The sequence below is a fragment of the Chengkuizengella sediminis genome (genome assembly GCF_010078385.1).
GTDB classification, from domain to species: Bacteria; Bacillota; Bacilli; order Paenibacillales; family KCTC-33759; genus Chengkuizengella; species Chengkuizengella sediminis.
The window spans coordinates 1-57,671 of record NZ_SIJC01000001.1 but is presented as its reverse complement, the minus strand read 5'-3'; the positions used below and the strand labels follow the sequence as shown (position 1 = coordinate 57,671).

At 34.1% G+C, this 57,671-nt stretch carries 51 protein-coding genes, 2 pseudogenes and 1 other annotated feature (1 of these 54 running past the window's edge); of the genes and pseudogenes, 18 read left to right on the top strand and 35 right to left on the bottom strand.

Annotated elements, in window-relative coordinates; genetic code table 11:
* On the top strand, positions 1–36 hold the final stretch of the coding sequence (locus EPK97_RS00260) for a hypothetical protein (RefSeq protein ID WP_162034601.1). The gene continues 192 nt to the left of window position 1, outside the view; only the last 36 of its 228 coding nucleotides appear in the window; the start codon falls outside the window, past its left edge; the stop codon is at positions 34–36.
* Between the two features lie 181 nt (positions 37–217).
* On the opposite strand, the gene EPK97_RS00255 is transcribed toward EPK97_RS00260, so the two are convergent.
* The 9 genes from EPK97_RS00255 to EPK97_RS00215 form a co-directional block, all read right to left on the bottom strand.
* Complete coding sequence (locus tag EPK97_RS00255) at positions 218–1,369, bottom strand: homogentisate 1,2-dioxygenase (RefSeq protein ID WP_162034600.1); 1,152 nt, start codon at positions 1,367–1,369, stop codon at positions 218–220.
* A gap of 14 nt (positions 1,370–1,383) precedes the next feature.
* On the bottom strand, positions 1,384–2,292 hold the full coding sequence (locus EPK97_RS00250) for a fumarylacetoacetate hydrolase family protein (RefSeq protein ID WP_420826759.1): 909 nt from the start codon (positions 2,290–2,292) through the stop codon (positions 1,384–1,386).
* Positions 2,289–2,915, bottom strand: coding sequence for a flavin reductase family protein (locus EPK97_RS00245; protein ID WP_162034599.1), 627 nt, complete (start codon positions 2,913–2,915; stop codon positions 2,289–2,291). The genes EPK97_RS00250 and EPK97_RS00245 overlap by 4 nt, the downstream gene beginning before the upstream one ends.
* A gap of 129 nt (positions 2,916–3,044) precedes the next feature.
* Positions 3,045–4,157 (bottom strand): 4-hydroxyphenylpyruvate dioxygenase, encoded by a 1,113-nt coding sequence (gene hppD, locus EPK97_RS00240; protein WP_162034598.1) that lies wholly within the window; start codon positions 4,155–4,157, stop codon positions 3,045–3,047.
* A 145-nt stretch (positions 4,158–4,302) separates the two neighbouring features.
* Positions 4,303–5,406 carry a GerAB/ArcD/ProY family transporter gene (locus EPK97_RS00235; protein ID WP_162034597.1) on the bottom strand — a complete coding sequence of 368 codons (1,104 nt, stop codon included), beginning with the start codon at positions 5,404–5,406 and terminating at the stop codon, positions 4,303–4,305.
* Between the two features lie 62 nt (positions 5,407–5,468).
* Positions 5,469–5,699, bottom strand: a complete 231-nt coding sequence (locus tag EPK97_RS00230; RefSeq protein ID WP_162034596.1) for a hypothetical protein — start codon at positions 5,697–5,699, stop codon at positions 5,469–5,471.
* Between the two features lie 53 nt (positions 5,700–5,752).
* On the bottom strand, positions 5,753–6,967 hold the full coding sequence (locus EPK97_RS00225; RefSeq protein WP_162034595.1) for a Ger(x)C family spore germination protein: 1,215 nt from the start codon (positions 6,965–6,967) through the stop codon (positions 5,753–5,755).
* 82 nt (positions 6,968–7,049) lie between these two features.
* A complete protein-coding gene (locus EPK97_RS00220; RefSeq protein WP_162034594.1) occupies positions 7,050–8,648 on the bottom strand; it encodes a spore germination protein in 1,599 nt (532 codons plus the stop codon).
* An 82-nt stretch (positions 8,649–8,730) separates the two neighbouring features.
* Positions 8,731–9,555 carry a PP2C family serine/threonine-protein phosphatase gene (locus EPK97_RS00215; protein ID WP_162034593.1) on the bottom strand — a complete coding sequence of 275 codons (825 nt, stop codon included), beginning with the start codon at positions 9,553–9,555 and terminating at the stop codon, positions 8,731–8,733.
* 321 nt (positions 9,556–9,876) lie between these two features.
* Here EPK97_RS00215 and EPK97_RS00210 point away from each other — a divergent pair, with 321 nt between their 5' ends.
* The 4 genes from EPK97_RS00210 (at position 9,877) to EPK97_RS00195 (ending at position 14,866) form a co-directional block, all read left to right on the top strand.
* Positions 9,877–11,355 carry a spore germination protein gene (locus tag EPK97_RS00210; RefSeq protein WP_170295417.1) on the top strand — a complete coding sequence of 493 codons (1,479 nt, stop codon included), beginning with the start codon at positions 9,877–9,879 and terminating at the stop codon, positions 11,353–11,355.
* Between the two features lie 13 nt (positions 11,356–11,368).
* Positions 11,369–12,475 carry a GerAB/ArcD/ProY family transporter gene (locus tag EPK97_RS00205; RefSeq protein WP_162034592.1) on the top strand — a complete coding sequence of 369 codons (1,107 nt, stop codon included), beginning with the start codon at positions 11,369–11,371 and terminating at the stop codon, positions 12,473–12,475.
* On the top strand, positions 12,472–13,560 hold the full coding sequence (locus EPK97_RS00200) for a Ger(x)C family spore germination protein (RefSeq protein ID WP_162034591.1): 1,089 nt from the start codon (positions 12,472–12,474) through the stop codon (positions 13,558–13,560). Before EPK97_RS00205 ends, EPK97_RS00200 begins: the two co-directional genes overlap by 4 nt.
* A 202-nt stretch (positions 13,561–13,762) precedes the next feature.
* Positions 13,763–14,866 (top strand): sensor histidine kinase, encoded by a 1,104-nt coding sequence (locus tag EPK97_RS00195; protein WP_162034590.1) that lies wholly within the window; start codon positions 13,763–13,765, stop codon positions 14,864–14,866.
* A 63-nt stretch (positions 14,867–14,929) separates the two neighbouring features.
* Here the strand turns inward: EPK97_RS00195 and EPK97_RS00190 are convergent, their stop codons facing one another.
* From EPK97_RS00190 to EPK97_RS00180, 3 genes are all read right to left on the bottom strand, one after another.
* Positions 14,930–15,397 carry a GNAT family N-acetyltransferase gene (locus tag EPK97_RS00190; protein WP_162034589.1) on the bottom strand — a complete coding sequence of 156 codons (468 nt, stop codon included), beginning with the start codon at positions 15,395–15,397 and terminating at the stop codon, positions 14,930–14,932.
* Between the two features lie 151 nt (positions 15,398–15,548).
* Entirely contained in the window at positions 15,549–17,282 is a 1,734-nt protein-coding gene (gene abc-f, locus EPK97_RS00185) for a ribosomal protection-like ABC-F family protein (RefSeq protein ID WP_162034588.1), read from the bottom strand.
* 59 nt (positions 17,283–17,341) lie between these two features.
* Positions 17,342–18,175 carry a P-loop NTPase family protein gene (locus tag EPK97_RS00180; RefSeq protein WP_162034587.1) on the bottom strand — a complete coding sequence of 278 codons (834 nt, stop codon included), beginning with the start codon at positions 18,173–18,175 and terminating at the stop codon, positions 17,342–17,344.
* A gap of 616 nt (positions 18,176–18,791) precedes the next feature.
* Here EPK97_RS00180 and EPK97_RS00175 point away from each other — a divergent pair.
* Positions 18,792–19,340, top strand: coding sequence for a hypothetical protein (locus EPK97_RS00175; protein WP_162034586.1), 549 nt, complete (start codon positions 18,792–18,794; stop codon positions 19,338–19,340).
* A gap of 76 nt (positions 19,341–19,416) precedes the next feature.
* On the opposite strand, the gene EPK97_RS00170 is transcribed toward EPK97_RS00175, so the two are convergent.
* The 3 genes from EPK97_RS00170 to ileS form a co-directional block, all read right to left on the bottom strand.
* A complete protein-coding gene (locus EPK97_RS00170) occupies positions 19,417–19,680 on the bottom strand; it encodes a CD3324 family protein (RefSeq protein WP_162034585.1) in 264 nt (87 codons plus the stop codon).
* Positions 19,681–19,984: 304 nt separating this feature from the next.
* Positions 19,985–21,370 (bottom strand): class II fumarate hydratase, encoded by a 1,386-nt coding sequence (gene fumC / locus EPK97_RS00165; protein ID WP_162034584.1) that lies wholly within the window; start codon positions 21,368–21,370, stop codon positions 19,985–19,987.
* 185 nt (positions 21,371–21,555) lie between these two features.
* A complete protein-coding gene (gene ileS, locus EPK97_RS00160; RefSeq protein ID WP_162034583.1) occupies positions 21,556–24,651 on the bottom strand; it encodes an isoleucine--tRNA ligase in 3,096 nt (1,031 codons plus the stop codon).
* Positions 24,652–24,704: 53 nt separating this feature from the next.
* Positions 24,705–24,949, bottom strand: a binding site (T-box leader).
* A 158-nt stretch (positions 24,950–25,107) separates the two neighbouring features.
* Here ileS and EPK97_RS00155 point away from each other — a divergent pair.
* Positions 25,108–25,809, top strand: coding sequence for a nitroreductase family protein (locus tag EPK97_RS00155; RefSeq protein WP_162034582.1), 702 nt, complete (start codon positions 25,108–25,110; stop codon positions 25,807–25,809).
* Positions 25,810–25,899: 90 nt separating this feature from the next.
* Complete coding sequence (locus EPK97_RS00150) at positions 25,900–26,196, top strand: putative quinol monooxygenase (protein ID WP_162034581.1); 297 nt, start codon at positions 25,900–25,902, stop codon at positions 26,194–26,196.
* A gap of 149 nt (positions 26,197–26,345) precedes the next feature.
* On the opposite strand, the gene EPK97_RS00145 is transcribed toward EPK97_RS00150, so the two are convergent.
* From EPK97_RS00145 to EPK97_RS00135, 3 genes are read right to left on the bottom strand one after another with little or no spacing between them, the layout of a single operon-like run.
* Complete coding sequence (locus tag EPK97_RS00145; RefSeq protein ID WP_162034580.1) at positions 26,346–26,783, bottom strand: aminoglycoside adenylyltransferase domain-containing protein; 438 nt, start codon at positions 26,781–26,783, stop codon at positions 26,346–26,348.
* Positions 26,752–27,183: a hypothetical protein gene (locus EPK97_RS00140; protein WP_162034579.1), complete on the bottom strand. Its 432-nt coding sequence runs from the start codon at positions 27,181–27,183 to the stop codon at positions 26,752–26,754. The genes EPK97_RS00145 and EPK97_RS00140 overlap by 32 nt, the downstream gene beginning before the upstream one ends.
* A 48-nt stretch (positions 27,184–27,231) precedes the next feature.
* Positions 27,232–27,759 (bottom strand): fructose-bisphosphate aldolase, encoded by a 528-nt coding sequence (locus EPK97_RS00135; RefSeq protein ID WP_162034578.1) that lies wholly within the window; start codon positions 27,757–27,759, stop codon positions 27,232–27,234.
* A gap of 290 nt (positions 27,760–28,049) precedes the next feature.
* On the opposite strand from EPK97_RS00135, the gene EPK97_RS00130 reads away from it, so the two are divergent.
* Positions 28,050–28,505, top strand: coding sequence for a DUF1499 domain-containing protein (locus EPK97_RS00130; RefSeq protein ID WP_240903649.1), 456 nt, complete (start codon positions 28,050–28,052; stop codon positions 28,503–28,505).
* A gap of 170 nt (positions 28,506–28,675) precedes the next feature.
* On the opposite strand, the gene EPK97_RS00125 is transcribed toward EPK97_RS00130, so the two are convergent.
* Genes EPK97_RS00125 through EPK97_RS00115 form a run of 3 tightly spaced genes read right to left on the bottom strand, consistent with a single transcriptional unit; the run spans position 28,676 to position 31,097 of the window.
* On the bottom strand, positions 28,676–29,293 hold the full coding sequence (locus EPK97_RS00125; RefSeq protein ID WP_162034577.1) for a hypothetical protein: 618 nt from the start codon (positions 29,291–29,293) through the stop codon (positions 28,676–28,678).
* A gap of 35 nt (positions 29,294–29,328) precedes the next feature.
* On the bottom strand, positions 29,329–30,699 hold the full coding sequence (locus EPK97_RS00120; protein ID WP_162034576.1) for an aldehyde dehydrogenase: 1,371 nt from the start codon (positions 30,697–30,699) through the stop codon (positions 29,329–29,331).
* Between the two features lie 20 nt (positions 30,700–30,719).
* A complete protein-coding gene (locus EPK97_RS00115) occupies positions 30,720–31,097 on the bottom strand; it encodes a MerR family transcriptional regulator (RefSeq protein ID WP_162034575.1) in 378 nt (125 codons plus the stop codon).
* A gap of 149 nt (positions 31,098–31,246) precedes the next feature.
* Between EPK97_RS00115 and EPK97_RS00110 the strand changes: the two genes are divergently transcribed.
* Positions 31,247–32,008 carry an SDR family NAD(P)-dependent oxidoreductase gene (locus EPK97_RS00110; RefSeq protein WP_162034574.1) on the top strand — a complete coding sequence of 254 codons (762 nt, stop codon included), beginning with the start codon at positions 31,247–31,249 and terminating at the stop codon, positions 32,006–32,008.
* Between the two features lie 176 nt (positions 32,009–32,184).
* Here the strand turns inward: EPK97_RS00110 and EPK97_RS00105 are convergent, their stop codons facing one another.
* The 4 genes from EPK97_RS00105 to EPK97_RS00090 all read right to left on the bottom strand — a co-directional run bounded on the left by EPK97_RS00105 (position 32,185) and on the right by EPK97_RS00090 (position 34,866).
* Positions 32,185–32,523, bottom strand: coding sequence for a hypothetical protein (locus EPK97_RS00105; protein WP_162034573.1), 339 nt, complete (start codon positions 32,521–32,523; stop codon positions 32,185–32,187).
* A 91-nt stretch (positions 32,524–32,614) separates the two neighbouring features.
* Complete coding sequence (locus EPK97_RS00100; protein WP_162034572.1) at positions 32,615–33,196, bottom strand: histidine phosphatase family protein; 582 nt, start codon at positions 33,194–33,196, stop codon at positions 32,615–32,617.
* A 9-nt stretch (positions 33,197–33,205) separates the two neighbouring features.
* Entirely contained in the window at positions 33,206–33,790 is a 585-nt protein-coding gene (locus EPK97_RS00095) for a C39 family peptidase (RefSeq protein WP_162034571.1), read from the bottom strand.
* Positions 33,791–33,828: 38 nt separating this feature from the next.
* On the bottom strand, positions 33,829–34,866 hold the full coding sequence (locus tag EPK97_RS00090) for a hypothetical protein (protein WP_162034570.1): 1,038 nt from the start codon (positions 34,864–34,866) through the stop codon (positions 33,829–33,831).
* Between the two features lie 243 nt (positions 34,867–35,109).
* Here EPK97_RS00090 and EPK97_RS00085 point away from each other — a divergent pair, with 243 nt between their 5' ends.
* Both EPK97_RS00085 and EPK97_RS00080 read left to right on the top strand, forming a co-directional pair.
* Positions 35,110–35,253: a hypothetical protein gene (locus EPK97_RS00085; RefSeq protein WP_162034569.1), complete on the top strand. Its 144-nt coding sequence runs from the start codon at positions 35,110–35,112 to the stop codon at positions 35,251–35,253.
* Positions 35,254–35,390: 137 nt separating this feature from the next.
* Positions 35,391–35,645, top strand: coding sequence for a YkgJ family cysteine cluster protein (locus EPK97_RS00080; RefSeq protein WP_162034568.1), 255 nt, complete (start codon positions 35,391–35,393; stop codon positions 35,643–35,645).
* Between the two features lie 222 nt (positions 35,646–35,867).
* On the opposite strand, the gene EPK97_RS00075 is transcribed toward EPK97_RS00080, so the two are convergent.
* Both EPK97_RS00075 and EPK97_RS00070 read right to left on the bottom strand, forming a co-directional pair.
* The gene (locus EPK97_RS00075) at positions 35,868–36,155 is read right to left on the bottom strand and encodes a hypothetical protein (RefSeq protein ID WP_162034567.1); all 288 of its coding nucleotides are present in this window, start codon (positions 36,153–36,155) and stop codon (positions 35,868–35,870) included.
* A 69-nt stretch (positions 36,156–36,224) separates the two neighbouring features.
* Positions 36,225–38,435 (bottom strand): DNA topoisomerase III, encoded by a 2,211-nt coding sequence (locus EPK97_RS00070; RefSeq protein WP_162034566.1) that lies wholly within the window; start codon positions 38,433–38,435, stop codon positions 36,225–36,227.
* Positions 38,436–38,712: 277 nt separating this feature from the next.
* Here EPK97_RS00070 and EPK97_RS00065 point away from each other — a divergent pair, with 277 nt between their 5' ends.
* Positions 38,713–39,264 (top strand): GNAT family N-acetyltransferase, encoded by a 552-nt coding sequence (locus EPK97_RS00065; protein WP_162034565.1) that lies wholly within the window; start codon positions 38,713–38,715, stop codon positions 39,262–39,264.
* A 95-nt stretch (positions 39,265–39,359) separates the two neighbouring features.
* Here EPK97_RS00065 and EPK97_RS00060 read toward each other — a convergent pair whose 3' ends face one another.
* The 5 genes from EPK97_RS00060 to EPK97_RS22080 form a co-directional block, all read right to left on the bottom strand.
* Positions 39,360–39,929, bottom strand: coding sequence for a recombinase family protein (locus EPK97_RS00060; protein ID WP_240903648.1), 570 nt, complete (start codon positions 39,927–39,929; stop codon positions 39,360–39,362).
* Between the two features lie 233 nt (positions 39,930–40,162).
* A complete protein-coding gene (locus EPK97_RS00055; RefSeq protein WP_162034564.1) occupies positions 40,163–42,721 on the bottom strand; it encodes a hypothetical protein in 2,559 nt (852 codons plus the stop codon).
* Positions 42,722–43,316: 595 nt separating this feature from the next.
* Positions 43,317–46,160: a hypothetical protein gene (locus tag EPK97_RS00050; RefSeq protein WP_162034563.1), complete on the bottom strand. Its 2,844-nt coding sequence runs from the start codon at positions 46,158–46,160 to the stop codon at positions 43,317–43,319.
* Between the two features lie 238 nt (positions 46,161–46,398).
* On the bottom strand, positions 46,399–47,769 hold the full coding sequence (locus tag EPK97_RS00045; RefSeq protein ID WP_162034562.1) for a YncE family protein: 1,371 nt from the start codon (positions 47,767–47,769) through the stop codon (positions 46,399–46,401).
* 471 nt (positions 47,770–48,240) lie between these two features.
* On the bottom strand, positions 48,241–48,366 hold the full coding sequence (locus EPK97_RS22080) for a hypothetical protein (protein ID WP_276609456.1): 126 nt from the start codon (positions 48,364–48,366) through the stop codon (positions 48,241–48,243).
* Positions 48,367–48,605: 239 nt separating this feature from the next.
* Here EPK97_RS22080 and EPK97_RS00040 point away from each other — a divergent pair, with 239 nt between their 5' ends.
* From EPK97_RS00040 to EPK97_RS00030, 3 genes and pseudogenes are all read left to right on the top strand, one after another.
* On the top strand, positions 48,606–49,118 hold the full coding sequence (locus EPK97_RS00040) for a hypothetical protein (RefSeq protein WP_162034561.1): 513 nt from the start codon (positions 48,606–48,608) through the stop codon (positions 49,116–49,118).
* 663 nt (positions 49,119–49,781) lie between these two features.
* The gene (locus tag EPK97_RS00035) at positions 49,782–50,441 is read left to right on the top strand and encodes a Tn3 family transposase (protein WP_240903647.1); all 660 of its coding nucleotides are present in this window, start codon (positions 49,782–49,784) and stop codon (positions 50,439–50,441) included.
* Between the two features lie 410 nt (positions 50,442–50,851).
* Positions 50,852–51,744 (top strand): annotated as a pseudogene (locus tag EPK97_RS00030) (Tn3 family transposase); the annotation flags it as partial.
* Between the two features lie 170 nt (positions 51,745–51,914).
* On the opposite strand, the gene EPK97_RS00025 reads toward EPK97_RS00030, so the two are convergent.
* Both EPK97_RS00025 and EPK97_RS00020 read right to left on the bottom strand, forming a co-directional pair.
* On the bottom strand, positions 51,915–53,999 hold the full coding sequence (locus tag EPK97_RS00025) for a hypothetical protein (RefSeq protein WP_162034560.1): 2,085 nt from the start codon (positions 53,997–53,999) through the stop codon (positions 51,915–51,917).
* A 1,082-nt stretch (positions 54,000–55,081) separates the two neighbouring features.
* Positions 55,082–55,720, bottom strand: a pseudogene (locus tag EPK97_RS00020) (IS6 family transposase).
* A 130-nt stretch (positions 55,721–55,850) separates the two neighbouring features.
* Here EPK97_RS00020 and EPK97_RS00015 point away from each other — a divergent pair.
* Both EPK97_RS00015 and EPK97_RS00010 read left to right on the top strand, forming a co-directional pair.
* Entirely contained in the window at positions 55,851–56,432 is a 582-nt protein-coding gene (locus EPK97_RS00015; RefSeq protein ID WP_162034559.1) for a recombinase family protein, read from the top strand.
* A gap of 51 nt (positions 56,433–56,483) precedes the next feature.
* Entirely contained in the window at positions 56,484–57,071 is a 588-nt protein-coding gene (locus EPK97_RS00010; protein WP_162034558.1) for a TetR/AcrR family transcriptional regulator, read from the top strand.
* A 365-nt stretch (positions 57,072–57,436) separates the two neighbouring features.
* Here the strand turns inward: EPK97_RS00010 and EPK97_RS00005 are convergent.
* A partial coding sequence (locus EPK97_RS00005) for a hypothetical protein (RefSeq protein WP_162034557.1) occupies positions 57,437–57,671 on the bottom strand: 235 nt, incomplete at its 5' end.

The window sequence follows — 57,671 nt, the reverse complement described above, 5'->3', positions numbered from 1 at the left end:
GGAGATTCAAATAGAGAAGAATATATGAATAGATAGATCAAAGTAGTACCCTATTGATTAGACACGTAAAGTAAATAAGTCTATCAATAGGGGGTTTTTTAGTGAAGTCTGTATGTTCATTAAGGATTCTTATATGTATGAATTCAAGCAAAATTAAAAGCATAAGCAAAATGCGCTTATGCTTTTAATTTTGATATAATATTTAAAATAAATTCTTTTACATCCAACTTGACATGTATTCATGATCTTCAATCCGTATTGCTTCAGATACAACCTTTAATGGTTTAAATGTATCAATCATGACAGCAAGTTCTGCTGTTTCTTTTTTGCCAATGCTACCCTCTATTTTTCCAGGATGGGGTCCATGTGGGATACCACTAGGATGAAGAGTTATCGAACCTTCAGTTACTCCTTTACGACTCATAAAATTACCATCAACATAATATAGAACCTCATCGCTGTTTACATTGCTATGATAGTAAGGTGCTGGAATAGCATCAGGATGATAATCATAAAGTCTAGGTACAAAGGAGCAAATAACAAAATTATGACCTTCAAAAGTTTGGTGTACTGGCGGTGGTTGGTGAATACGTCCCGTAATGGGTTCAAAGTCATGAATACTAAATTTCCAAGGATATAAATATCCATCCCAACCAATTACATCAAGTGGATGATGAATAAACGTATGATCAGTCATCATTCCTCTTGATTTCGTTAAAACATTATACTCTCCCGCCTGATCATATGTTTCTAATATTTCAGGTCCGTGGATATCTCGCTCACAAAATGGACTATGTTCAAGCAATTGCCCATATTCATTCCGATATCTTCTAGGGGTGGTTATTTGACTGTTTGCTTCAACGATGAGAAGTGTTTGTTGTTTGCTAGTGTCTGGTAGAATACGATAAATCGTCCCTATGGGTATAACGATATAATCCCCTTCATTGTATAAAATACTGCCAAATATCGTTTCAATTTTTCCTGATCCATGATGTACAAATAATAACTCGTCACCATCACCATTTCGATAATAGTATTCCATTTCTTCTGTAGGTTTGACCACTCCAATAACTAAATCATCGTTTCCTAACATATATTCCCGACCTAATACAGCATCTTTATTCTTTCCACACTTTTCTGTTAACAAATGTCTGTGTTTTAATGGAGTGTCTTCCTCATACTTTATTTTATTTATTGGATAAATTTTAGATTCCTTTACTATAGTAGGCATATTGTAGTGATATAAAATGGATTGTGTTCCTGAAAAACCTTTCGTACCCATTACTTGCTCTCGAAAAAGTGAGTTATCTTCTTTTTTGAATTGTGTATGACGTTTCTTTGGAATCGAGCCCATTTGACGGTAGTACAATGTACCCCTCTCCCTTACTCAACTATTTTATTTCGCAATACTCCAAGCCCTGTAATTTCAAGTTCAACCACATCACCCGGTTCCAACCACCGGTGTATATCAGTTCCTAACTCTAATATACATCCACTTCCTACTGTACCTGAGCCAATGATATCACCAGGATACAATGTTACATTTTGAGAAGCACGTTCGATCATTTCTGCAAAGGAGTAATATATACTCTGGAAATTTCCTTTAGATAATGGCGTACCATTTACCGACGCAGTCATTTCTAATTGATAACGATCTCCAACCTTATATTGCTCTAGTTCATCTGCAGTAGCTATAAATGGACCGATTGAGGTGGCAAAGTCTTTACCTTTTGCAGGACCTAGACCTACCTTCATTTCCTTCGCCTGGATGTCACGTGCACTCCAATCGTTCATGATTGTATAACCAAAAATATACTCTTCTGCTTGTTCGACTGTAATGTTTCTCCCTTTTTTACCTATTACACAAGCAAGTTCAAGCTCAAAATCTAAACAGGAGCAGTTCTTCGGTTTTTCTATCGATTCTTCAGGTCCTGTTATTGCTCTGTGGTTTGTAAAGTAAAATACTGGCATCTCATACCATTCAGGAATAACAGTCAAACCACGTTTACCTCGCGCCGTTTTTACATGTTCTTCAAATGCATAAAAGTCACGTACACTTGGGGGATTTGGTAACGGGGCACAAAGTCTAACATTATCTAATGCATAAATAGATTCCTCATGAGCTTGTATATCCTCTAATAGAGTATAATATGTGTCATATTTATCAATAAAAGTAAGTAAATCATTTGGAAGTTTCCAATTACTAGCAATATTCATGTCAATGACTTTGTCCTCATTTAACCACCCAGCTCGCATATCTCCTGTTTCTGTACGAAAGGTGACATATCTCACTTTGAATCACCACTTTTTTTTCTATTTAAAATAAAAGTGTCACTTATCGCTCTTGTATATGATTGACCAGCTAACCTTCCAATAGGATTTAATTTACTAGTATTTATTTTCCCATCTTCATATAAGTGATCTGCGACATTTATAAGTTCAACCTTGCCAACGACTAAGCTACCTGAACCAGGATGAGATCCATAATGGTGTAATTCATATAATGTGCATTCGAGATGAACTTGGCTTTCCTTCACTCTAGGTACATCAACTTTGTGTCCAGCTTCTTTTTTTAACCCAGAAACAATAAATTCATCTACCTCATTTGGATATTCTGTTGCACATTCATTCACTTGATTAATGATATCTTCACTTACAATATTTATGATGAACTGCTCAGTTGCTTCAATATTTTTTAGCGTATCCTTTTTAGCTCCATCACTACCTCGAACCATAGGAGCAAAACAAATGAGCATCGGATCAGCGCTTATACATGTAAAAAAACTAAATGGTGCGAGGTTTGCACGACCCTCATGATCAACGGTAGAAACAAATGCAATTGGGCGGGGTAAGACTGAACCAATTAATAACTTATAAGCATCTTGCCAGGGAACGGTACTGGGTTCAACAATCAAAAAGAATCACCTCCATATTATTGTCTAAAAATTGAACGGTCAAAAATAATCGTTCGTTTTATGGTTACCGGGGTCCCCGAAAAGTAGTCGGTATATGCACCTTTGAATATCGTTCACTTTTTGGGGTACCTACAAATTACCTCTTCTCGCTTGCTCACGTTCAATCGATTCAAACAATGCTTTAAAATTACCTTCACCAAAACCTTTAGCACCTTTTCGTTGAATGATCTCAATAAACAATGTAGGACGATCTACAATTGGTTTTGTAAAAATTTGTAGTAAATATCCTTCATCATCACGATCAACTAATATTTTTAATTTCTTAAGCTTTTCTACTTCTTCATCAATTTTCCCAACGCGCTCAGATAACATATCATAATACGAATCAGGAGTGTCTAAAAATTCTACACCATTTTTTCTTAATAATGAAACCGTTTTTATAATATCTTCCGTTAATAGAGCAATATGTTGAACACCTGCCCCATTATTAAATTCTAAATATTCTTGTATTTGTGACTTTCGCTTCCCTTCGGCAGGTTCATTAATTGGGAATTTTATTCTACCGCCATTCGTCATCACTTTTGACATGAGTGCAGAATATTCTGTACTAATATCGTCATCATCAAAATGAAGGAGCTGTTTAAATCCCATGACATTCTCATAATAACTAACCCATTCATCCATTTCTTCTACGTTTCCTACTACATGATCAACAGCTACTAAACCTGTACTTTCAAATGGAATGTTCATGCTAATTGGTTCATAACCTGGCAAAAACGTTCCATTATAGTTGGTGCGCTCGATTAAACTATGAATTGTGTCACCGTAAGTACCGATAATCGCCTTTTTTATTGATCCATTATCATCTTTCATTGTTGTTGGAGGTAAAATTTCAATGGCACCACGTTTAACTGCTTCAATATAAGCGCTTTCAACATTTTCAACGACTAAAGCTACGTCTTTAGCTCCATCACCATGTTTTTTAACAAACGAAGTAACATGACTTGTTTCATTTAATGATCCAGTTAGAATATAGCGAATATTATTTTGTTGTATAACATATGATACCGTTTCTCGATTACCTGTTTCTAATCCAGAATAAGCAATTGGCTGAAAACCAAATGTTTTACAAAAATAGTGACATGCCTGTTTTGCGTTCCCTACATAAAATTCAATATAATCTACGTTACTTACAGGGAAAAACTGTTCAAGATCTTGACTTTCCAGTACTTGTTTCTCCATTGAAAATCCCCCATTATTAAAAGTATTTAATTATTCACAATTTAATAATAGTAAATTATGGTGTTCTTCTCAAGAATGTACTGCAAAGACAAAACGCTTTAGTTTAATGAAGGGATATAGGGGTGATTATCATTTGGGTAACTTGTTATGTTTTCTTACCGCTTGTAGCTAATTTTAGTTTATGCACGATATAAATAATAAGCGGAAGGATAAAACCAACGATAATAGCAATAGGGATCCATGTTGTTGCGTCAAAAGTGATTAAGTAGGTCATATTGGGTACAAGTAAAATAGCAAGACAAATGAGAATAATACCGATTGGTAAAGTGAGGGGTTTGTAATTTTTTAATGCAAATAATTGCATGATGGAAGCTGCTATGAAATATAAACAGAGAGATAATTTTATGAATATAGTAAGAAACCATACTCCGGCAACGATGACTTCAATCCGGCTAATAAATTCTCCAATCGTAATTTTTTTAGCTAGGGCATACGTTGGATATATATGACGTGTCGTACTATCAACTCCTAAAATCAAGACACAAAAAAGAGTAACTACAACTAACATACCTCCTCCAAGAATCGTTCCCACAATCATGCTTCTTTTTACAAGTGAAGGTTTGTTTACATATGGGAGGATCTGTAGAAAGATAATCATTTCTAAGTATGGGAATGTGATAAAGGTGAGGGATGACTTCATAATATGTTTCATTTGATGGTCAAAAACTGGAAGTATATTCTTCCATTCAATTTGAGTAGAGACAGAAACTAATAATAATAATAATAATAAAATAACCCAGGGATTAAATATCTCAGCTGCTCTACTAAGCACTTCTAAACCTAGCCTAACACCAATAATTGTTACTATCATGAAAACAATCATAATTGCGAGGATAGGTGTACCAGGAATGATTTGAATCGTCATGAAATCTGCTATATCTCTAACTAGAAAAGCTGCAATAATTAAAAAATACAAACATAAAACAATAGTTACAAGCTTACCTAACCATTTTCCTAATACTGCTTCACTATACTGTAAGATACCTTGATTTTTGAACTGGAGTGCAAGATGAGCATAAAACCAAGCCACAAGCACACCTACTACAATAGCAATCAATCCAGATATCCAAACATCTTGTTCTGAATCTGCTGCTAGAGAAGCTGGAACAAACAAAATTTTACTTCCTATAATGAATTGAACAATTAAAATTGTTAATTGTCTATTCGAAATCTTACCTTGCTCCAGCATTATTTTCACCTTTCCTAACTTTCTTTACATCTTTTGTAACTGAGAGTAATGAATGGATGAAATTACTCCAATAATCCTAGAATGAAATTAGTGACTGGTTTCAACACCTTTGTCACTCCATCTAAGGGGTTCGGAATTGGTACTCCAATGGCTAGCATGATACTTAAAACAGTTCCTATCAATAACAGAAAGGAAAAAACCCATAAATCCTTTATTTCTTTTTTGTTTGCCATAGGTGAAATTTCAAAGTATGCAATAAGTGCTGCAACAATAATGATTCCTACTACTTTCAACTTTTAGCCATCTCCTTTAGCATACATATTTCCATCCTCGTAGAAGTACACATCTATTTTTCAAGGGGGAGCTTTTGGATAAAGCTATTATTAAGCGTTCCTGTTGAACGAAGTGTCACATTTGTCTTTATGCTTACATCTAGATTGGGAAATTCTTTATCCCAATTTCCAGATAGTTCCTTCCATGCTTTAGGATGTGTTCTATACACTGTATCGCCAAAAGCAAAGACGTCAGAGTTATATTCCTTTTGAGCCTTTGTGATAGCTACTTCCATGAGTTTTTTGACTTTCTCTCCAACTAACTTTTCTACTGCATAAATATTCTCTGTTTTAGTCAAATCAATTTTGCAAGCTACCTCACCAATATTACCTAAAATATTAACCTCTAAATCGAAGAAAGGCTTTTCATCTTGCACTTTTACGTTTACCTTTGTTTTTGCACTGCTAATTTCAATAGCTAATTTATCTCCGTTACCGTTTGGACACTCTATCTGCCCTGCCGTATATGTAACATTATCAATGATGTAATTAAAACCCTTGCTTTCGACTTCGTTAAACCAGCCTATAAGTTTGTCCCCTTTAAACACACCGATTCCTTCAATGACCAATTTACCAGGAGAGTCAATCTCTTCTACATTTAATCTTTTCTCAGCGATCTCTATCTCTCCATCAATTCGAATCCCTGAAAGAGTTGCTTCATTTCCATCTGTAACCACCTCACTTATCAGTTTATCTAAATGTAACCCGTACGTTGGTGCCCAGTTCTGTTCAGACATTCGTAATGAGTCAAACATATTATTAGCTGGGATCTTCTCTAATGGGGTTAAAACCTTCAGAATATCTTCAGCTTTATGTCCCTTTGCTATCATAACAAAGAAATCAGGACGCATTTCATGATCCCTAGACATAAAATCGAGCACATTCTTAATTCCTTCCTTCGCAAGATCTTCACCAATAATGAGAGTACGTATATGTGAAAAATATAATTTGCGCGGGATTGTCATGGTAGCTCTCCTTGCAGCTTCAAAGAGATTATCTGCCTTTGCTTGAAAAAGCGATACAGGTGTTCTGTTTCCACTACTTTGTCTAGGTGTGTTTTCTCCAGGATCAACAACTTGATAAGAAACTAAGAAGTTATCATCGTCTGTCTTATCGATACCCATACCTAAAACAATACCTAATTCTGGGATTTCTTTGCGACTCCAACAACCCGTCAAAGAAGTAATCAAGAGTATCATAATGAATGAACAATTAGCTATTCTGATCAAGGTTTATTTCACTTCTTTCATTTCGTCTCGTCTCTGAAATAAGGGGTTTTTGTCGACTGTTTAAAGCGAAAGTAAGTTCAGCTTATTTTTTTGATTTTGTAGAAACATTATTATGTTGCCTTACTATATTTTTTTGACTAATTAGGTGCGGTCTTTGTATTAACCCCCATATCGGGAATCGTATTAAGTTATCCTTCTGATTGGCAGCATTATAAGGTGCCATAGGAGCCATATATGGAACTCCAAATGATCTTAAACTACACAAATGAAGAACTAGTGCGATGAGACCAACGATAATACCAAACAATCCGAATGTAGCTGCAAGTATCATGAATCCAAAACGTAGAAGCCTGACAGAAATAGCCATATTGTATGTAGGTAAAACAAAACTAGCGATTGCAGTCATCGCTACGATAATAACCATCACACCCGATATAATTCCTGCCTCTACCGCTGCTTGTCCAATGACAAGTGCACCTACTATAGAAACAGCTTGTCCTACAGCCCTTGGCATACGAATCCCTGCTTCTCTTAAAATCTCAAAAGTAATTTCCATGATTAAAGCCTCTACAAATGAAGGAAAAGGTATTCCTTCCCTTTGCGCGGCCAAACTGATTAACAATTGTGTAGGAATCATCTCTTGATGAAAAGTTGTAATTCCAATATAAAGAGCAGGAAATAACAAGGTGATAAAAAAACAAAAAAATCGCAAAATTCTAATGGCAGTTGCTATATCTGCACGGGAATAATAATCTTCTGGAGACTGGAAAAATTGAATAAATAAAGCTGGAACTAACAAAACGTAAGGAGTTCCATCCACAAAGATTGCAATTCTTCCTTCCAAAAGACCTGCAGTGATGACATCAGGTCTTTCACTGTTATAAATAGTAGGAAATGGAGTAAATGTCTCATCTTGAATTAGTTCTTCTATAAACCCACTTTCAAGTATGGCGTCAATATCAATTCGTTCCAAACGGTTTCTTACTTCTTGTACAACTTTATCTTCGGCAATGTCTTTAATATACATGATTGCTACATCTGTTCTTGTTCTCTTTCCAATCTGCTTAGTTTCCAACCATAGATTTGGATTTTTTATCCTTCGCCTAATTAAAGCTGTATTTGTTCTTAATGTTTCTGTAAATGAGTCATGTGGTCCTCTTACGACGGTTTGAGATGTTGCTTCTGTTACACCTCTGTCTTCCCATCCATTCGTCGCCAAGTAGTAACCTTCACTATAACCATCAATAAGTAAAAGCGTGTCCCCTGAAAGAATTGCATCAAAGGCAGTCTCAAAATCGTTTACTCCCGTTATCCCACCTATAGTAATTCCATAATTTTCTAAGTACTCTAATATCGTTGAAGATTTCTCCATGGGATTTTGATCATCGACTTTTCGTAAGTTAACCATTAATGTTTCTAAAAGATCATTGATAATTTCTCTATCAACTAAACCATCAGTATAAATGAAAGCTACTTGATAGGAACCATTTTTCCCTAAACGGAACTGTCTTATTTCTAAATCTGTACTATTACCTAACATAGACTTGAATTTTCTAATATTTTGTTGAAGGTTAGAGTTTAGTAGGGATTTTTCAAATTTGCTATCATTACGATCTACATATTTATGTTCATTATTTTTCCTTTTTAGTATTGATTTCAACATTTTCCCCACAAAGCTCATCTACGCACACCCCAATACCTAATGGATATACGCCCATTATTCACCTAAATTAGGATAATTATGCAAGTGCTGATGAGCTCAACTAAAGCATTAAAGATGTCTGTTCAGAGAAATCACTTGGCATAGTTGAATTGTTATTAATGATTACTTTCCAAGAGATGATTGTAGTACTATCTCGAACATTCTTTTTCTTTATTTCTTCTAACAACTTCAACACACCCTCTTGATGTTTAACTCCTTCAAAAATATTAAATATTTCTGCAGGATATTTAAAATTCGTGTTAGGGCATTCCACCAGTCCATCTGTTGTTAGAAATATGTGATTTTCTCCCTTTCTTATTTCTTTTGTTCCGGAACTAAAACATGGAATTCCATTGTTAAATGTGCTTTTTTGACCAACCCATTCGAAAAAGCTCCTGTGGTTTTGTTGGTACTCTCCAAGAGCAGATAAATCAGGATGATTTAAAAGAAGAATACAATCCCCAATAGATAACCACCAAAGAAAATTACCTTTTCTTATTACAAAGAGGCAAGCAGATTCGCCTTGAATCTTTTTACAAGACTCTTTAAATCTCTTACCATTGAATGTATTCAGAATTAAATTACGAATATTTTCAAACGAAGCGTTATATTTCATTTTTAAGATCTGATGCACTGTTTCCTTTTCATCTTCAAAGGTAGAAAGAATAAGTTCTGCACTTTGAGCAGTATGATGTGCATCAAGAATAATAACAAATTCCCAATTTTCTTCTTGATTAATCCATATTAAACAACCATCTTCATTTTTGTATTGTCCTGCTGATGAGTTACCACCAAAATGACCTATTACAAAAGTGTTATTCAATAACTTTGTGTGAATCTCATCAACATAGTTTTTTTGACTTCCTACCCATTGATACTCACTCATGATAGGTCACTCTCCCCCATACTCATTATTTTTTCAACTATAAATATAAAAATCCAATCATCTTTTTAAAGAAGATAGGATTATCATCAAGAATTAAACAAATATTTGTTGGAATTTTTAATATTAATTTATACAAGTATTCGAGTCAACAGTTTTTTATCATTTTTGTAAGAGAATAAAAGACGATGTTTTCTGAATTGTGTACAAATAAAGTTGATTACTAAAATCTGAATTGAGAATGATACAATTGCTCATACTACTTAACAAAGTACCTTCTTCTGAATGAAAAAATTGTTAATTCATCTAAATTGAGGTGATCTCTTGCTTAAATTACTTAAAAAAATTTTTTTTAATGACTTACAAGCTAAAAATTCTAAAAACAAAGAAAACAAAAAAAATCCAAAACCTACATACTCTCACATTGAAGAAGAATTTTCAAAATGTGCTGATATTACAAAGAAAGAGTATCCTCAAATTCATATTCAATTAATGTATTTTGAATATATGATTGCAAAAGATATGGTTGAAAAAGTGCTTTTTTCAAAGATTGATAAATTAAATGAGGAAGAGATTGAGTCTTTTTTTTCACATAGTCAATTTAAAATTAGTAGTGATGGTAAAGAAGTTGTGAATGCTCTTTTAGCTGGAAATGTGATCATTTTCCACCAAGATCAAACTTATATTTTTGCCGCTATTAATTTACAAACTCGAGCAATACAGACAGCTGAATCTGAAACCATAATTACGGGTTCACATGATGCCTTTAATGAAGATATTAACACAAATTTATCTCTTGTTAGAAGAAGAGTAAAAAGTTCTAAATTGAAGGTTTTAAAATATTCTATTGGGAAAATCACAAAAAACACTGTGTATATTTTATATATTGAGGACCTTGCAAAACAAGATTTGGTAAATGAACTTAAAAATAGAATGGAAAACATTAAAATTGATGCCATTTATGATGTGAATATGTTAGTCCAATTGATTGAGGAGTACCCTACTTCACCTTTTCCTCAGATTTTTACAACTGAACGTCCAGATGTAATGTCTTCTAAACTAACCGAAGGAAAAATCATTGGACTCATGAGTAATAGTCCATATGCTTTTAGTGCACCAGCAACTTTCTTTGATTTTGTACATTCGCCTGATGATTACAATCAACGTTGGCTCACAGGGTCATTAATTAGAATATTTCGCTTATTTGCATTTTTTATTACAGTTACTCTGACGGCATTGTATGTATCCATTACTACATTTCATTATGCAATGGTACCTGAATTACTATTGCCTACTTTAGTTAAATCTAGAAGTAATGTGCCTTTCCCTCCTATCATTGAAGCGCTTATTATGGAGTTTACCATTGAGTTGTTAAGAGAAGCAGGAGCACGTTTGCCAACAAAAGTTGGACAAACCATTGGGATTGTTGGAGGGATTGTTATCGGATCAGCATCCGTTGAGGCAGGTATTACGAGTAACATCTTAATTATTTTTGTTGCCGTTTCTGCTATTTCTTCTTTTGTCATTCCTAGTTATGTGATGAGTAGTTCAGTACGAATCATTCGATTTGGATTTATACTAATGGCCGGTTTTCTAGGTAATCTTGGAATCAGTATTGCACTAGGTTTCTTAGTTCTTTCACTTACAAGCCTTACAAGTTTAAAAACCCCATACCTTTGGCCAATATCACCTACACATCCGTCTAATTGGTTAGATACATTAATACGTGCTCCTTTATCAACTTTAAATAATGAGTCTAACATAAGTAAAAAGAAAAAGAATTCTAATAAAAATAAACGTTAGGAGGGAATTTACGATGAAGGAAAAACTCCATCCTTTTCAAATCGCTGTCCTTATTTACATGATACAATCAGGAATTACAATATTTAGCTTGCCTAGGATAGCAGCTGGTGCATTTGGTACGAATGGATGGATAGGAGTTGCTATTATTTCAATAATTCCAATGATAAATATATTGTTAATCGCGTTGGTTTTCCATTATGGTAAGGGTAGGTCTATATTTGAGATTTTTGAAGACTTAATTCCAAAATTTTTACTGCGACCCTTTTTTCTTTGTTTGGCATTCCTATGGTGTATTCTTGGCATATTAGTTGGTAAGAATTTCGGATTGTTATTCAAAATGTTGTATTTCCCTGAGTTATCTCCCACTGTATATTTAATATTCACGTTAATTTTTGTTTACTTTCTTGTGAGTAAAGGTCTATATCAAATCGGTAAAACAACCATTATTTTTTTCTTTATGACGATATGGTCCGTTTCTATAATGGCACTTTATGTCGCTGAATTTAAATTAGCTCGATTAACACCCTTTATTTTCAAAGGTGAAAAAGAATTATTTACTCAAGGTTTAGAAATTCTAAATGCATTTTTAGGATATGAGATCATCATCCTTATATTTCCTTACATTTTAAAATCTCGATCATCAATAAAAGCCATGTTCTACGGAAATCTATTTACTACATTTGTAATATACGTACCCATTTGCTTTATCGCCTTTGGAGTTTTAAGCTTTGAACAATTAAAAAACGAAACATTTCCAGTTTTAACGCTATTTGAGTATATAAAGTTTCCTTTTATTGAAAGAATAGAAAGTTTAATATTTAGTCTATTCTCTTTGAAAGCACTTATCACAGTTGTTATGTTCTATTGGGCAGGTGATCAAGTCTTTAGATACTCAATACCGCAAATAAAACCAAAAGTGTCAATTATAATCCTAATCATCATTTCTTTTGGTATTTCATATATCCCTCGATTTTTATTGGATGTAGGGAACTGGTTAAAATTGATTGGAAGAGTAGAAGCAATTATTGCAATGGGTTTACCAATTATCCTATTGCTTATCATTGGAATTACAACTATAAAAAGAAAAAGGAATGAGTCAAAAAATGGTGAAGTTCTATGAATAAATTAGTTTTTTTATTAATTTTTATATTTTTTTTAACGGGTTGTATGAATAATTATGGTATTGATGATTTAGCCATGATAAGTGGGATTGGTTTCGATGCTTCTAAACATGAGGACAAACATCTAGATATCACTGCCATGTATCAGGTTCCAACTGAAATGGATGTATTTGAATATTTACATGCATCTTCCAACTCGTTGGAAAATGCAGACATTGAGATGATGTCACAAACAAAGAGACAAGTAGTTAATGGTCAACTACGTATTAGTTTATTCGGAGAAGAATTAGCTAAAGATGGAATTTTCCCAATTATTTTATCTTTTCTTCGTGATCCCTCTGTTGGACCACTAGTGAGTCTAGCGGTCGCTAAAGGAACTGCCAAAGAGATATTGATTACAAAATTAGAAAAAGAGCCGAATACAGGTTCTTATATTGAAACCATGTTAGAAAGATTAGATGAAGAATACGTTTACCCTTCTGTAAATATATTACAGTTTTCTAGATCTTATTATGACGATGGTATTGATCCTATTTTACCCATGATATTAACTACAAAAAGAAACATACTTTTAGATGGTTTTGCTCTTTTTAAAGATGATCGGATGGTCGCTTCAATAACCAACGCAAAAGCGATATATTTATTTTTGTTAAGTGAAGATTTTAAAAAAGGAGTGATTGATCTAGAAATAGAAATTGGAGGCAAAAAGGAAGATGTTCATTTATCCTATGTACGAACTAAACATAAAATTAAAGTTAAAAAAGAGAATAACAATTTTTCTGTCAATTTTGATATCCATATAACCGGAAATTTAGAAGGATATTCAGGGAAACAAACATTAAGCAAAGACACTGTGCAAAAGGAGATAGAAAGTAAAATTAATAACGTTTTAAATAGTGAAATGAAAGATATGCTTGCTTACCTTCAAAAAAATAATGTAGACCCTGTTGGGGTAGGTGAAGCGGTTAGAAATAATTTATCTTATAATGAATGGAAAAGTATAAATTGGGAAGAAGTTTATCCAAAGATTAACTTCACTACGGAGGTGAATATGAAAATAAGAAATATGAGTAAGTTTCATTGAGCAACTTCTGCTTTATTAATACAACTAAGAGTGATGCATAAATACTGATAATAATGATAACTGCAAGTGTATTCCACACAAGAGAGACTATAGAATCTTTCAATCTTTTTGTGTTGTATATAGAATTTACTGATATAATATTACTAGATTCATATAAATAAAAATTTCAAGCTTTTTAAGAAATTGAAAGTGAGGAATATAAATGCAAGAGATTCGTAAACAACTTGTTTGTTTTTTAGAAAAGAATGTTTCTACTTTTATAGAGTCTTGGAGAAAAAAGGTTTTCATTTCTGAAACCTATTTACATAAAGAGCGAGAATTCAATAATGGATTGAAAATGTATGATTTAGTAGTACTAAGACTTGAAAATTCATTGAGTGAAGAGGATGTAAGAGTATTAGCTTATAAAGTGTCTATTGAAAGAGCTGAAGCTAATACAAATATTGAAGATTTTGTACATAATGTAAATGCTGGGAGAAGCGAAATCATTAATTGGGTGCTCAGTTCAGGATTACCAATTGAAAAGTTTCCAAATATTATTGAAGAAATCAATACTGTATTTGATCAATTTACTTATTTTGCGATACAAAAGTATACGGAAATAAAGGAAGAACAATTACAAGAAAAAAATCAATTTATAGATCAAACCCACAAAGAGCGGTTAAAAATTCTAGGTCAAATGTCTTCTAGTTTTGTGCACGAATTCAGAAATCCTTTGACTAGCCTTCTTGGTTTTACAAAACTCATAAATAATGAGTATCCTTCATTGAAATATATCGATATTATTGAACATGAATTACATCAATTAAACTCTAGAGTTACCCAATTTCTTCATGTATCTAAGAAAGAATTAGTGAGTGGTGAAAAGAAAAGTAATTCTCTTCAAGGATTGTTTGAAGAATTAATTAGTTTCATCTACCCAAGTATTGTTGACGGTAATGTATCACTTACTAATAATATTGAATTTGATATAAGGGTCTTTGCAAATAAAGATGAATTAAGACAAGTCTTTCTAAACATTTTATTAAACTCTATTGATGCGCTCCAAAAAGTTAAACATAAAAGAATTATTGATATCAACTGTAAAACGTTAGATGGGAAAGCTGAGATTATCATTTCAAATAACGGTCCTATAATTCCAAAAGAAGTTTCAGATGCTATTTTTGAACCCTTTTATACAACAAAAGATTTAGGAACAGGGATCGGTTTATATGTTTGTAGAAATATTATTGAAAAGTATAACGGAGAAATAAGCTGTATTTCAGATGATAGCTTGACATCATTTTTCATTAAAATCCCTATTTAATTCCATATTGATAATCTCCTCTCCTCTCTCCCCTCTAATCAAAATTAATTTGATTTTGATTTTCTAACTTAAGGTGTTTTCCATAGGTTCTTTACAATGTATATATCCGTTCCTACTATAAAAATCAATACTTTGCTCACTTGGCCAAACAATGATAAATTCATAATTTAATTCTTCCGCCCATTTGTTAATCTCCGTCATTAGTTTGCTTCCCAAACCTAATCCCCTAGATTCTGGAATAGTATAAACGTTAGTCATATAGCCAAATGGATAAGTAATTCTCCCTGGTCTAGGTACTTTATGAATAACTTCTATGTAAATATTAGAAACTATTTTTCCCTCAATTTCCACAACCCATATATACCAATGATTATTGTTAAACGCATTTAGTAAAAAACTTTCACACTCCTCATGAAATTGGTTATAATCACTATCTTGTATTTTTTTATCTGGGTAATCTTCAAGTGTAAAATCCCATCTCATTTTAATTAATTGTTCAATATCTTTTGTTCCAGCAAGTCTAATATTCATTGTTTCCTCCTAATAACTATCTTTTTTTAGATAGTTTACTAAAATGCTTTTGTCTTTTGATTAATATACGATTAAATAAATATTAAGTTTCACTTGTTATATATTTAAGACTAACACCGTCAGTATAATTAGACGGTGTTAATATTGAATTTCAATCGAAAAGCTGCTTTTTTCGTTTCATAAGTTGTTTAAATTCTTCATCTAAAGATTGGTATTCTGAATCTATCGGATTCAAACGCCCCAATTCTCCCATGATTTGTATGAGGCGATTTTCAATAATCATCTTCTCTTCTAGTGTTTTCTCCTGAATTTTTAAATTTGGAGTTTTCTCAAGCTCAACCTTTTCTAAATAGTTTTTATAGCCATTTTCTACTTTTTGTATTTTCTCATTTTTAAATACCAACAATTTTTCGCAGGTTTTTTCAAGGAAATATCGATCATGTGATACTATCAATAAAGTTCCACCATATGATACTAATGTCTTCTCTAGTTGTTCCCTGCTAGCTAAATCTAAATGATTTGTAGGCTCATCAAGAATAAGTAGATCCTTATTCTCATTCATTAGTTGTGCTAATTTAAACCTTGTCCTTTCCCCTAGGCTTAATTGTTTAATCGATTTATTTAACATGGATTCTTCCAGCCCCATACTTATGAGTAAATTCACTGTTTTTTGAGCTTCTTCACGATAGACATACGTTTGTTGAATTAATTCATTTATCGTTTTTTGAGATTCCAAGTCATTGACATCCTGAGTTAAATGGGAAATTTTCAAAGATGGACTAATCCACAAATCTCCCGATTCCAACGTTTCCTCATTACAAAACAATCTAAGAAGAGTTGTTTTACCGCAACCATTGGGTCCTATCAATCCGATTTTTTCTCCTCTTAAGATGCTAAAAGAGCTATCTTTAAACAAAATTCTCCCTTCAATGCTTTGCATAATTTGATTTGCTACGATGAAACGTCTACCTCGGTGGTTTTGTTTTTCCCAATCAAAATCCACTTTCGCTTCTTCTTTTGGTTTGTTTTCCCCTTCCAGTTCAATCTTTTCTAAACGTTTTATTCTGGATTTCACCTGTTTATCCATTTTCTTAGCTTTAGATCTATAGAATTCTTTACCACTTCTCATATCAGCCATTTTTCCTACTTTCCCAGCTTCTCTGTGGGCTTTTGAAGACCAGTTATTCAATCGTTCAATTTCTGACTCTATTTTCTTTTCATATTTTTTTTGCTCTATATATTTCTGTTTTTGTCTCTCGTATCTTCTTTCTTTTTCCTCTCGGTAAAAAGTATAATTGCCTGGAAAATTTGTTGTCACACCGTCCTCTATTTCAATGATGCGATCCACAATTTGATCAAGGAAATATCGATCATGGGAAATAATGATCGTATTTGTAGTGAAATTTTTAAGTTCTTTAATTAACCAATCAACACCTTGAAAATCCAAATGATTAGTAGGTTCATCCAAGATTAGTAGATCAGGGTTAGAAGCGTATACATGAGCAATAGCTATCTTCGTTTTTTCCCCTCCACTCATACCTGATATACGATCACCATTCCATTCCTGCACTTTTTCTAATCCAAGATGACTTGATACTTCAAGGAAATCATGATGATTCTGTTCAAACATATGATTAAAAGATTTCAGAGAATAGGAAGTGGATTGCAACAAATATCCTATTTTCAGATTTCTAATATAATGCGTAATTTCACCGCTATCTGCTTTAGTTTTTCCTGAAATAATGTTTGCTAAGGTCGTTTTTCCAGCACCGTTCGCTCCTACTAAGCCAATTCGTTCTCCAAGTTTTATCTCAAGATTTACATCTTTGAGCACAGTTTGATCGCCATAACTTTTCTTTATGTTATGCAATTTTATCAATGTCATTAAACCACCATCCTTTTTGTTCACCGATAAAGTGGAACTTTTTTTCAGTGAGTGTTCCATCATCCATTTTTCAAAATTTTAGATAATTTCAACTTGTATGTGTCAGTTCCATACTTTGAATTATTTATCTTTATTTTTTTTAGTTTTAACTTATCAAATATTTGCAACTCTAATTTTCTTCTAGCTTCAAGTACTTTTAGAATTCCTTCTAAACCCTTCAAAGTATGTTTTTTTCCATAATCTTGGTTAGTGTAATAAACCCCTTCTGACCATTCTTTCGGTCTTTCTTTAATCGCCTTTTTAAAAGAATACTCAAGGTCGTCCTGTTCTATATAAATTAATAGAGGGTTTAAGGGTTTTATAATCTCAGCCAATCGCATAACATAGTTCGTTACTATTTCTTTCGGTGCATTATATTTAACCATTCCAACAGTTAAAGGATTCTGTATAAAACAACACTCAAAGATATAGGTTTGATTATTATTTATGGCAGTTTCAGTAAACTCACTCCACCTGTCTGATATGAATTCAATATTTTGATCTAGTGTGATTTCGTATATATCTTTTTTAACGATTAAATTTGATAATTCTTCTGGAAACTTTATTTTCAAATCGTTTTCTATCTTTCTGTATGGTAAGAAATAATGTTCTCCTTTTTTTATGGCACGTTTGATGAATATATTTTTATATTGTTCACTTGATAACACCAGTTCATCAAATTCGTTATTGTCAAAAACTGAAACTCCATCATAATCTGCAGGGTGATCCAGATTGCCCTCTAGAAACAATTCCGTTTGAATGTTCATTTCCATTAACAGTTGTTCAACAAATTTAGCAGTTGTAGATTTGCCAAAACCAGGCAACCCTTCTATTAAGATAAGTTTAGTATTCATCGATTATTTTCCCCTCTCTTTAAAAACGCAAAAAAGCCTCTCTAGAAGCTGAAACCTAGAGAGGCTTTACATGCCTTATATGCAAAATGGTATTGTAAAAACCACATGATAGACAAATAATGTTAATTGTAACCTCATATTTTGAGTCCTACACATACGCAAATAATAGATGGTAATCATAAAAAAGATTAGTTCACCATTTATTTTGTGTTAAAAAACAAGGTTATTCCTTTTCCTTTATTAGGAAGGAAGAATTAGATCATTAATCATGTTAGTATCCAAATAGCATAAGAAAATGGGCATATTAATCCTATTCTCTAAGTTCCCTTAGATTGCTTCTAGAAAAATAAGCAACGATTTAGTTAGAACTTTAAAAAATAGATTAATTCCACATTAACTTCATACCATTCCTTTCCTAATAGTAAATTTTATTATATGTATAAATTTATATATCGTCAATCATTTTTTACACTTTATCTTTAACAATAGGTATCAAGATATCAAAATACAGAGAGATACGCAAGAGTACATTTTTTTAGTTATGGAACACGTGACCATTCAAAACTATTTTTAAAAACATACAATATAAGTAAATATAGCGAGAGGATGCGTTTCTATGAGTTTCTTTGATGAGTCCATTTGTGACTGTTGTACCTGTCCAATGCAATGTATTTTAGAGCAATTGGTGGGTGTTGATAATGTGACTATTTTAACTCAGACATTTTTTGGAGAAGTTATAATTAACCGAGTTGAAGATTTTGTCGTTTTCACAAATCAAGGTATTTTTCCTGTTTGTCAAATCACTGGAGTTGCTTTTTCTGATCCTACAGTCAAAGTAAATTTAAAACTACTATCTAATAATAATAAGGGTGTTTGCGCTTGTTGCGAAAATCCAATCACAAATTTAGCCATGCTGCTGATAGGAAAAATAGTAGATGTTGAACTTATTGGTTTTTCTTTAGGATTCATTGAAATTGAAATTATAGATGTAGGCAAAGGGATTGTTGTAGGCAGAAATCCTCTTGTTCCTAATGATATTAACATTTTTTCTTCCTGTGCAATCATAAGAATTATTCCAGTTCGTATACAACAAATGAACAATCAACCTACTAGGTTTTCAAATTTTCGAACACTAAAAAAGAATAAATCCTCACTAACTACCTAAAGATAATAGTTTATAATCAAATTGTGTCATACAAAGAAAACACAGATCATCTTTGAATAAAGATGATCCGTGTATACTAATTTTTTGAATATACAATTTTTTTAATGGTTTCTGTTGAAAGAAAATATTCATCAGCTAATTGACTAATGCTTCTTCCCTTTTTAAATTCATTTTTAAGGATCGCATTCCTTTCATCAATTGCCTTTCTTCCACCAGAAAGTGTACCCCATTTTTGATAATTTTTTTTAGATTTAGGTATATATAACATTTCCCCTTGAACATACTTTTGAAGTTCTATTAGTAGTTCTTTAGGTAATATTTCGTTTGCTTTTACACTCATTTCTGCTCGCCCCTTATTCATATTTTTCAATAAAATATAAGGTGCAAAGCCAAACATATCAGAAATGATATCTTACTATATAAGCGATATTATATATCACCCCATACAAAGTACCGCCTTCCAATACTAGGCTTTGCATGAGGCTGAATCCTGAAATCAAAGTTAATACTCATCAAATATACACACTCCTTTCTGTCTCATTAAACTGAAAATCTGTTATGATAAATATTCTATCAGATTTAAATTATGCTGACTACTATGGAATACTTCGTACTCATTTGAGTAACTTTATGATATTCTACCTTTATTTAGGTAAAATCATGTTTCGAGGATTAACAAACTTATTAAATTCATTATCAGTTAATAATCCTGACTTAGTGGCTGCTTCCTTTAAAGTGATCCCTTCTTTATGAGCAAGTTTAGCAATCTTGGCTGCATTATCATATCCTATATGCGGATTTAAAGCTGTAACTAACATAAGGGAATTTTGCAAATTGTTTTGGATTTTTTCAACATTGGGTTCTATACCTATCACACACTTTTCGTTAAAGCTGCTCATAGAGTCTGTCAACAACCTTACAGATTGAAGAAAATTATATATAATCACTGGTTTAAATACATTTAATTCAAAATTCCCTTGACTAGCTGCTATTCCAATCGTTACATCGTTTCCAATCACTTGAGCAGCAACCATTGTCAAAGCTTCACATTGTGTTGGATTTACTTTTCCTGGCATAATAGAGCTTCCGGGTTCATTTTCAGGAATGGTAATTTCTCCAATCCCACATCGAGGTCCACTTGCTAACCACCTGACATCATTTGCTATCTTCATTAAATCAGCTGCTAGTGCTTTCAAAGCTCCATGTACGTAAACAATTTGATCATGACTTGTTAGTGCATGAAACTTATTTGATGCAGAAGTAAAATCAGAATTGAGCATTTCGCTTATTTTTTTTGCAACCATATCTCCAAACTGGGGATGTGCATTTAATCCGGTTCCAACGGCTGTCCCACCTATTGCGAGTTCTTTTAAGTACTTTGTGCTTTCAATGATCATCCTTTCGTCTTTTTCTATCATGTGATGCCATCCGCTAATTTCTTGTCCCAAGCTTAATGGTGTAGCGTCTTGTAGGTGTGTACGTCCTATTTTAACTACATCTTCAAACTCATTAACTTTTTGCCTTAAAGTCTCTTTAAGTTCGGATAATGAAAGTAATAATTTATTTTCAATTTCAAGGACACTCGCGATATGAAGCGCAGTTGGAAACGTATCATTTGAGCTTTGTGATTTATTCACATCATCATTTGGATGAAGAATATCTTCTATTTCTTTTTGTTGTAATAGTTGATTGCCTCTATTGGCGATGACTTCATTTACATTCATATTTGTTTGAGTCCCACTTCCAGTTTGCCATACGACAAGAGGAAAATGATCATCCCAATTACCTGATAAGATTTCATCACATGCCTGAATTATAGCTTCTACCTTTTCATTTGATAACTTACCTAATTTATGATTAGTAATAGCTGCGCTTTTTTTTAGAATAATGAATGCCTTAATGAGTTCTAGTGGCATTAATTCAGTACCAATATTAAAGTTTTCTCTGCTTCGTTGCGTTTGAGATCCCCATAATTTATCTAAGGGTACTTTAATTTCTCCCATGGAATCTTTTTCGATTCTGTAATTCATATTCATTCACTCCAATTTGAAATTTTCAAAATACAGGTGCGTTATATTGTTCTCCTAAACAGAAGCTATTAATCAATCATGATGCAATGACAGTCCATTCAAATATGAAAAAACGCCTGATTTGAAAAATTGATAGATCAAAACAGGCGCCTCTTTTAGTTCATGGGTTTAAGGGGAAATACTAATTAGTTAATTGGTATTAATTGAATAGATGCTTTATTATTGCCAATGTTAATTTCTTTCCCCGCTGAAATATGATCCTTAATTAATAAATCACGCATTAGTAAATTTTCTTGTAACATAGATCTATACTTTCCAACAACTTCTTGCAGCTCTTCGTCTGCACAGACTTCAATATCAATATGCATGTTTATAGGTAAGTTTAATTTTTTCCGGTAATCTTGTATGGAGCGAATCAATTCTCTTGCCATACCTTCTTGTAATAAATCTTCAGTTAAAGCTACATCTAATGTAACTGTGTACTCTCCATTTGAAGCAGAAGAATACCCTTCTTTGGCTACTTTTTCAATTATCACGTCTTCTAGAGACACTTTTACTTTCTCTAAAGATGTATCCATGTCTAAGAATCCTGATTCTATCAATAAGTTGGATTCTTCTTGATTCAGTTGCTGCAGCCATTTATTGACGACATTTGATAACTTACCGAACTTAACAGCCGATTTCTTAAAATCTAATTTTAGATGTATAGAAGCAAACTTTTCTTCATCGTCAATCTCTTGAAAAGATTTTACATTTAATTCATCCATGATGATGTCCTGATACGACTGCCAATTCATGTCTCTATTGTTGCTTAAAATTGAAAGACTTGCTAAAGGCTGTTTTACTTTTAAAGACAATGTATTTCGAATACTTCTCCCTAATTCAACTACTTGCAAGACGGCTTCCATTTCTTTTTCTAACTGTTTGTTGATCACTTTTTCATCATAGTTTGGATATTCTGAAAGGTGTACACTTTTTCCAGTTAGATTGGAGTAGACGTCTTCTGCTATAAAAGGAGTTAATGGTGCCAACAATTGACTTGTTTTAGTTAAAACTTCATATAGCGTTTGATAAGCAGCAACTTTTTTGGCTGTCATTCCATTTGACCAAAAGCGGTCTCTAGATCTTCTTACGTACCAATTACTCACTTCATCTAATAATTTTGCTATTTCTCTCGCCGCATTTGTAAAGTGATAATGCTCTAGATTTTCGCCAGCTGTTTTAATTGTGCTATGCAAACGAGATAGAATCCAATCATCTAATTTATTTTTTTTCACGGTATATTCTTTATTAGAATCAAATCCATCTAACTTAGCATAAAGATCATAAAAACTATACACATTTCCTAAAGTATCCACTAACTTGGATTTGGCTTCTTGTACGACTCTTTCAGAAAAGCGTTTCGGATTCCATGGAGCACTATCCACAAGCAATGCCCATCTTAAGGAATCAGCACCGTACTTTTGTATTAAATCTACTGGGTCCAGTGCATTCCCTTTACTTTTAGACATTTTTTGTCCATTTTCATCCAATATATGACCAAGAGATAATACTCTTTTATAAGGAGCTTCCCCTGTAAATAAGGTTGATACAGCAAGCAGGCTATAAAACCATCCGCGTGTTTGATCAATTCCCTCAATAACTACATCAGCAGGGTATTGTTTTTTGAATCGTGATTTGTTTTCAAATGGATAATGAGTTTGTGCAAACGGCATAGAACCACTATCGAACCAAACATCTATAACTTCATCTGTTCTAGTCATAGTTTCACCACAATGAGTACAACGAAGCTTTACTTGATCAACATAAGGTTTATGCAAATCAACCGCTTCATTCAGTGGTGTTATAGAAAGATTTTTTAGTTCTTCTATGCTTTTAGGAGCATATTGGTGATTACATTGGTCACATTGCCAAACATTTAAAGGTGTTCCCCAATATCTTTTACGACTGATGTTCCAATCTACCATTTGCTCTAGAAATTTTCCGAACCTACCATATTTAATATGCTCAGGATGCCAAGTCACCTTCTCATTATTTTGAATGAATTGTTCTTTTAATGCTGTTGTTTTAATAAACCAGCTTTCGTTTGCGTAATACAAGAGAGGTGAATCACAACGCCAACAATGTGGGTAGTTATGTTCATATTTTTCTTTACTGAATAATAAACCTTTTTCAGCAAGGTAACGAACAATATCTACATCACAGTCTTTTATAAAACGTCCTTCAAAAATTGGAACTTCATTCGTATATTGACCTTTTTCATTCACAACGTTTACAAAAGAAAAATGATGATCTTGAACCAACTTATAATCATCTTCTCCGTATGCCGGCGCAATATGAACGATACCTGTACCACTATCCTCAGTTACATAATCCGCTTCTACCACTTTATGTCCAACTTCTACATTAACAAAATCAAATGGGGGCATATAAGATAAGCCTTTCAAATCTGATCCCAAATGTACAGACAAGATTTCATAATCCTGCTTTAAAACTGAATCTGCTAATGATTCTGCTACTATAAATACTTCATTCTCTATTTTGGCTCGAACATACTTCATTGCTGGATGTACTGCTAATGCCACGTTAGCTGGCAAAGTCCAAGGTGTAGTAGTCCATCCAAGAAAGTACTCATTTTCACGATCTTGAATCTTGAATTTTGCTGTTGCAGTTAAATCCTTTACCATCTTATATCCTTGAGCTACTTCATGAGAACTAAGGGATGTCTGACAACTCGGACAATAAGGAGAAACTCGATGCCCTTTATTAAGCAAGCCTTTTTCATGAACCGTTCCAAGGATATTCCATACACTTTCAATGTATTCATTTTCTAATGTTACATATGGATTATCCATGTCTACCCAGTAACCCAGTTGTTCAGTAAAATCTCTCCAATGTTTTTCATATTTAAAAACACTTTCTTTGCATTTCTCTATAAAAGCTTCAACGCCATAATTTTCGATTTCATTTTTACCTGAGATACCTAATTCTTTTTCTACTCCTAATTCAACAGGCAATCCATGAGTATCCCACCCTGCTTTTCTCATGACCTGATGTCCTGTCATCGTTTTATATCTTGCAACAACGTCCTTAATTGTTCGACCTAGTGCGTGACCAACATGCGGTAATCCATTTGCAGTAGGTGGTCCTTCATAAAATACAAAGGAGGGTTTCCCTTCTCTATTGTCTATAGATTTTTTAAAAGTATTTTCTTCAGACCATTGTTTTCTGACTCGTTCTTCTCGTTGTTGAACCGTTTCTTTAACATTTTCTTGTTTCATTAGATATCGCTCCTAAAAATTTATTTAAAAAGCACACAAAAACCCGCCCCTTTATAAGGGACGGGTTTAACCGCGATACCACCCTAATTCTATTGAAAACAGTCCGTTCATCAATAGCACTTAGCAACGTACAATCATACGCGTTCCTTTTAACGGTAGACTCCCGTTCAAGCTTAATTCATTTCAGCTTGACTTCTCGGAGAGGATTTTCAATTATGCTCTGAACACTGGCTTTCACCATATACCAGCTCTCTGGGGAACAGAATCATAAAATACTTGTTCTCGTCATCAAATTTGTGCGCTTTAAATTGGAAATAATTATAACTTATACGCTGCCTCTATGTCAATCAAGTTACTTTTTCATAATCTGTAGTTGACAATATTACAGTTAATATTATATACTGTAAAAGTTCTTATTACAGTTCATGATAATTCATAATTAAAGGAGAAATAAAAATGGCACAAAATAATGAAGAATACTTAAATAAAGTTCAAGAAAACAAAAAGAATGCTGGTGAACCCATAGAGTTAACGGACCAAAATTTCTTCACTATTGCAAAAGAAAGAAGCTCAGTTCGTTTTTATGATTCTGAGTTTAAAATAGATGAAAGTGAAATTAGAGAAATTTTAGAGACGGCTATCCTGGCCCCCTCATCTAGCAATTTACAGCCATGGAGATTCCTTGTGATTCACAATCAAGAATTACAAGAAAAATTACTACCAATTGCAGCAAACCAACAACAAGTCGTTGATTCATCTGCGGTTATAGCTGTGTTAGGAGATTTAGAAGCATATAAAAATGCTGAGGAGATTTATGGTAATTTAGTGAAAATAGGAGCAATTCCAGAAGAAACTAAAGACTTCTATGTGAATCAAATTAATTCTCACTATGGAAACCTATCCCATGAAAATGCGATGCGAGTTACTATGATTGATGGTGGCTTAGTATCTATGCAACTCATGTTAGCTGCGAAAGCAAAAGGATATGATACGGTTCCAATGGGTGGTTTTGATAAGGATCAGTTTATCGAAGCATTTAATATTCCTGAGAATCTTTCTCCAGTAATGTTAATTGCCCTTGGAAAAGCTGAAAAAGCAGGTTTTGGGAAAAATCGCTTACCACTTGATGAAGTGACAACTTGGAATACATTTAAATAAGATAGTAGTTGTACTGTAGTTTCTCTGTATAAATATTAATTAACAAACAGAAAATACAGGAAACAATCTATAAATGAGAGGATAATGGTCATGATCATGATTCACGCAGTTCTTCATGTAAACTCCAAGAAAGAACAAGATTTTAAGGAGGAAATTCAATCTCTAATTAAGGACTCTAGAGCAGAAAGTGGTAACATTTCATATCAATTAATGAAAGACACAGAAAAAGAAAATGTGTATATGATGGTTGAAGAATGGAAAGATGCTGAAGCTATTCAGAGTCATAATACGAGTAAACATTTTACAGCATTTGTTGGGAAAGCGAGTGAATACTTAACAGCCCCTCTAGATGTGAAGGTTTACGATGCAAGATTAATGGAAAAATAAAGTATCATTTTTATAATCTTTACAAATTTTGTAAGTTGGTGTATACTACCTGTACAGCTAAAAGCTGGATTGTCTTTCTCTTGGGTTATGAGTCGTTGAGGTCTTCCCACCACCTTCCTCACGACTCTTTTATTTTATTTAAAAATAGATTATAACCTCTCCCCTATTTTTGCTTGATTGAAATTATTATTACAGTAACTAATTATGTATTTTGAAAAATCAATTGCTGTTTTTATTCGTTCTTCTTCAGAATGAAAAAAGATCTCTTTTTGACCTGTTCGAATGTTTACAGCTTCTTTAATCATGTTAAGCCATTTTCCTGAAAAGTACTGCATCGCATACTCTCCTGCACCAAGTTTTGATATGATATCTTGTTCTTTTAAGGTATAGTATTGTCTTAACAATCCAAGCACGGACCATTCAATTTCACAATCAATCTCTTTAGTAGACAATTTAATTAGTTCTTCAATTGAATTTTCAATCCTTTGTATTCTGGGGGTCCAATAATGATTCATATTTTTTATTACAAAAGAAATTAGTTGATCTGTTTCTGTATTAAGATTCACTGTTCTGATATCGGGTCCCATTATGTTTAATCCCTTTAGATTTTAATGTCCACCAAGTAACAGGATTAAAGTTAAAGTATGTTCCAACACTTAACTTACCTCCATTGTAATAGGCATAACTGTTATCATCCGATTCTAGTTTTCCCATATCCTCCCAAAGAATATATACTCCATCTAATTTGGGATGTTTATATTTTAAAGCAATTTTGTTGTGAATTTCAGATAGTAGTTCTAAATCAATTTTGACTAAATTTCTATTCACAACAGTTATGAAATCAATATCACTTGAATTATCAACAAAAGCGTTCAGAACTATTGATCCGTGTAAATATAATCCTTCGAGCGTATTTGGAAAATGTTTATTAAACAACGATATGTACTCGTTTAGAATCACTTGTACTATATCTGGAACTATTTTCATCTAGTTTGCTCCTATATCTTTTTTGTCACAATAGATACCACCATACTTCTATAATAGTAATCCAACAAATTCAATTAAATCACCAGCTATGTAATCATTTCTCATCATAAATCCTTCTTTTGTTTCCCAAGATATCGTAAAATTAATAGAATTAAATGCAGCTTTAATTTCCTCTTCACTTAATCCATTTGAGTAGAATACAAATTCTCTATAGTATTTTGTAAATTGTTCACTTTCATTAACCTGTGAATGTCCTTTTCCAAACCAATACCGATCTTTATCATCAATTGAGTCAATTGATTTTTTCCATATATCCGTCCAAAACGAAGGAAATTCAATTTTTCGAGTGATTTCATATGAATGATTCATTTCAAGATTAAATGTAAACTTTCGAAAATCATTTATGCTAGGATTGTCTAATCCATATGTTCCAACATGTTCAAATTCTTCTTCACTCAACTCTGATACTTGAACTTCAATTGAAATATCAGGTTCTTCTATGTAATTACATGAAACAGTAAGTACTAACATCGTAATAACATATAATAAAGATATCAAGATTTGTTTGAGTTTCATTATTTAATATCACCTTCCAGCCTCATACAATATAAGATTTATAATACCATAAAACCTAAATTGTTAATGTTGCTATTTTCCTAAAAAGCAATTGCAGTTATAAAATATGACAACGAAGAAAATACATACCTTAGTCCAAATTCCTTCTCCTTTTTAATGATATTTTCAAAGAGTTGTTTTAATCATATCATCTTTTCAAATTTTGGATGTTTAACTAAAGATAAATTGGAGATTTCTATCATTTATGTTATATATATTTTTAGTGGTCATAAAAAGAAAGGAATAAAAAGATGACAAAGAAGCTTTTAGTGATAGTACTAATTACTACTTTAGTTCTTTACGCGGCATTAATTTTGTACAATCAATTTACTGAACCATCAATGAGTAAAGTTAAAAATGGAAAACTAGCTGAATGTCCAGAGTCACCTAATTGTGTCTCTACTCAGACGGATGATCATACTAAGAAAATGGAGCCCATTCCTTACATAACGACAAATGAAGAAGCGATGGAGAAAATGATACAAGTCATAAATGAAATGTTTGGAACTAAAATCATTATTCAAGACTCTAACTATTTACATGTAACCTTTACTACAAAGATATTTCGTTTTGTAGACGATGTTGAATTCTATCTTGATGATCAACGGAAGTTAATTCATTTTAGGTCAGCTTCAAGAACTGGATATTCTGATATGGGGGTTAATCAAGAACGTATGGTTGAAATCACAGAGAGATTTTTAAAATGAGATGTAATTAAAAACACTATTCTTTCAATATTCAGAAAGGTTCTTTTAAGGATACAATAAATCTAAATTAATATTGTTATTTTCAAAAAAAAGCACCTACAAGTAGGTGCTTAAATTGTGTATGTTAAACTATTGCTAAGATTCTCATAAAAACCAGTCCATTTCTTAATTTAAAAGTTTTGTTCTTTATATTTTATAAGAGAAAGTCTTTGTAGTCCTTTAGTACTTTCAATTGCATTATCAATATGTTTAACAGATTCAATAGTATTCCCTCGTTTTCTACTTAATTCACTAAGTACAACTTCTTTCATCCATGGTTTTGAAAGCTCTTTCACCATTTCTTGAGCTTTCTCGATTTGGTTGTGTTCAATAGCTAATAAGCTCTCATAATATTTCTTAATAGATTCATGTCTGATGTTACTTAACAGGTTTTCAATTGTTAAAAAATCTCTTTTATTATAAGCATAGTATATTTTGTATAAAGAAGGCCATTTTGAATTTTTATACTTCTTTTCTATTTTTGTAATCGCTTCTTCCGCTTCAAGCTCAAGATCATTAAGTAAGGCGTGGAAAAAATAATAAATTGGGTTTTTGCTGTTTTTTAAAAACTTTTTTACTTGTTCCATATCTTTTGTTAAGTAAATAGTTATTATTGTAGGTAGAATTGAGATTGATATCATTATCAATCCTGTAATGCTTAGAATAATCCATAGTGGGATTTCGAATATTCCACCTATTAATCCCATTAGTACCCCAACTATAATAGTTATTAATAACTGTTTTATCATGGTCTACTCCTTAGAAGATGGTTCTACATATTTTATTACTTAAATATTTTTTTAGCATACTTTAATCCGTTTTTCATAGTCGGATATCTAAATGGCAAATCAAACAACGTTGTTTGTTTTAAGATACTTTTAATATGTGAAAATGTTTCAAAGCTATGTTTACCATGATAAGCACCTACTCCACTATGACCAACTCCTCCAAACGGAAGATGTGGGGTAGCAATGTGATACATAGTATCGTTAATGCAACCACCACCATATGATACATTGTTAATGATTTGATCTTGAATCTGTTTGCTTTCTGAAAATACATAGAGAGCTAACGGTTTTGGTCGATTATTTATCATATTAATTATTTCGTCCACATTGTTATATTCCATAACAGGTAGTATTGGACCAAAAATTTCATCCTGCATGATAGGATCATCCCAAGTGATTTCGTCAATTATTGTTGGTTCAATGACATGTAAATCATTGTTCACTTTTCCGCCTTGTACGATTTTCCCATCAGTTAAATAACTTGCCAAGCGATTAAAATGGCGAACATTTACTATATGAGTATAGTTTTCATTAGAGAGAGGTTGCTCAGTATAAAATTCCTTAATCGTTTCTTTCATTTTTATCATAAGTTCATCTTTTATAGAATGATGTACGAGCATATAATCTGGGGCAACACACGTTTGTCCCGCATTAAAGAACTTACCCCAAACTATTCGTTTTGCAGCTAGTTTTAAGTTAGCTGTTTCATCCACTATTACAGGGCTTTTGCCACCAAGCTCTAACGTAATAGGTGTTAAATTTTTAGATGCTGCCTCCATGACAATTTTTCCCACAGGAACGCTGCCAGTGAAGAAAATATAATCAAAGGGTTCTTTTAATAATTGTGTGCTCGTTTCCACTCCTCCTTCAACAACAGCTATATAATTTTCATCAAATGTAGAGGATATAAGTTCTTTGAGTAAGTGAGATACTGCTGGTGTTAATTCAGAAGGTTTTAATATGACAGTATTGCCAGCAGCAATAGCACCTAAAATTGGTGCAACAGCAAGTTGGAATGGATAATTCCAAGGAGCTATTGTTAGGGTAACTCCGTATGGTTCTGGGAGTCGATAACTTGAGGAACCAAAGTGAGAAATAGGGGTTTTAACTCTTTTGGGCTTCACCCAAGAATGAAGTCCTTTTGTTATATCAGATATTTCTTGTAAAACAAAACCTATTTCAGATAAATAAGTATCAGTTACTGATTTATTTAAATCTTCCTTTAATGCTGCATTAATTTTAGATTCATTTTCAATGATTGCATTTTTAAATTTATTTAAGGCATTCAATCTAAAATTAATATCTTTTGTTTCCCCTGAGAAATAAAATTGTTTTTGTTTTTTTACTAATTGGCTCATTTCCGACATTTTTCATTCTCCTTTTAAATTTATTGGTTATGAGTCATATCTTGTTGGTTAATAAAATCTTTATATGCCATGATTTTATCTTCTAACATTTTTTCGGTAGTTAACAAGTTTTTTATTTGATTTTGAATGGATACCTGATGATTTTCTAATAACTCTAAACGTGCTTGGGTAGTTTGTTCCCCTTCTTTAAATAACCTAGCATATGCTCTTATTTGTGCAATAGGCATCTGTGTTTCTTTTAACTTCATAACAAATTTCAACCAATTAAGGTGAGATTCAGTATATACCCTTTCTTTGTTCTCATTCCGATTTGGAATGATTATATTTTCTTTTTCATAATACCTTAATGTATGTGTACTAACACCTAATAATTTAGCTACCTCGCTTATGGTGTACATAAAACCCTCCATAACATTGTATAATATTAAAGTTACATCATCTTACTATTTTCTATAATAATATTATAAATAACATTTGACTTAGAGTAAACTCTAACAATTATAATTAAATATATAGTTAATTATGAATTTATATAGGAGGAGTTTTTATGAAGTATACTGTAATTACAGGGGCTAGTTCAGGTATCGGTTATGAAACTGCACTCGCTTTTGCGTCTAGAGAAAAAAACTTAATTATTGTAGCTCGCAGAAAAGAAAAATTAGAGGATTTAAAATCTGAGATCATGCAAATGAATCCAAACATTGATGTAATCATTCGAACAACAGACTTATCTGTGACAGAAAATGTTTACAGATTATATGAAAGTCTTCAAGAATTCCAAATCGAAACTTGGATCAATAATGCAGGATTTGGTAACTTTGCTTCAATTGCTGATCAACATTTAGATAAAATAGAAGAAATGTTACATTTGAATATTGAGGCGTTGACATTACTTTCTTCTCTTTACGTACGTGATTATTTAAATGTTGAAGGATCACAGTTAATAAATGTTTCATCTGGTGGAGGATATACTCTTGTTGCAGATGCTATAACTTATTGTGCTACTAAATTTTATGTAAGTTCATTTACCGAAGGACTTGCACATGAACTGAATGAACAAGGTGCAAAAATGAAGGCAAAAGTGTTGGCTCCAGCTGCTACAGAAACAGAATTTGCAAAACGTTCAATGGATGTTGAAGATTTTGATTATAACGGTGCAATACCTAAATTTCATACGGCAAAAGAAATGGCAGGATTTATGCTTGATCTTTATGATAGTAATCAAGTTGTTGGTATTGTGGATGGGATCACTTATGAGTTTGAACTAAAAGATCCTATCTTTAATTATGCTGCGAGATTTAAAAGATAACATCAATAAGAAGTGAGAAAACAGGATCTTTGAGAAAAACAAGATCCTGTTTTTTTGAATGCATACTTTGGCATAATTTTAAAAGTAAAGATATCACCGAAATATAAAAAAAGGACTAATTTCCCTCTTACAGAAATTAGTCCTTTGTGTTTTGTTTAAGTTGTTTAATTCATTATTTAATCTTCAAATATCCATTTTTCCCCAAATGGGAATGTTTGATCATGTATATCATTTACTTGATTAATCCCTCTGTACCAAGCTATCAATTGATTTCCTGACTTCTCATATTTAATTTTATAAATAATATTATCTCTATCACTTTCATCTTCAAATGGAGAACTTTTTGGATTAGCTTCACTTACCTTTATTACCTTTCCTCCGATTGATGTGATGACACGATCGATTTCATCTAAATGTTTCCCTTTCAACTTTTGAAAACCCATGACAATAGATACTGATATGACAATTACGATAATTGTAAAAATAATTACTAAGAATGTTGTTTTTTTGTTCATCATTTTCCACCTTAATTAAGTATAGATATAGATAAGTATCCATAAATTATATCACTTAATTTAATTTAGGTGGAAAATAAATTGATAGATTTCATCTTCCATTCAGATGTTGTATACAATTGTATAATGGACATTCCCAAGATTCCTTTTTATAATTAAGAATTGTAATTGAAGTATTATCAATATAAGTTTTGCTAAATCTATGGGGAAGTATTTTTTGCAATGTTATCCCTATAAGAGCTCCGTGACTAATGACAAGAATTCTTTTACCACCATAAGATTCTAAAATTTCTTTTAGAACTGATTCTCCTCTAATGGCTACATCTTGTGAGTTCTCCATTTCTATATCAGCTTCACGCCAATTTAATCCCCATTTTAAAACTCTTTCATCTTCTGTTAACCCTTCGATTTTTCCACAGTTGATCTCTATTAATCTATTATCATATTTGAGATTAGAAATATTCAACGTCTTCCCAATAATTTGAGCTGTTTCTCTAGCTCTGGAAAGTTTACTTGATATCATTAAATCCCAATGTTCCCCAAATAATCTAGTTGCAACACATTGGGCTTGTCTTCTTCCCATTTCGTTAAGCGGGATATCAGATTGTCCTTGTGCTCTACCTTCTATGTTCCAGTCCGTGATCCCATGCCTTATCATTCCAATAGTAGTCAAATTTCCACCTCATCTTTTGCCAAAACAAATCCCACGCCCAGTAAAACTACTGAAAAATCTTTCTTCGGTCACGACACTGTCACCTTCACCCCACTTTGAAGGATCACGGAAAGAAATCGTCGTCCCTTGATTATTGTGGAAGCCGCATACAACTACAAGATGTCCACCTTTTCTACCATCCTTAGGAAATGTCTCTGTTATGGAGACTATAATAGGCCCTGTCTTTTGAAGAACATCCTGAAGATGCTCACCATTTTTTATATCAATAGGTGTGCCTTTTAATCCATACTCTGCTCCAAGTTCAGCAAGTCCTTTATGAATCCATCCTTTAGAACAATAGGCATTTTGTTCTAACCCTTTTATAAGTAATTCATATTGAGAAGGAACTTTTTCACTAAAATGGGAAATCATCATACGAAGACATGCGAGTCCACAACATCGTTTTCCCCAATAATCTGAACCCTTACCTTCACAAAGAGTATTATCTGGCCATTCATCTGCTTCGAAATGTTGAGAATACCGAGTTACATTAAAACAATAGTTCATTCCATTGTCTGAGTTCATTGCATTTTTAAAACTCTTTTCTGAATTCATAATTTGATTCTTCTCCTTACACGTTAATTTGAAGGTCATCACCACAGTTTATAAATTCCTGTTTTTATACTTAACCCCCAACCAAACATGCACTCATGATTGATGATTTCTGCACGAATTGTATTAACCCCTTTACGCCATCGAATTGGGATGGCAACATGGTCAGATCGAATTCTCCCATCACTCTCAGGTGGATTCCATAAACATTCCCCTTGATATACCTCTACATTGTTAATCCATAAACGGATCTTATCACTATAACCTAATAGTAAATTTGTATCTACATTCTCTGACAAGGAAAAGATGCATTGCAATTGCACAGCCGTATCTTTTTCAGTTAAGGTATATAATCTATTTAAATTTAATATTCCATTTTCTTCAACAGTAGCTTTTATCCAATCTTTATGAATAAGAGGCGGATCTTGATATAAATAAGGCTTTGATATCATCCATTCCGTAATAAAGGTATCATATGCTAGTTTTTGAAAATCAGATTGCAATCTATTTTTTATAGATATAGGGTCAATTTTTTTCACGGAAAAGTTACTTATATAACAAGGTAAATTTCCCCAAATTCCAATTTTACCAACAGAGCTACCGAGCTGAAGATTGCGAATTACAAGCTGTGGAGAAGTTGAATCTCCTACGTAAACGGAAGCACTATTTAATTGAACCTCCAAACTAAGTTTAATCCACTTCCCTATCGGTACCAATGCAGGTGCTTGATAAGAAGAGCCATGATATATTTGCCATGTACTCGATCCTTTCATAATTGGATCATATTGAATTTCACCCATAGTTGTATTATTTCCAGGCGTGATATAAACCAATTCATAGTTTTTTGAATCACGTGCGCCAAATACAAGTCCTGCAAATCCAATTGATTCTGGAAATGCAACTTCCGCCTCTAAACGATAACAGTTCATATTAATATCATCACTAAGTAAGACAGGATTTGTGTGCAATTCTTCAAAATATAAAGCTTCTCTTCCGCAGAAAACTTTAGGTTTAGCACCAGACTCTCCAAGATTAAAATGTTCTATGTTGTCTATTAATTCCCATTTTAATGTAGACATAACAAACACCTCTCTACTAAGAATTAGAACATACTTTGAAATGATGTTAGTAAGCAATTAATGTATAGGAAATAAGATCAGTTCAACCTCGATAGTTGCCCCTCCTATTTGCTTAATAAAAAAGGATACTAAGATGAATTGAATAAAATATAAAACACTATAGGTATACTAAGGAGTTTATTTAATGATAGAGAAATCATATAGAAAATATATATTTGAAGGAACTAAGAGAAATGAAACTAGTTGGTTTTCGATAAACAAGTTGTTAATCCAACTCTTCAAGTTGAAACATTTATTGCAGAAGATAGTAGTGAGAAGAAAGATAATACTAGATTAACTGACAGATTACATTTAGAAATATTTATTGGCAAGATACAGAGAATATAAATGTAAAGTTGAGTGATACTATAATGTTATCATATCCACTTGTATAAAGCATCTATATTTTTGTAAATCCTACTTTCCTCCCATTAGTTAAGATAAATATGTTATGATAATATTTTCTAAAAAAATGAGGTGAAATAATGGATTGTAGAATTGGTTGTGCAGCATGTTGTATCGTCATCTCCATCTCCTCTCCTATTCCAGGTATGCCTGAAGGAAAACCAGCTGGTATGCGTTGTGTTCAACTATCGCATGATAATAAATGTAAACTATTTGGAAAAGCAGAACGACCTGAAGTATGTAAATCACTTAAAGCATCAAAAGAAATTTGTGGTGAAAGTAACGAGGTTGCGTTTAAAAACTTAGCTATCTTAGAAAATGACACTAGCCCTTAATCAGACTCTGTCTGATTGCAACAACAGTTCTGTAGCTCCAATTATATCATGTTTTTGATAAGACTAATATTCCCTATGATGAAATATTAGTCTTAATATGTCAAACAGCAAATAGTAAGGATTCGGGTTAATTCTTGTAATTTTACAAGTAGAAATTATACCTCCAACATCTGGAGGATCAGCTGTCGATTTAAATATGTGATTCTCCTATAGTTATCCTATTTATTTCACAGTTTTGTTTTCTTTTCTCCATTTCCTTTCATAAAATGCCCACATAATTAAACCATATAATAATCCGATCATTAAACCGTTTAGTAGAACTGCAATCACACCGGCAATCATATTTTGTAATGTGAAAATATTTGAAAAACCTACATCTCTACTCATATTAAAAACTACGATAAGAATTCCTACAGGAAATCCATACGTTAATATACCTTGTTTCCAAATATATTTTATTTTCCCTTTTTTTCTGATTGTTCCCCAGTCGTTACGTTTAGTTTCCTTCATCTTTTTACACCCTCCAAAACAATTTATCATCTAGGTTGCAAATATTTTATCATGCATTATTCAATGTATTTATTTTAATTTCAGTTTTGCTAATGCATCAGCAAGAGCTGTATTTATAGGTTCTTCATCTTTTTTACCTTGTTTTTTCATATATTGAGATACATCTCGTTTGGATGCTTTGCCTTGTTGTTCTTTTTCCTTTCGTTTCTGGAAGGAAGATAATTTTTCTCTGTAACTACAACTACAAACAAAAATTTGACCTTCTCCTTCACCTCTTAATTCCATTTTTTTCTTACATTGAGGACAACGTGCATTTGTAGTTCTAGCTACATTTTTACGGTGTCCACAATCACGATCCTGACAGACAAGCATTTTTCCTTTTTTTCCGTTCACAGCAAGCATTGGTTTTCCGCAATCTGGACATCGAGTCGTAGTCATATTATCATGTTTAAACTTTTGTTCACTTTGTTTTATCTCTAAAACGACTTTCTTAGCATAACCTCTCATATCCTGTACAAATGTTGTCTTTGCTAATTTCCCATTGGAAATGGCCATTAGTTTCTGCTCCCATTGTGCAGTTAACGCAGGTGATTTGAGCTCATCAGGAACTAAGTCTAATAATTGCTTTCCTTTAGATGTGATATGTAGATACTTCCCTCTTTTTTCAATCAAGAATGTACCTATTATCTTTTCAATAATATCTGCTCTCGTGGCAACCGTTCCAAGCCCACCTGTTTCTCCTAATGTACGAGCTAAGGAAGATTTCCCCTCTTCTATATTCATGAATTTTTGGGGGTTTTCCATGGCAGAAAGTAATGTACCCTCAGTGAAATACTCTGGAGGTTTCGTTTCTCCATGTGTTTTTTTCAACTGATGTACGTCTAGCTTCTCCCCTTTTTGAAACGCTGGCAAAGTCTGATCTTTTTCCTGCTCGTATTTTCCATCAGCATCTAATTCATCAACATAAGACTTCCCATATACTTCTTTCCATCCTGAAGAAAGGACTCTCTTCCCTCTTGCAGTAAATATCGCTTCACCTATTGTGGCACTTACTACAGTTTGTTCAAACTCCATAGGCGGACTTAAAATCGCAAGAAATCTTTTAACAACTAAATCATATATTTTCAGCTCTTTATCGTTTAAATCTCTTAAGTTTACTTTTTCCTCCGTTGGAATGATCGCATGATGATCAGAAACTTTACTATTGTCAACAAACGATTTGTTTGGCTTAATATTAGTTTTTAATAACTTAGAAGTCACTTCTCTATAAGGAGTTATGGAACAAGCACGAATACGATCTTTTAATGTATCAACGATGTCCGATGATATATATCTGGAATCGGTTCTTGGATAGGTTAAATATTTGTGCGTCTCATATAAACGCTGCATAATGGACAATGTCTCTTTTGCAGAGTAACCAAACATGCGGTTTGCGTCTCTTTGTAATTCTGTTAAATCGTATAATGCAGGAGCATAACTTTTCTTAGGTGTCTTTTTTACATCCTGTACGATTAACGATTGGTTACCTAATGTAGACAACAAACGATCTATATAAGTTTCATCAAAGTTTCGAGTTTCTTTTGTTTTTCCCTCTTGCCAAGTAAATTTCACTGCAGATTTAACTAATGCTGACAATCCATAAAATGATTTAGGACGAAAAGATCTAATCTCTTCTTCACGTTTTGCAATTATAGCTAATGTTGGGGTTTGCACTCTTCCACAAGATAATTGAGCATTAAATTTACAGGTTAAAGCACGGGTACCATTGATACCCACAACCCAATCTGCTTCAGAACGAGCAGCTGCAGAAGCATATAAATTTTCATATTGTTTTCCTGGTTTCAGATTGCGAAAACCATCTTTAATTGCTTTATCTGTAACGGAAGAAATCCAGAGTCTGTGTACTGGTTTTTTAATATGAGCTTTCTCGATGATCCATCTAGCAACCAATTCTCCTTCTCTTCCAGCATCCGTTGCGATAACGATGTCTTTTACATCTTTTCTACTCATTTGTTGTTTTACAGATTGAAACTGCTTCGACGTTTTTCTAATGACGACTAGCTTTAGTTTTTCTGGGAGCATGGGTAAGTCATCCATCCGCCATGTTTTATATTTATCTTCATAAGTTTCCGGATCGGCTAAAGTAACTAAGTGACCTAATGCCCATGTCACTATATAATTTGATCCTTCAATAAATCCATTTCCTTTTTTATGACAATTTAACACTCTTGCTATATCTCTTCCTACAGAAGGTTTTTCTGCAAGTACTAAAGTTTTCATTGAACATCTCTCCACAACTTTTGTATATAAAAACAATAAACTTACTATACCATATTCTTGTTTATGTTTTGAAATCGTATTGAAATTAAAGTAATTGACATAAAATGGTATGATTGTATATACTAGTTCAACATACTATCAATGAGCAGAAAATAAAGATAAAAAAAAGTCTGAGTTATGTGTAAATTGTAAATCTGATGATCATCAAATTGTGGATGATACTTAGGGAAGTATCTTTGGAGGATTCTGAACTTGTAATAAATAAGGGAGACAAAATATGTTAACCAATCAAAGTATTGATATACATTTATTAGAAACTACTCATGCTGAGGATTTATTAAAACTCGAATTAAACAACAAATCGTTTTTTCAACTTTATACTCCTTTAAGAAATGAGAAGTTTTACACTTTAGAGGGGCAATGGGAAAGAATTAAGAAAAGTATTTTATATGCAAAAGAGGATGCAGGATATTCATTCGGAATCTTTCTTAGAGACAGTAAAAAATTAATTGGGAATATCACATTATCAGAAGTAGTCAGAAGTGATTTACAAAGTTGCTGGTTAGGTTATTATTTAGACAAACAACAAAATGGAAACGGTTATATGACTGAAGCAGTGAAATTGGCTGTTAACTATGCTTTTAAAGAACTGAATCTACATAGAATAGAAGCGGGGGTTATGCCCCATAACAAGGGGTCAATCAAAGTATTAGAAAAAGCAGGCTTCCATAAAGAAGGTATTGCAAAAGAAAATGTAAGAATTAATGGTAAGTGGGAGGATCATCAGACACTTGCAATAATTAATAGTGAATATGACATAAACCCATGAACACTTTTTGAAAAGTAGTATTTGGGTGTTTTTGCACATCCCCCCGAAAAGGTATATTAACGAAATAGCAATCCCCCCCAGTATAGCGATTACCTCTACTCTCTTTTTAATCCATATTTTTTTACCTCACGATATAGAATTGATTTTCCAACCCCTGTACTTTCTTCTATTTCCTTAATCGTCTTTTCACCTTTCTTCCATAATTGTATAGCTAAATCTACCTTCGCTTTCGACTTCGCCTTGCGACCTAGCTTAATACCTTTACGTTTCGCGTTCTCTAGCCCTGCATTTCGTTTTTCTGTGAGTAATGCTCTTTCGTTTTCAGCGAGTGCTGATAGGATAGTTAAAAATAGCTTCCCGTTTCTGTGTGTCGCTTCAATACCTAGTTCGATTATATATAAGTGAATGTTTCTTGTTTGTAGATCTTCCACTAGTTGTAATAGTTGCTGTGTATTCCGTCCTAAACGATCAACTCTGGTTACCACAATTGTGTCATCACTTTGAGTTTGTTTTAGTAATTTTTCTAATTCTGGACGTTTGAAGGTTGCCCCAGTCATTTTCTCTTGAATAATGAGATCACACCTTCTAGCCTTTAATTGATCTATTTGTGTTTCTAGGTTTTGGTCTCTACTTGAAACACGTGAATATCCATAAACCAGGTGCAAAGTAAAGTTTAATTTATAGAGCAGCTGGATTTCATCTTATCAAATTTAATCCATAGTACATACTGCTTTTCCAAGGGAAAAGCTTCGGTTGATTGTTGATAAAAAGCGCAATTTAGAATCTATGTAACACTGGGGTAAGCGTGATTGAATACAGGAAGCAATATTAAAAACAACAAGACCTACAGTTTTGAACTGTAGGTCTTAGATGTTTATTCTAGGGGCATATCATCCAATTATTTCTTCTTTGAACTAGAGGGCTCAGCGACAGCTATTCCTTGGACGCCATTTCCACCAGAAGGAACCGTTGCGATTAACGTATTATCAGACGTTTGAAAGACTTCTACGGAATCATTTCCTTGATTGGAGTTATATACACGAGTCCCGTCCGAATTAATTGTAATTTGTTGAGGGCTAGCACTAATTTGTACTTGTTTAATGACGGTGTTACTTGCTACTTCAATGACATTCCAAGTGCCAATGGCTACAAAAGTTGTACTCCCAACAGCATATAAAAATTCAGAGGATGGGGAGGCGACAATATCTCTGACAAAATTTAATCGCTCAATCGAGAACGTCGATACGATCGTATTGTCAGAAGTTCTAACGGCTGTAATAAATTGAGTGTTCCCTACCACATAAACGAATTGTCCATCAGGAGTAATAATGACGTTTTGAGCATTTTGCTGTACGGTTACGGTATCCACAACGGTTTGGTCCGATACTCTGATTACAGATAATATTCGATTGTTACTGATAACATAAACAAACTCACTGTTTGGGTCACCAGCAGCTACGGCAAAGGGATTTCCGGATACAGGGATCGTTTGAACGACCGTGTTCGTCGATGTTTGGATAGCCGAGACGGTACTGCCAATAGTATTCGTCACGTAAACAAACTGTCCATCTGCCGTGATATCGATATTGTTAAAAAAGTTGAATATATTCCCTTGACCTACTGGAATATTGACAATGACCGTGTTATCCGAGACACGTATGACAGAAACAATAGATGCACTGATACAGTACACATAAACAAATTGTCCATCAGGAGTAATGACAAGGTTTTGTGACCCACCCTGTACTCCGACTGTATCGATCACAGTATTATCAGACACACGTACGACCGAAACCGAAGCACTATTGGTATTCACGATATAAGCAAATTGTCCATCAGGAGTAATTGCTACTCTAAAGGGTTGGGTTTGCGTAGGTTCTGTCGTAATCGGTGTATTCGTTTCCCCATCGATCGCTGTAAAGTTATTTGAAAACTGATTCGTCACGTAAATGGTTTCCATTATCGCAGGGCAACTGATCGTAGTCGATTCAGTAGCGGAAACGGGAATATTGTTGACCGTGGTAGAAGCCGTGATAGTGGCCGTTGTGCTCTCTGTATCTGGTGAGATTGTGACGGTGGAAGAATAATCTCCATTTTCATCCGTTGTTGCTGGATTAGGACTAAAACTTACGCTATCAGGTTCTGAACTACTAAAGGACACTTCTGCTCCCTCAACTGGTGATCCGTTCTCGGTAACGGTCCCTGTGATCGTCCCTTGACATTCGATCTCTTCAGGTACGTTTAAGGTAATGCTAGGGGTAAGGCAACTGATCGTAGTCGACTGCGTATCTGAAACGGGTATATCATTGACGGTAGTAGAAGCGGTGATCGTAGCTGGTGTACTTTCTGTCCCTGGTGTGATGGACGCGGTAGCGGTATACTCTCCATTTTCATCTGTTGTAGCGGGATTGGGATCAAAGCTAATAACCGTTGTGTCCGAACTACTAAAGAACACTTCTGCTCCTTCAACAGGTGATCCGTTCAGGGTAACGGTTCCAGAGATGGTTCCTTCGCATTCAATCTCCTCAGGCACGTTTAACGTAATACTAGGAGTAGGGCAGCTGATCGTAGTCGACTGCATATCGGAAACCGGTATATTATTGACGGTGGTGGAAGCTGTGATCGTAGCCGTTGTACTTTGCGTTCCGGTTTTGATGGACACGGTAGCGGTATACTCTCCATTTTCATCTGTTGTAGCGGGATTGGGATCAAAGCTAATAACCGTTGTGTCCGAACTACTAAAGAACACTTCTGCTCCTTCAACAGGTGATCCGTTCAGGGTAACGGTTCCAGAGATGGTTCCTTCGCATTCAATCTCCTCAGGCACGTTTAACGTAATACTAGGAGTAGGGCAGCTGATCGTAGTCGACTGCATATCGGAAACCGGTATATCGTTGACGGTAGTAGAGGCCGTGATGGTAGCCGCTGTGCTTTCTGTTCCTGGAGTGATGGAAACGGTAGCGGTATACTCTCCATTTTCATCTGTTGTAGCGGGATTGGGATCAAAGCTTATAACCGTTGTGTCCGAACTACTAAAGAATACTTCTGCTCCTTCAACAGGTGATCCGTTAAGAGAAACGGTACCGGAGATGGTTCCTTCACATTCAATCTCCTCAGGCACGTTTAACGTAATACTAGGAGTAGGGCAGCTGATCGTAGTCGACTGCATATCGGAAACCGGTATATCGTTGACGGTAGTAGAGGCCGTGATGGTAGCCGCTGTGCTTTCTGTTCCTGGAGTGATGGAAACGGTAGCGGTATACTCTCCATTTTCATCTGTCGTTGCAGGATTGGGATCAAAGCTTATAACCGTTGTGTCCGAACTACTAAAGAACACTTCTGCTCCTTCAACAGGTGATCCGTTAAGAGAAACGGTACCGGAGATGGTTCCTTCGCATTCAATCCCAGGAGGGACACATAACGTAATGACAAGTAAATCTGATTGGTTTTGTGACATAAAATGCAAATCTCCTTTTTAATTGTTTTTGTAATCATAGAATATAAACTAATGTATTGTATGCGTAATTTTGATGAGGGTGTAATAATGATATTTTGTGCATTTGGTAACAGTTGCCCAGTTATGATCGTATCGGCAACAATATACCCGTTTACGATACCGATAAAGGACCTACAGTTTGAACTGTAGGTCTTGATATTTTTTAGTAGCACTGTAGAGGTTGGAATAGGGACTAATTAGGGTGTAACCGCTATTCCTTGCCCTCCATTTCCTCCAGCAGCCACTTTTGCGATTAGAGTATTATCAGATGTTTGAATGACTCTACTGAATCAGGATCTGAATTCGATACATATACACGTGTACCGCTCGAGTTAACGGTTACTTGCTGAGGGGAATTTTCTACTTCAACTTGTGCAATGAGTGAATTACTTGCTACTTCGATGACATTCAACGTGCCAAATGGTTCAAGAGATTGATTTGCTGTTACATAGACAAATTCAGAGGATAAGGAAGCGACAAGATCGGTTGAAAAGTTAGCGTTGAACTGTAGGTTTTGAATCTTTGTAGGAAATTACAGAAATGTGGGAATAAGGAATTAAGGAGTAACCGCTATACCTTGCCCACCGTTCCCGCCAGAAGGGACTGTAGTGAGTAGTGTATTATCAGACGTTTGAATAACATTTACAGAATCAGGGGCGCTATTTGACACGTATACCCGTGACCCGTCCGTATTAACTGTCAGTTGTTGAGGATCATTTCCAATTTGTACTTGAGTAACGACTGTATTCGTTGCTACATCAATGACATTAAAAGTTCCAAATCTCAAAAAGACTTGGTTGGCAATTGCATAAACAAATTCAGAGGATGGGGAAGCGATCACATCTGTTACAAAGTTTGCTCTGCTTAACCCTACGCTACCAACGACCGAATTGTCAGAAGTTCTAACGGCTGCAATAAATTGACTGTTCCCTACCACATAAACAAATTCACCATCTGGTGTAATAATGATATTTTGTGGATTTGGTGACAGTTGCCCAATTATGATCGTATCGACAACCGTTTGATCCAAGGTTCTAATCACTGACACGATTTGGTTATTGCTGATCACATAAACAAATTCGCTGTTTGGTTCACCAGCAGCTATTCCAAGTGGAAGGCCAGTAACAGGGATCGTTTGAACGACCGTGTTCGTCGATGTTTGGATAGCCGAGACGGTACCGCTAGTAGTATTCGTCACGTAAACAAACTGTCCATCTGCCGTGATATCGATATTGTTAAACGTATTCCCTCGGTTTCCTTGTTCTACAGGAATAGTGGCAATGACCGTGTTATCTGATACACGTATGACGGACACAGCAGGTGCATCGATACAGTACACATAAACAAATTGTCCATCAGGGGTAATGACAAGGTTTTGTGATCCTCCCTGTACAGCGACAGTGTCGATCACGGTATTATCAGACACGCGTACAACGGTAACAGAGGCACTGTTCAGATTGGCTATATAGGCAAACTGCCCATTAGGGGTAACGGCAACTCTAAAGGGTTGGGTTTGCGTAGGTTCTGTTGTGATCGGTGTGTTGGTTGCCCCGTCGATCGCTGTAAAGTTATTTGAAAACTGATTCGTCACGTAAATGGTTTCCATTATCGCAGGGCAACTGATCGTAGTCGATTCAGTAGCGGAAACGGGAATATTGTTGACCGTGGTAGAAGCCGTGATAGTGGCCGTCGTGCTCTCTGTATCTGGTGAGATAGTGACGGTGGAAGAATACTCTCCATTTTCATCCGTTGTTGCTGGATTAGGACTAAAACTTACGCTATCAGGTTCTGAACTACTAAAGAACACTTCTGCTCCCTCAACAGGTGATCCGTTCTCGGTAACGGTTCCAGAGATGGTTCCATCGCATTCAATCTCCTCCGGAACGATTAAGGTAATGCTAGGAGTGGGACAACTGATCGTAGTTGATTCAGTAGCGGAAACGGGAATATTGTTGACCGTGGTAAAAGCCGTGATAGTGGCCGTCGTGCTCTCTGTATCTGGTGAGATAGTGACGGTGGAAGAATACTCTCCATTTTCATCCGTTGTTGCTGGATTAGGACTAAAACTTACGCTATCAGGTTCTGAACTACTAAAGAACACTTCTGCTCCCTCAACTGGTGATCCGTTCTCGGTAACGGTCCCTGTGATCGTCCCTTGACATTCGATCTCTTCAGGTACGTTTAAGGTAATGCTAGGAGTAGGGCAACTGATCGTAGTCGACTCTGTGTCGGAAACCGGTATATTATTGACGGTGGTGGAAGCTGTGATCGTAGCCGTTGTACTTTCTGTTCCTGGAGTGATGGACACGGTAGCGGAATATTCCCCATTTTCATCTGTCGTTGCAGGATTGGGATCAAAGCTTATAACCGTTGTGTCCGAACTACTAAAGAACACTTCTGCTCCTTCAACAGGTGATCCGTTCAGGGTAACGGTTCCAGAGATGGTTCCTTCGCATTCAATCTCCTCAGGCACGTTTAACGTAATACTAGGAGTAGAGCAGCTGATCGTAGTCAACTCTGTGTCGGAAACCGGTATATCGTTGACGGTAGTAGAGGCCGTGATGGTAGCCGTTGTGCTTTCTGTTCCTGGAGTGATGGAAACGGTAGCGGTATACTCTCCATTTTCATCTGTCGTTGCAGGATTGGGATCAAAGCTTATAACCGTTGTGTCCGAACTACTAAAGAACACTTCTGCTCCTTCAACGGGTGATCCATTAATGGAAACCGTTCCTGTTATGGTACCTTCACATTCAATTTCCTCAGGCACGTTTAAGGTAATGCTCGGGGTACTTGAAGGACAACTTATTGTGGTAGATTGAGAATCGGAAACGGGAATATTGTTGACAGTAGTCGAAGCTGTGATCATGGCATCTGTACTTTCAGTATCTGGTGAGATCGTAACGGTTGAGGAATAGTTGCCATTCTCGGTCGTTGCAGGATTCGGGTTAAAACTAATAACCGTTGTGTCCGAACTACTAAAGAACACTTCTGCTCCTTCAACGGGTGATCCATTAACGGAAACCGTTCCAACAATGGTACCTTCACACTCAATCTCATCGGGTACAATTAACGTAATGCTAGGAGTGGGACAACTAATAACGGTAAACTGAGTATCGGATCCAGGAATATTATTTACTTCAGTTGAGGCGATGATCGTGGCGACGGTACTATCCGTACCGGGTGCGATCATTACGGTAGCGGTATACTCTCCATTTTCATCCGTTGTTGCAGAGTTGGGATCAAAACTGACAGAATTCGGCGCTGAACTACTGAAGCAAACTTGTGCTCCTTCCACTGGTACTCCGTTCAAAGTAACGGTACCGGAGATGGTTCCTTCGCATTCAATCCCAGGAGGGACACATAACGTAATGACAAGTAAATCTGATTGGTTTTGTGACATAAAATGCAAATCTCCTTTTTAATTGTTTTTGTAATCATAGAATATAAACTAATGTATTGTATGCGTGATTTTGATGAGGGTGTAATAATGATATTTTGTGCATTTGGTAACAGTTGCCCAGTTATGATCGTATCGGCAACAATATACCCGTTTACGATACCGATAAAGGACCTACAGTTTGAACTGTAGGTCTTGATTTTTTTTAGTAGCACTGTAGAGAGGTTGGAATAGGGACTAATTAGGGTGTAACCGCTATTCCTTGCCCTCCATTTCCTCCAGCAGCCACTTTTGCGATTAGAGTATTATCAGATGTTTGAATGACATCTACTGAATCAGGATCTGAATTCGATACATATACACGTGTACCGCTCGAGTTAACGGTTACTTGCTGAGGGGAATTTTCTACTTCAACTTGTGCAATGAGTGAATTACTTGCTACTTCGATGACATTCAACGTGCCAAATGGTTCAAGAGATTGATTTGCTGTTACATAGACAAATTCAGAGGATAAGGAAGCGACAAGATCGGTTGAAAAGTTAGCGTTAGGTAATTCGATTGAAGAAACAAATGTGTTATCTGAAGTTCTAACGACATCTACAAATTGAGCGTTTCCAATGACATAAAGAAATTTGCCATCTGGAGTAATAATTAAGTTTAGAAGGCTAGGTGTCTCGACTTCCAAATCGATCGTGTCTACAATTGATTGAGTCGATGTGCTGATGACTGAAATAATTCGGTCATCACTCAAAACATAGACAAATTCGCTGTTTGGTTCACCAGCAGCTACTGCAACCGGAAACTCTGGTGCGATGATCGTTTGGACAGAATTATCCGACGTTTTGATGACGGAGACCGTACTGGCATTGGTATTTGTCACGTAAACAAATCGACCATCTGTAGTAATATCAATATTGTTAAATGTGTTTTGCCTGCTCCCTTCTTCTACTGGAATATTTTCAATTAGTTTGTTATCAGCTACACGTATGACAGACACAGAAGGTGCATCGATATTGTATACATAGACAAACTGTCCATCGGGACTAATGACAAGGTTTTGAGATCCCCCTTGAACATTCACTTTATCAATAACGGTGTTATCTGACACACGTACAACGGTGACAGAGGCACTGTTGAGATTAGTTATATAGGCATACTGACCATCAGGGGTAACGGCAACTCTGAAGGGCTTGCTTTGAGTATCTTCTGTCGTGATACGTGTATTGGTTTCACCATCGATTGCTGAAAAATTATCTGTAAACTGATTCGTAATATAAATAGTCTCCATTATAGCAGGGCAACTACCTACCGTAAAATCAGTAGCGGATATGAGAATATTATCGACTTCCGTAGAGGCAATGACCAAGATAGCTGTACTTGGAGTATCTGGTGCAATCGTCATACTAGACGTATAGTCCCCATTCTCATCCGTTATCGCTGGGTTTGGATCAAAACTAACGTCACTAGGTTCTGAGCTGGTGAGAGTTACTTCGGCCCCTTCTACTGGAAATCCATTATTAGTAACAGTACCAGTAAGCGTTCCTTGACAAGTAACCTGCTGAGGTAAGTTAAGTGTGATACTAGGGAAACAATCTGAATGAGATTTTGACATGAATTTAAATCTCCTTTTAAGTTTTTTTGGTGAAAAAGGTAAGCCAAGTAATCAAACTAAGATATTATATGCGCTTCTTTGAAAATGGTTTTACTGTTTTGGGGATTTTGTGGTTTGTAAGTCATCAAACTCTAATGTCACCAAACATCAAGATCAAGAAAGGTGTTCTCTCGACAGAATAAAATAAAGAAGACCTTTTCTGTGTATAGTTACAAGAATAGATCTTCCTTTTTATATCGACTCATAACTGTGATTAATAATTGATACAAAGCGATTAATAACTAGGCTCTTAACATTAACACATTATTAATGATTCATATATGGTACAGAACTTAGTTTACAATATAATTACAAACTAGTTGCTTATTAAATAGTAGTTCTTTTTAATGGTCGTTTATAGGACTATTCTGATTTTTTCTTAAAATCAAAAATCTATAAAATGTGAACTTTTGTTCTGATTATGCACTTACCTCAGGACATTGGATGAGGAGAAGATAAAGCACATACATTTAACATTCGATCAAAGATATTGTTCGGATTAAAACGTCGATTAAAACGGAAGCAAAACTCATCAAAATATTCATCGAAATGTCCCAAAGTACTCAAAACTCCTTCTAAATTGTATTTGAATTTGAGCAGATATTATAAACGTTAAAAAGATATTTTGACTGTCGGTGGACCCAGATTCAAATATCCGCTAATGCCAGTCGTGGAATTAACCATTGCTAATTATGATCAAAATTTATTTTAGGTGTTTAACTCACAATAAATACCCAATCAAAACAGCTCTTTAACTCATATACTATCTTAACTTACAATGAAAGGAGGTTATTTTAATGGGAGCTTTCGACAAAACAATCTGTGATTGCTGCGTCTGTCCGATGGAGTGTGTTCTAAAACAATTGGAAGAGCTATCTATTCCACTAGTTAATATAATTGATAGTAGCCTTATGGACAACATTTCTAATGCCACTATACAAGCTGTTGAAGATTTTGTTCTCTTTACTAATAATGGTAATGTACCTATCCATTCTATCTTTTCAGTTGGTTTTGATTCCGCGTCTGATCCACTTACATTAAAACAACCTAAAAATGACAAAAAAGGTAAGTGTGCATGTATAGAAGACCCAGCAACTAATATGCTTAAAAATATGATAGGAAGTTTTGCGGTTATTAGTAATACAATTGCAGGAACAGTATCGAGGGTCGGAGAAGGTATCCTTATATTAGAAAATGCTGCTGATAGTTTGGGAGGAGTTTATGACTTTGCTGTAGTTTCCACATGTTTAGTAGGTATAGTTGATCAAGATTTGAGATGGGAAAGTAGATCAAATGATCCTTCTAACTAGCTAAACACGGTTATTTTTTAGAAGTGATTTATATTGTCAAGAGGCGATTGAAAAGAGCTGGAAGAAAAACACAAGGTATTACAAAGAAAATCTCGTTAACCAATAAGAATGGCAAAAGGTAGAGGAATCCAATCCAGTAGCTGCATACTTAAAGATTGAGGACTAAATAAAAATTCAACTTAAAACCTCCTTTATGCACTTTTACTTTGTACATAAATACAAAGTAAAAGTGTTGATATCTAGTGTTTATTCATTTTTTCTTGATTTCTTGAAAGGATGGGCAAAAACACTCTTCTAGTAAGATCAAAATACTTCGATTGGAAATTTTTGTGGTCAATTGCCATTTTAATTCCTCTTTATATTGTATCATTTGACTAATCAGATGTCGGATTATTTGATTCAAGATATAGAAATTGGGATAAAATATTAAATCAGCTGGTCATCTTTTACCCCAATTTAGAAGAATATGTGTAAATTTAGCTTTTGAGTTTTTTCTACTGCGAAGTTTTATACATAAAAATATTTACATTCCCAGTAATATCAAGGATTCAAGCCAACTATTTAAATAGACATACATTTACCTTCTTCATAAAGTCCATTTAACAAGGTATATTGTCGAAATCCCAAGCCCTATACAAGCCGTCATTGCTGCAAAACATTCAGATGATCCTCTTCAGAAATAACATATATCCACCTGTCGTCCATAGCGAACGAATATACGATTACTATGCAGAAAGCAATCAAAACATGAAAAAAGCTGGTGAAGTGCTTAAAATATTTACAGATGATCAGATTCCAGCGAGTACCCCTTTTCAGGATGTTCAAGATCAGGCATTTGCTATCCTAGAACGTCAAAAACTTAAATCCATAGTGGATCAGATCACCACAAATACGAAATTCGATGAAACTTCTTTCCAATTGGAACATATTGATTATTTGGCTAGGCGGTTCAAACGATATTTACGACCTATATTTATACTGGTCGATTTTGTAGCCCCTTCGAGTACAGATCCATTGATTGAAGCAATCCATTTTATGAAAGCTGCTTTTACTAAGAATAAAGCGTTAGGACAATTGAAGGCATTGAATCGAGGGGAAAGTTATCATAAGTTACGCAAAGCAATAGCCTATGCTAATTTCGGCAAACTACGCTTCAAAAACGAAAATGATCAATATATATGGGGGGAGTGCAGTCGCTTACTCGCCAACAGCATTATTTATTTCAATGCTAGTATTTTATCTAATATGCTCGCTTATAGAAAACAATGGTCAAGATTCAGATGTTATGAAACAAATTTCTCCAGTTGCATGGCAACATATTAATCTCTACGGAAGATACGAGTTTAATAAACAACAAGAGTCTGTTGACATGGATGCAATCATTCTAGAATTGAGCCAATCAACAGCTATACCAGAAATGAAGTAATCAATGTCCCCCTCTTAGGTTATTCAAATCTCAAGAGGGGGTCTCCTTAACATACCATTTCGGGGGGATGTGCAAAAACACCCTATTTACTATCAATTTTGATATAGGGTAAATGATTTGGATATGAATCATCAATCAACTTCGTTAAATGTTGACTACTAAGATTTAAATACTCGCTTAGTTCATAAGCCTTTAGGCCTAGTGACAGGGTTACTGCTCTAGTCCGCAGGGTGATACCAATACCAATAAAAGTAACGATTTTTTTTGAAGTGTTGTTGATGCTCTCTATTACGTCTGTTTAGGTCAACTAAAACAGGAGATTTCCAAACGGTGGTGGATGGTAAAACTTGTCGATATGATTAAGGAAACAGATTTACGAATGGGGTTTACAGATGCCTTTCAGACATTAGCTACCCATGAAAGGTTAAATAAATCAGATATTCGAAAGCGATTGATCCTCAGTCTTTATGGTCTGGGGAGTAATACAGGGCTTAAACGAGTATCAGCTGGTAATCAGGACGTGAACTACAAGGACTTGCTTTATATTAAGCAGTAGCATCGATGATCGAGGGACTTCTTCGTCATTGTACAGATAAGGAATAGACCGTAATTATGTAGACACACATGGTCAAAGTGAAGTTGCTTTTGCTTTTTGTCATTTATTGGGGTTTCGGCTGATGCCTCATTTCAAAAATATTGGATCTCAAAAGTTATATAAACCTAATCATAGGGTGGGTGATGCATATGAATTTACTACCTGCTATGGCTAAGAACCCCATCCATTGGGATTTAATTCAACAGCAATATGATCAAATGATTAAATACGCAACTGCAATTCGATTAGGGACAGCTGAAACTGAAGCCCTCCTTAAACGATTTAGTAAAAACCCAACTCACCCTACCTATAAAGCTCTGAGTGAACTGGGGAAAGTAATTAAAACCATTTTTGTGTGTGAATGCTTACAACATGAAGAGATTCGCAGAGAAATTCACGAAGGACTTAATGTCATAGAAAATTGGAACTCAGCAAATCATTTTATCTTTTTCGGAAGAACTGGTGAAATTCAAAATAACCAGCCTAAAGAGCAAGAAAATGCTATTTCTCTTCACTTACTACAAAACTGCTTGGTATATAACACTCTAAAAATCCAAAATGTGACGAAAGAGATGCTGGGTCTACCCCTTGTAGTTCTTTTTGATAATAATTTTAATCAGAAGGGATATCGCCATTTGACGATACCCTTTAGTAAATCATCAATATAATGTAATTTTATTATATCTATCGGTTGATTAAGAAAAAATTGCTATCTCATGTATACAAGAAGGGTGGTTTCTTTTAACAATGCTAAGTAGTGATTCATCTTATTTATTTAGCGAGATACTTGTATATAATCTACATTATCATTAGCAGGGGTACCTGTATTGATTACATCATCTCTTAAATCAGGGTCAGAGCCATAAACTTCTCTAATACTTAACCATTCAGGTATATCTGTACCTAGGACCAACCTATAATCACCAATGATTATATACGAACTTAATTGATTTTCAAAATCAAAATCTTCTAACATGTATTGCCCAGGCTCATCAAAATAAATAACCCTTCCTCCGTAATTTACATCTTCGAAAAGATAAACGCCTTCAAATCGTACGGTAACTGGTGCACTGAATTCTCCTGTAAAAATTGTATCTCCTCCTTCATAAACTTTTAATCTTACACTATATTCATGAGGCTCTGACATCTCTGAAGGATCAAGTTCATGTGTAAAAGATCTGTATGCTGTTTGAGTCACATATTCTCCATCTCGGTATATTTGATAATTAAAGAATTGTCCTGCAAAGTACTGCTCCATAATCTCTGCATGATCCCAAGTTAATTGAATTCCTCCTTCAACAGTTTCTGCATTTACATTCTTTGCTGTTGTTCCTAGAGCAGAAATTGTAACTGGATTACTCGTTCCCACTGGAAATGGGGCAATTAATCTTACACTATATTCGTGAGGCTCTGTCATATCTGAAGGTTCAAGGCTCTGTTCATAAAATTTTTCGATTGTTTCATTAACGAGTTCTCCATCACGATATACTGCAAAGCTATAAGTTTGTCCAGCCAAATACTCCTCCAAATTCCCTAGAAGATCCCATGTTAATTGAACTCCTCCTTCAATGACCTGTGCATTTAAATTCTTTATTATTGTTGCAGGTACTGTAATGGGATCACTCATCTCCCCTAAAAATGGGGTAATCAATCTTACACTATATTCGTGAGGCTCTGTCATCTCAGAATAATCAAGTTCATCAGTATAAGATTTCGTGTTCAATACACTATCAATAAGTTTTCCATCACGGTATAATTCATAGCTATAAGTTCCTACCAAATACTCTTCCATAAACTCAGAATGATCCCACGTTAAGTGAAATCCTCCTTCAACAACTTCTGCATTTAAATTTCTGGCAATAGCAGGTCCTATATAGTCAATTTGAATTAGTCTAAAATTGTCATTAGCATAAGAAATGGATGGTTTTATATCGACCATAAATTTATCAGGAGTTATTTGTTCTAGATATTCTATATAATCTTGTAAATTTTCACTAGGGTCTACAGTATATTGACCCATTAATTGGTATATGCCAGCAGCAAAAGGAATTCCATTTGGATTACTTTCTCCAAAATTATAAGTAGTAGTATTTGAATCGGTTTCTGTAATCGTTTGAGCGTTGGAGAACGTTTCAGTTAGCGAAGCATTAACTTCTGCACTGACTTTGGCAAAAGGTCCGCCTATTTCTGTGCTAAGTTTTACACCCAATGTCTCAGCCAATGAATAGGCTTGTGATGCACTAAAACCACTAGATAAAGTATAAGCTTCAGAAATCCTTCCACCATTAGAACTTGAAAGCGTTTTATTATTTACCAATTTCCAATACCCATCAAATTGAATTTCTGTATCTTGAGTATATGTGTGATTTACAGGTAAACGAACTTCTATAATATCATTAGGTAATAGGTATCCAAGAAAAATATTATTTTTCCAGAAGTACCAATCTTTAAACCCATATTCTAGTGCATTATACATCTTTATTTCTGCATTTGTAGGTATTACAGCAAGTAAGTGGTCTTTTTGAAAAGTATATTGTTGAGGATCACCAGTAGTTATAACTACTGTTACATAATCGAGGGGTAATCCTGTTTGGTTTGTAGCATAATTTTGAGTATCTGAAGGAAGTCCGATATTATAAGAATTCCAAGGTAATAATTCCTGCAATGGTGGAAGTATTCCAGATAATTTTTCATTACCATCAATCTCTATCATTTTTCCATTTTCTAGCTTGAGATCTTTTACAGTAATATTTTGATTTCCCATTTCTGATGCGCTAACAATATCAGGTATCAGATTCGTTAAAACTAACATTGAAACTAAAGCTGTAATAACAAATAATGTTTTTAACCCTTTTTTCATCTTGTATATCCTCCCAATTATTTTATGATTACATTAAATCCCAGCAGAAAACGGATTCTTCTATTGTCTACTTAATCCATTTGAGTCCAAAATATGTAATACCGTTGCATTTTACCAATCTTAACTATCAATTTTAAAAATCTTATTATATTTCCTAGGACTACTAAAGTGTAGGACTCTTCCACATTAATTTAATTTCCTGGATACTCAGCATTACTTTCAACCCTTCTACTGTCAGTAACAAAGTAAAAGCTATTGTAAACATTAAAACTATGTTCATTTTTTATTTCCTCTTTGATTTAAAAATATATAACTGGTAAACATCGTTGAAGATACTGATTAACCCCACTATTTGGAAATGAACACTTAGTAATGAAAGCGCTAACAATAATGTTAATTGAACTTGAACACCTTTATACCCATGTTTGAGGTTTTTTAAAATAAGTGTAAATAATAGATATATATATCTATTATTTATACTTGAACGATATAAGAATAAACCACTATAGAAAAAACAAGGGAACTTTTTCTTGATTTCTCCTTTCCTATTTTTTAGAAATATTCCTTATTTCTTTGATCTTTCATAAATACGCTAAGCATCACCCACTTTCTTATAGTGATTTTTTTACATTATTAATTATTGGTAAAATAGATATTAATATCTATCATAATATATAATTCTGGGGATGTAAAGTCCCTTTTAATTGGAAATGATACAATTTGTAGTAGCTAGTATGGCACAAATGAGTTTTTCAACTAATCATCTTTGATCAATCATGATTGCCATACGTAACAATCCTGCCCTTTAATTCAAAACAATTATTTCTAAATTGGACAAGCAGTTATTCCATTAGATGATCCTTATCACAAAGACTCTCTTCTCATTTTTTGAATCTATTATTTAATACTCCCTCTACCACAACTGATCCCCGTCTAAATTAATAATACGTATGGCCCGTGGAACCAATGATCCCGTCCACAAAACAGTTCACCCCCAACTTGTAGAAACATGTTTGAGGCGGTTCTGGTGCAAAAACATTTTGATAGAGACATAGAGCCACTAATTCCGTTCTATTGACCATTTATAATGCAATTCCAAACAATTTATGTAGGAATTCAACTTCATTTTGGTCAGTCTTCACCTTTGGGTGAAGCTGTCCTTTTTTCAACGGCTTCCACAACACTCAATATAGAATTGGCTGTTTCAAACGACTTAAATCCCAACATTGGACGCACACGTTTCTTAATAAACGATGGTCTTGTTCTACGATATTATTGAGATATTTCACTTGCCTTATTTGAACACAACCAGGTAAAATTTTCTCTTCTTTTAACTCTTGAATAGCTACAGGATAGGCTGGGTTCTTGTCTACCGTGATGACACGAGATTTACTATTATGAGAAGCAGCCAAAGCTTTCTTGAAAAAGCGCTTGGCTGCTTGTTTATCTCTGGTTTCACTTAGATAAAAATCAATCGTCTTTCCTTCTGAATCCACTGCACGATATAAATACATCCATTTTCCTTTTACCTTCACATACGTTTCATCAACTCTCCAAGAATCATTGGCTGTTTTCAGATGACGGCCGACTCGTTCATCTTATTCAGGTCCATATTGATGCACCCATCGCATAATCGTGGTATGAGCAATAGATAAACCTCGTTCCTAAAAAATGATTTTAGGTTGGGAATGCTTCCATTTAAATAAATTTTCGTTTTCCATACCAATCACACACCTTTTTATTTGCATAATATTTCACCATAACCTACCTCTTGTTTTCATTTAAACCATAGTCTAAAATAAATAATAATACAAAACATATTTAAATTTTAGATGAAACTGGAGTGAAATAATGTCTATTATTGGATATGCACGTGTTTCTACTAAAGATCAAGGTCTAGAAAATCAAATGGAAGCTTTAAATGAATATGGATGCGAACGAATTTATTCAGAAAAACAAAGTGGTATAAAATCAGCTCGAGAAGAGTTAATAAAAACCTTAGATAATTTGAGAACAGGAGATTCCTTAGTCGTTTATAAAATTGATCGACTTGCTAGATCCACATTTGATTTATATAAAATCGCACGAGAATTAGATGAAAGAAGTATTTCTCTGGTATTCATTAAGGAACAAATTGATTTCTCTACTCCATCTGGTAAATTAATGTTCACCATGCTTGGGGCGATTGTAGAGTTTGAACGGGATCTTATCAAAGAGAGAACAGCTGAAGGAAGAGAACGAGCAAAAGCACAAGGAAAACATATGGGCAGACCTTCTCAAGATCCAAAGAAAATACAGCAGGCATTAATACTATATAATGAACGTGAAAGTAATGGAATGAGGTTAGATGACATCGTAAAAAAAACAGGCATACCACGTTCTAGTATTTATGCTGAGGTGAAAAAAACAAAAAAAGTTAATTTAAATGAATAGGAAGAAAGAAACCTTATATTAAAAAATAATTTTTTAAAGGAGTGAAAGATTTTGGGTAAATTATCTACTAAAGAAAAAATAATCAATGCTTCTCTTGAATTATTTTCTGAGAAGGGATATAAAGCAACAACGATAAAAGAAATTGCTGAAAAAGTAGGAATGAAAGAACTCACCGTTTATCGACATTTTGGCAAAAAGGAAAAAATTCTTGAACGTATTAATACCATGATTACGACACCTCTTCCAATCATCGAAAGTTACCTTGAAAATGAAGCTGTGTATCATCTAGAACAAGACTTATCTAAAATTTTGACTATAATGGAAAGAGAGCTTAACAAAAATAAGCAGATCATTAAATTCATCTGTAGAGAAAAAATTGACCTTCCCGATAAATATTTGAATGGGAAAATTTTAGTGGAGTATTTTGATATCATGAAGCAAAAAGGAAAGATCAAATCTTCTTTTGAATATGAATCATTAACTTTATTATTTTTTTCAAGTATCTTAACGTCTTTTATTTTAAAAGAACGATTTAAAAATGAAAAAATTGCATTTTTAATCGAGAATGATCAATATAAAGAAACGATAGTGAGTCTTTTTACAGAAGCATTAAAATCAAATAATACAGTTCTAAAATAAAAACTGTAAGTTATTCGAACTTTTAACTTGGTGATAGTTACCTTAACTAGACATAAAGAGTGACTTTGCAGTATTCAATGTATGGTTGCTCATTTTCCATTTCTTAAATACAAGTTTTTTATATTTTTCAGTTATATAGTATTTATTATAGTGATATATAAATATTGGAAAACGCAGTGCAACAGGGAGAAATGAGTAGTCCAGTTATGATGTCAGTTGGAGATAATGCAATCTCTTTCTGAAAATATTGAATCAATTATGAATACACTAATTAATATAGGATGTGGGTAACATGTAATACCTGAGTCCAATAAAATTGAACTCAGGTGGTGAAAAGTTTAGATTACGTGTAGCTTGAATTAACTTTATGATTGTGGGTCTGAAACCATAATCAAACCTGAGTCATATAAAACGTTATCCCAGTTCGCCTTTACATATAATCTTAATTGATAATTATGAGGCTGACCATCATAATTTTCATCCGTGTACGTGGTAGACGAAATTTTAGAAGTCCCCATATACTCCCCATCTTTATAAGCATAAACAAAATAATACGGTGTAAAACCGTCTTCATGATCCTCAGAAGCAAGTTCATCACCG

Excerpts from the sequence above, each read along its gene's own strand:
- hppD (WP_162034598.1), bottom strand. The coding sequence starts at position 4,157 with ATGGAGAAACAAGTACTGGAAAGTCAAGATCTTGAACAGTTTTTCCCT.
- EPK97_RS00235 (WP_162034597.1), bottom strand. The coding sequence starts at position 5,406 with ATGCTGGAGCAAGGTAAGATTTCGAATAGACAATTAACAATTTTAATT.
- EPK97_RS00220 (WP_162034594.1), bottom strand. The coding sequence starts at position 8,648 with ATGAGCTTTGTGGGGAAAATGTTGAAATCAATACTAAAAAGGAAAAAT.
- EPK97_RS00215 (WP_162034593.1), bottom strand. The coding sequence starts at position 9,555 with ATGAGTGAGTATCAATGGGTAGGAAGTCAAAAAAACTATGTTGATGAG.
- EPK97_RS00205 (WP_162034592.1), top strand. The coding sequence starts at position 11,369 with ATGAAGGAAAAACTCCATCCTTTTCAAATCGCTGTCCTTATTTACATG.
- EPK97_RS00200 (WP_162034591.1), top strand. The coding sequence starts at position 12,472 with ATGAATAAATTAGTTTTTTTATTAATTTTTATATTTTTTTTAACGGGT.
- EPK97_RS00195 (WP_162034590.1), top strand. The coding sequence starts at position 13,763 with ATGCAAGAGATTCGTAAACAACTTGTTTGTTTTTTAGAAAAGAATGTT.
- EPK97_RS00190 (WP_162034589.1), bottom strand. The coding sequence starts at position 15,397 with ATGAATATTAGACTTGCTGGAACAAAAGATATTGAACAATTAATTAAA.
- abc-f (WP_162034588.1), bottom strand. The coding sequence starts at position 17,282 with ATGACATTGATAAAATTGCATAACATAAAGAAAAGTTATGGCGATCAA.
- EPK97_RS00180 (WP_162034587.1), bottom strand. The coding sequence starts at position 18,175 with ATGAATACTAAACTTATCTTAATAGAAGGGTTGCCTGGTTTTGGCAAA.
- EPK97_RS00175 (WP_162034586.1), top strand. The coding sequence starts at position 18,792 with ATGAGTTTCTTTGATGAGTCCATTTGTGACTGTTGTACCTGTCCAATG.
- EPK97_RS00170 (WP_162034585.1), bottom strand. The coding sequence starts at position 19,680 with ATGAGTGTAAAAGCAAACGAAATATTACCTAAAGAACTACTAATAGAA.
- fumC (WP_162034584.1), bottom strand. The coding sequence starts at position 21,370 with ATGAATTACAGAATCGAAAAAGATTCCATGGGAGAAATTAAAGTACCC.
- ileS (WP_162034583.1), bottom strand. The coding sequence starts at position 24,651 with ATGAAACAAGAAAATGTTAAAGAAACGGTTCAACAACGAGAAGAACGA.
- EPK97_RS00155 (WP_162034582.1), top strand. The coding sequence starts at position 25,108 with ATGGCACAAAATAATGAAGAATACTTAAATAAAGTTCAAGAAAACAAA.
- EPK97_RS00150 (WP_162034581.1), top strand. The coding sequence starts at position 25,900 with ATGATCATGATTCACGCAGTTCTTCATGTAAACTCCAAGAAAGAACAA.
- EPK97_RS00145 (WP_162034580.1), bottom strand. The coding sequence starts at position 26,783 with ATGGGACCCGATATCAGAACAGTGAATCTTAATACAGAAACAGATCAA.
- EPK97_RS00140 (WP_162034579.1), bottom strand. The coding sequence starts at position 27,183 with ATGAAAATAGTTCCAGATATAGTACAAGTGATTCTAAACGAGTACATA.
- EPK97_RS00135 (WP_162034578.1), bottom strand. The coding sequence starts at position 27,759 with ATGAAACTCAAACAAATCTTGATATCTTTATTATATGTTATTACGATG.
- EPK97_RS00130 (WP_240903649.1), top strand. The coding sequence starts at position 28,050 with ATGACAAAGAAGCTTTTAGTGATAGTACTAATTACTACTTTAGTTCTT.
- EPK97_RS00125 (WP_162034577.1), bottom strand. The coding sequence starts at position 29,293 with ATGATAAAACAGTTATTAATAACTATTATAGTTGGGGTACTAATGGGA.
- EPK97_RS00120 (WP_162034576.1), bottom strand. The coding sequence starts at position 30,699 with ATGTCGGAAATGAGCCAATTAGTAAAAAAACAAAAACAATTTTATTTC.
- EPK97_RS00115 (WP_162034575.1), bottom strand. The coding sequence starts at position 31,097 with ATGTACACCATAAGCGAGGTAGCTAAATTATTAGGTGTTAGTACACAT.
- EPK97_RS00110 (WP_162034574.1), top strand. The coding sequence starts at position 31,247 with ATGAAGTATACTGTAATTACAGGGGCTAGTTCAGGTATCGGTTATGAA.
- EPK97_RS00105 (WP_162034573.1), bottom strand. The coding sequence starts at position 32,523 with ATGAACAAAAAAACAACATTCTTAGTAATTATTTTTACAATTATCGTA.
- EPK97_RS00095 (WP_162034571.1), bottom strand. The coding sequence starts at position 33,790 with ATGAATTCAGAAAAGAGTTTTAAAAATGCAATGAACTCAGACAATGGA.
- EPK97_RS00090 (WP_162034570.1), bottom strand. The coding sequence starts at position 34,866 with ATGTCTACATTAAAATGGGAATTAATAGACAACATAGAACATTTTAAT.
- EPK97_RS00080 (WP_162034568.1), top strand. The coding sequence starts at position 35,391 with ATGGATTGTAGAATTGGTTGTGCAGCATGTTGTATCGTCATCTCCATC.
- EPK97_RS00075 (WP_162034567.1), bottom strand. The coding sequence starts at position 36,155 with ATGAAGGAAACTAAACGTAACGACTGGGGAACAATCAGAAAAAAAGGG.
- EPK97_RS00070 (WP_162034566.1), bottom strand. The coding sequence starts at position 38,435 with ATGAAAACTTTAGTACTTGCAGAAAAACCTTCTGTAGGAAGAGATATA.
- EPK97_RS00065 (WP_162034565.1), top strand. The coding sequence starts at position 38,713 with ATGTTAACCAATCAAAGTATTGATATACATTTATTAGAAACTACTCAT.
- EPK97_RS00055 (WP_162034564.1), bottom strand. The coding sequence starts at position 42,721 with ATGTCACAAAACCAATCAGATTTACTTGTCATTACGTTATGTGTCCCT.
- EPK97_RS00050 (WP_162034563.1), bottom strand. The coding sequence starts at position 46,160 with ATGTCACAAAACCAATCAGATTTACTTGTCATTACGTTATGTGTCCCT.
- EPK97_RS00045 (WP_162034562.1), bottom strand. The coding sequence starts at position 47,769 with ATGTCAAAATCTCATTCAGATTGTTTCCCTAGTATCACACTTAACTTA.
- EPK97_RS00040 (WP_162034561.1), top strand. The coding sequence starts at position 48,606 with ATGGGAGCTTTCGACAAAACAATCTGTGATTGCTGCGTCTGTCCGATG.
- EPK97_RS00035 (WP_240903647.1), top strand. The coding sequence starts at position 49,782 with ATGATCCTCTTCAGAAATAACATATATCCACCTGTCGTCCATAGCGAA.
- EPK97_RS00025 (WP_162034560.1), bottom strand. The coding sequence starts at position 53,999 with ATGAAAAAAGGGTTAAAAACATTATTTGTTATTACAGCTTTAGTTTCA.
- EPK97_RS00015 (WP_162034559.1), top strand. The coding sequence starts at position 55,851 with ATGTCTATTATTGGATATGCACGTGTTTCTACTAAAGATCAAGGTCTA.